The organism is Brachybacterium vulturis (assembly GCF_002407185.1).
Classification (GTDB): Bacteria; Actinomycetota; Actinomycetes; order Actinomycetales; family Dermabacteraceae; genus Brachybacterium; species Brachybacterium vulturis.
The window spans coordinates 3,754,500-3,796,663 of sequence record NZ_CP023563.1 but is presented as its reverse complement, the minus strand read 5'-3'; the positions used below and the strand labels follow the sequence as shown (position 1 = coordinate 3,796,663).

The 42,164-nt window shown below is 65.3% G+C and carries 33 protein-coding genes (1 of these 33 only partly in view); 14 read left to right on the top strand and 19 right to left on the bottom strand.

The window, feature by feature from the left end:
* The first annotated feature begins 163 nt into the window (after positions 1-163).
* The 7 genes from CFK38_RS17020 (at position 164) to CFK38_RS16990 (ending at position 9,804) form a co-directional block, all read left to right on the top strand.
* The gene (locus CFK38_RS17020; RefSeq protein ID WP_172895831.1) at positions 164-3,154 is read left to right on the top strand and encodes a glycoside hydrolase family 2 TIM barrel-domain containing protein; all 2,991 of its coding nucleotides are present in this window, start codon (positions 164-166) and stop codon (positions 3,152-3,154) included.
* Position 3,155: 1 nt separating this feature from the next.
* Positions 3,156-3,605 carry a NanQ anomerase/TabA/YiaL family protein gene (locus CFK38_RS17015; RefSeq protein WP_096804135.1) on the top strand — a complete coding sequence of 150 codons (450 nt, stop codon included), beginning with the start codon at positions 3,156-3,158 and terminating at the stop codon, positions 3,603-3,605.
* Positions 3,606-3,662: 57 nt separating this feature from the next.
* Complete coding sequence (locus CFK38_RS17010; RefSeq protein ID WP_096804134.1) at positions 3,663-4,643, top strand: DMT family transporter; 981 nt, start codon at positions 3,663-3,665, stop codon at positions 4,641-4,643.
* A 96-nt stretch (positions 4,644-4,739) separates the two neighbouring features.
* Entirely contained in the window at positions 4,740-6,071 is a 1,332-nt protein-coding gene (locus CFK38_RS17005; protein ID WP_096804133.1) for an ABC transporter substrate-binding protein, read from the top strand.
* Entirely contained in the window at positions 6,068-7,012 is a 945-nt protein-coding gene (locus tag CFK38_RS17000) for a carbohydrate ABC transporter permease (protein WP_245851157.1), read from the top strand. The genes CFK38_RS17005 and CFK38_RS17000 overlap by 4 nt, the downstream gene beginning before the upstream one ends.
* Positions 7,013-7,015: 3 nt before the next feature.
* Positions 7,016-7,960: a carbohydrate ABC transporter permease gene (locus tag CFK38_RS16995; RefSeq protein ID WP_172895829.1), complete on the top strand. Its 945-nt coding sequence runs from the start codon at positions 7,016-7,018 to the stop codon at positions 7,958-7,960.
* Positions 7,961-7,977: 17 nt separating this feature from the next.
* Positions 7,978-9,804 carry an amylo-alpha-1,6-glucosidase gene (locus tag CFK38_RS16990; RefSeq protein ID WP_096804132.1) on the top strand — a complete coding sequence of 609 codons (1,827 nt, stop codon included), beginning with the start codon at positions 7,978-7,980 and terminating at the stop codon, positions 9,802-9,804.
* A gap of 44 nt (positions 9,805-9,848) precedes the next feature.
* On the opposite strand, the gene CFK38_RS16985 is transcribed toward CFK38_RS16990, so the two are convergent.
* The 6 genes from CFK38_RS16985 to CFK38_RS16960 all read right to left on the bottom strand — a co-directional run bounded on the left by CFK38_RS16985 (position 9,849) and on the right by CFK38_RS16960 (position 16,735).
* Entirely contained in the window at positions 9,849-10,892 is a 1,044-nt protein-coding gene (locus tag CFK38_RS16985) for a LacI family DNA-binding transcriptional regulator (protein ID WP_096804131.1), read from the bottom strand.
* A gap of 106 nt (positions 10,893-10,998) precedes the next feature.
* Positions 10,999-12,144, bottom strand: a complete 1,146-nt coding sequence (locus tag CFK38_RS16980; RefSeq protein WP_157773531.1) for an alginate lyase family protein — start codon at positions 12,142-12,144, stop codon at positions 10,999-11,001.
* Positions 12,145-12,768: 624 nt separating this feature from the next.
* Positions 12,769-13,080 carry a transposase gene (locus tag CFK38_RS17920; protein ID WP_420835794.1) on the bottom strand — a complete coding sequence of 104 codons (312 nt, stop codon included), beginning with the start codon at positions 13,078-13,080 and terminating at the stop codon, positions 12,769-12,771.
* Positions 13,081-13,167: 87 nt separating this feature from the next.
* Entirely contained in the window at positions 13,168-14,541 is a 1,374-nt protein-coding gene (locus CFK38_RS16970) for a four-carbon acid sugar kinase family protein (RefSeq protein WP_096804128.1), read from the bottom strand.
* Positions 14,542-14,570: 29 nt separating this feature from the next.
* Complete coding sequence (locus CFK38_RS16965) at positions 14,571-15,920, bottom strand: Nramp family divalent metal transporter (protein WP_096804127.1); 1,350 nt, start codon at positions 15,918-15,920, stop codon at positions 14,571-14,573.
* 59 nt (positions 15,921-15,979) lie between these two features.
* Complete coding sequence (locus CFK38_RS16960; protein WP_096804126.1) at positions 15,980-16,735, bottom strand: HpcH/HpaI aldolase family protein; 756 nt, start codon at positions 16,733-16,735, stop codon at positions 15,980-15,982.
* A gap of 572 nt (positions 16,736-17,307) precedes the next feature.
* On the opposite strand from CFK38_RS16960, the gene CFK38_RS16955 reads away from it, so the two are divergent.
* Positions 17,308-18,042: a FadR/GntR family transcriptional regulator gene (locus CFK38_RS16955; RefSeq protein WP_218192325.1), complete on the top strand. Its 735-nt coding sequence runs from the start codon at positions 17,308-17,310 to the stop codon at positions 18,040-18,042.
* Between the two features lie 67 nt (positions 18,043-18,109).
* Here the strand turns inward: CFK38_RS16955 and CFK38_RS16950 are convergent, their stop codons facing one another.
* Positions 18,110-19,027, bottom strand: coding sequence for a hypothetical protein (locus CFK38_RS16950; RefSeq protein WP_096804125.1), 918 nt, complete (start codon positions 19,025-19,027; stop codon positions 18,110-18,112).
* Positions 19,028-19,184: 157 nt separating this feature from the next.
* Positions 19,185-19,601 carry a hypothetical protein gene (locus tag CFK38_RS16945; RefSeq protein WP_096804124.1) on the bottom strand — a complete coding sequence of 139 codons (417 nt, stop codon included), beginning with the start codon at positions 19,599-19,601 and terminating at the stop codon, positions 19,185-19,187.
* Positions 19,602-20,008: 407 nt separating this feature from the next.
* Between CFK38_RS16945 and CFK38_RS16940 the strand changes: the two genes are divergently transcribed.
* Complete coding sequence (locus CFK38_RS16940) at positions 20,009-21,157, top strand: type IIL restriction-modification enzyme MmeI (protein ID WP_177371020.1); 1,149 nt, start codon at positions 20,009-20,011, stop codon at positions 21,155-21,157.
* Positions 21,158-21,285: 128 nt separating this feature from the next.
* Positions 21,286-24,636, top strand: a complete 3,351-nt coding sequence (locus CFK38_RS17260; RefSeq protein WP_157773529.1) for a type ISP restriction/modification enzyme — start codon at positions 21,286-21,288, stop codon at positions 24,634-24,636.
* 59 nt (positions 24,637-24,695) lie between these two features.
* Here CFK38_RS17260 and CFK38_RS16935 read toward each other — a convergent pair whose 3' ends face one another.
* Positions 24,696-25,730, bottom strand: coding sequence for an IS30 family transposase (locus CFK38_RS16935; protein ID WP_096804123.1), 1,035 nt, complete (start codon positions 25,728-25,730; stop codon positions 24,696-24,698).
* A 331-nt stretch (positions 25,731-26,061) separates the two neighbouring features.
* Here CFK38_RS16935 and CFK38_RS17250 point away from each other — a divergent pair, with 331 nt between their 5' ends.
* The gene (locus tag CFK38_RS17250) at positions 26,062-26,274 is read left to right on the top strand and encodes a hypothetical protein (RefSeq protein WP_157773527.1); all 213 of its coding nucleotides are present in this window, start codon (positions 26,062-26,064) and stop codon (positions 26,272-26,274) included.
* On the opposite strand, the gene CFK38_RS17330 is transcribed toward CFK38_RS17250, so the two are convergent.
* Entirely contained in the window at positions 26,256-26,528 is a 273-nt protein-coding gene (locus CFK38_RS17330) for a hypothetical protein (protein WP_172895827.1), read from the bottom strand. The genes CFK38_RS17250 and CFK38_RS17330 overlap by 19 nt on opposite strands.
* Before the next feature lie 344 nt (positions 26,529-26,872).
* On the opposite strand from CFK38_RS17330, the gene CFK38_RS16930 reads away from it, so the two are divergent.
* Positions 26,873-30,004 (top strand): DEAD/DEAH box helicase, encoded by a 3,132-nt coding sequence (locus CFK38_RS16930; RefSeq protein WP_096804122.1) that lies wholly within the window; start codon positions 26,873-26,875, stop codon positions 30,002-30,004.
* A gap of 363 nt (positions 30,005-30,367) precedes the next feature.
* On the opposite strand, the gene CFK38_RS16925 is transcribed toward CFK38_RS16930, so the two are convergent.
* Complete coding sequence (locus CFK38_RS16925) at positions 30,368-31,051, bottom strand: SDR family NAD(P)-dependent oxidoreductase (RefSeq protein ID WP_096804121.1); 684 nt, start codon at positions 31,049-31,051, stop codon at positions 30,368-30,370.
* A gap of 277 nt (positions 31,052-31,328) precedes the next feature.
* Between CFK38_RS16925 and CFK38_RS16920 the strand changes: the two genes are divergently transcribed.
* Positions 31,329-32,768 carry an MFS transporter gene (locus tag CFK38_RS16920; protein WP_218192324.1) on the top strand — a complete coding sequence of 480 codons (1,440 nt, stop codon included), beginning with the start codon at positions 31,329-31,331 and terminating at the stop codon, positions 32,766-32,768.
* A gap of 23 nt (positions 32,769-32,791) precedes the next feature.
* A complete protein-coding gene (locus tag CFK38_RS16915) occupies positions 32,792-34,936 on the top strand; it encodes a beta-glucosidase family protein (protein WP_096804119.1) in 2,145 nt (714 codons plus the stop codon).
* Positions 34,937-35,023: 87 nt separating this feature from the next.
* Here the strand turns inward: CFK38_RS16915 and uidA are convergent, their stop codons facing one another.
* The 8 genes from uidA to CFK38_RS16880 all read right to left on the bottom strand — a co-directional run.
* Entirely contained in the window at positions 35,024-36,796 is a 1,773-nt protein-coding gene (uidA, locus tag CFK38_RS16910; protein ID WP_096804118.1) for a beta-glucuronidase, read from the bottom strand.
* A 43-nt stretch (positions 36,797-36,839) separates the two neighbouring features.
* A complete protein-coding gene (locus tag CFK38_RS17245) occupies positions 36,840-37,094 on the bottom strand; it encodes a hypothetical protein (protein WP_157773526.1) in 255 nt (84 codons plus the stop codon).
* A 39-nt stretch (positions 37,095-37,133) separates the two neighbouring features.
* Positions 37,134-38,099 (bottom strand): nucleoside hydrolase, encoded by a 966-nt coding sequence (locus CFK38_RS16905; RefSeq protein WP_218192323.1) that lies wholly within the window; start codon positions 38,097-38,099, stop codon positions 37,134-37,136.
* Between the two features lie 85 nt (positions 38,100-38,184).
* Positions 38,185-38,979, bottom strand: coding sequence for an energy-coupling factor ABC transporter ATP-binding protein (locus CFK38_RS16900; RefSeq protein ID WP_096804116.1), 795 nt, complete (start codon positions 38,977-38,979; stop codon positions 38,185-38,187).
* Positions 38,960-39,832 (bottom strand): energy-coupling factor ABC transporter ATP-binding protein, encoded by an 873-nt coding sequence (locus CFK38_RS16895; RefSeq protein ID WP_096804115.1) that lies wholly within the window; start codon positions 39,830-39,832, stop codon positions 38,960-38,962. The genes CFK38_RS16900 and CFK38_RS16895 overlap by 20 nt, the downstream gene beginning before the upstream one ends.
* On the bottom strand, positions 39,823-40,644 hold the full coding sequence (locus CFK38_RS16890) for an energy-coupling factor transporter transmembrane component T (protein WP_096804114.1): 822 nt from the start codon (positions 40,642-40,644) through the stop codon (positions 39,823-39,825). The genes CFK38_RS16895 and CFK38_RS16890 overlap by 10 nt, the downstream gene beginning before the upstream one ends.
* The gene (locus tag CFK38_RS16885) at positions 40,644-41,252 is read right to left on the bottom strand and encodes a hypothetical protein (protein WP_157773525.1); all 609 of its coding nucleotides are present in this window, start codon (positions 41,250-41,252) and stop codon (positions 40,644-40,646) included. Before CFK38_RS16885 ends, CFK38_RS16890 begins: the two co-directional genes overlap by 1 nt.
* Before the next feature lie 114 nt (positions 41,253-41,366).
* Positions 41,367-42,164: the 3' portion of a LacI family DNA-binding transcriptional regulator gene (locus CFK38_RS16880; RefSeq protein ID WP_218192322.1), read on the bottom strand. Its footprint extends 204 nt past the window's final position; 798 of the gene's 1,002 nt are visible here — the last part of the coding sequence; its start codon lies off the right edge, out of view; it ends in the stop codon at positions 41,367-41,369.

Genomic DNA, 42,164 nt, shown 5'->3' with positions numbered 1-42,164 from the left:
GAGCGTGACCGAACCGCTTCCGTCGAAGTCGAGGTGCGGGCTGGACAAGCCGATGGAACCGGGTCCATACTCTCTGGAACCGGTCCCATTGTGTCCCATGAGGTGCCGGGCAGTGAATCGTCGCCGGCGCAGAGGCCGGCCCAGAACGGAAACGGAGATGTCGATGGAGCAGCCCCACGCCTGGGAGGACCCGTCCCGCACGGGCGACGGGCGTCTTCCCGCACGGGCATACTTCTTCGGCTATGCCGATACGGAGACGGCTGCCGGGATGGACCGTGACCGCTCCCTCGGCTTCCGCTCCCTCTCCGGCCACTGGCAGTTCCGGCTGTTCGATGGTCCCCTCCGCGTGGAGACCGCACTCCACGAGGAGCTCCACACCGACTGGGACCAGGTGGAGGTGCCGCACATGTGGCAGCTCGACGGCTACGGCACCCCCGCCTACACCGACGAGGCCTACCCCTTCCCGGTGGACCCGCCCCGTGTCCCCTCCACCACCCCCACCGCCGTCTACCAGCGCACCGTCGAGATCGAGGCCCTCGATCCCGCAAACGAGCGGATCATCCTGCGGCTGGATGGCGTGGAGAGCTTCGCCGAGATCACCGTGAACGGCCACTACGTCGGCTTCACCAAGGGATCGCGCCTGGCCGCGGAGTTCGACCTCACCGACCACCTCCGCGTGGGCGAGAATCTGCTGTCGTTCACGGTGCTGCAGTTCAGCGATGGCACCTATCTCGAGGACCAGGACATGTGGTGGCTGTCCGGGATCTTCCGCGACCTCTACCTGCAGGCCCGGCCGGTGGCGGGCCTGCGTGACCTGGTGATCCGCACCCCCTGGGACGAGCGTCGCGCCGGGCTCGAGATCGACCTCGCTGCCGGCCCCGGCTGCGCCCGTGCGGACTGGGAGCTGCGCGACGGCGACCACATCGTCGCGAGCGGCGCCGCCCCGACCCCCGACGGCAACGCCCAGATCCGCGCCCACGTCGAGGACCCCATCGGGTGGACCCCGGAGAACCCGCACCTCTACCAGCTCCTCCTCACCCTTCGCGATGAGGACGGAGAGCTCATCGAGGTGATCCCGCACCGCGTGGGCCTGCGGGAGATCACCATCGAGGACGGGCTGCTGCACTGGAACGGGCAGTACGTGATGATGCACGGCGTGAACCGGCACGACGTCGATGATCGTCGCGGCCGCGCGGTGGGCATGGAGCGGATGCGCCGCGACCTGGTGCTCATGAAGCAGCACAACATCAACGCCGTGCGCACCGCCCACTACCCGAACGACCCGCGCTTCTACGAGCTGTGCGACGAGCTGGGGCTGTTCGTCCTGGCAGAGACCGATCTCGAGACCCACGGCTTCGTCGCCACCGGCAACATCGGCCAGCTCACCGACGACCCCGCGTGGGAGACCGCGTACGTCGATCGGATCGAGCGTCACGTGCTCGCCCAGCGCAACCACGCTTCGATCATCATGTGGTCCCTCGGCAACGAGTCCGGCGACGGGTGCAACGTGGCCCCGATGTACGCGAGGGTGAAGGAGCTGGATCCCACCCGCCCCGTCCACTACGAGGAGGACCGCGACGCCGAGGTGGTAGACGTGGTCTCCACGATGTACTCCCGGGTCTCCCAGATGAACGACTTCGGCGAGCACCCCATGGGCAAGCCCCGCATCAACTGCGAGTACGGGCACGCCATGGGCAACGGCCCCGGCGGCCTGGCCGAATACCAGCAGGTGTTCGACCGCTACCCCTCACTGCAGGGACACTTCATCTGGGAGTGGTCCGATCACGCGATCCGGGTGGAACGCGAGGACGGCCCCACCTGGCTGTACGGCGGCGACTACGGCGAGCACACCCACAACGCGAACTTCTGCGTGGACGGGTTGATCTTCCCCTGGCAGGAGCCGAGTCCGGGCCTGCTGGAGTACAAGAACGTGCTGTGCCCAGTGGCCGTCGAGCGCTCCGGGGCGGGCCACCAGCTGCGCAGCCGGCTGCTGTTCGAGCCGCTGCGCGACCTCGACCTGGTGCTCGAGCACCGCACCGACGGCGCGATCACCCGCACCGAGACCATCCCCTGCCCGCCGATCACCCCCGGCGAGCGCACGCCCCTGCCTGCTGAGGTGCCGGGAGATCAGCTCTCCGGCGAGAATTCCCTGACCGTCCGCGTCGTGCGTCGCGACCCCACCCCGTACAGCGAGGCCGGCCATGAGCTCGGCGTCATCGAGCTCGCCGACTTCCCCGCCACCCACACCCCGGCACCGCTGCCCGCCCTCCCGGCAGGGGTGCGCAGCGAAGAGACCGGTCAGACCCTGCGCCTGACCGCCGGCACCAGCCTGCTCACCATCGATACGGTCGACGGCTCCCTGACCAGCTGGACCTCCGAGGGCCGTGAGCTGCTGGCCCGCGCCCCGCGCGTCCAGTTCTGGAAGCCGCTGATCGACAACCACGGGACCGAGAACGCCGGGCTGTGGGAGCCGCTGCTGATGCGGCACCTGACCCGCTCGGTGCGCGCGGTGACCTGGAAGCTGGATGACACCCGAGCCCAGGTGACGGTGCGCGAGGACGTGGCTGCCCCGGGCCTCGCCCACGGCATGGACCTCACCCTCACCTGGACCCTCGAGGTCGACGGCGCGCTCTCGGTCGCCGTGCGCGGCACCCCGATCGGCGAGTACCGCGACATCGTGCCCAAGCTCGGCATGGACTTCGGCCTCGCCCCGACCCTGCGCCACGTCGAATACCACGGTCGTGGCCCGGGGGAGAACTACTCCGACTCCGCCGCCGCCACCTATATCGGCCGCTTCGCGACCACGGTGGAGGAGATGGACACCCCCTACGTGGTGCCGCAGGACTACGGCAACCGACGCGACGTGCGCTGGGCATCCCTGACCGACACCACCGGTCGCGGACTGCTCGTCGAGGCCGACGGTCCGCTGCTGAACGTAAGCGCCTGGCCGTACTCCTGCGCCGCGCTCGATGCGACCGGACACCGCACGGACCTCGTCCTGGACGAGGACGCGGTCACCCTCAACATCGACCACCGCCTGCTCGGGCTCGGCTCGAACTCCTGGGGCTCCGAGGTGCTCGATTCGCACCGCGTGCGCTGGGAGGACTTCGAGTACGGATTCCGTCTTCGGGCACTGACCGGAAAGGGGTGCTGAGATGCAGCTCTTCACCGACCTCGCGGAGTTCGAGCGCGTCACCGCCGGCAAGCCGCGATGGGCGCGCGCCGCCCAGGCGATCCGCGCCGCCCCCGCCCGCCGCGAAGGCGTCATGCACTCGATCGGCGACTCGCTCACCTATCTGCGCACTCGTCGCCGCCACGAGACCGGACACTTCACCGGTCGCCGCCGCTACGTCGAGGTCATCGCCGCGGGCGAGGCCCCGGTGCGTCTCGAGATCGCTGCGAAGGCCGAGCTCGTAGGCCGCACCGAGTACAGCGATCTCAGCGACCGCGAGCAGCTCGCCGGCTCCGGCCAGGAGCTCACCCTGCGGCCCGGCGAGATCGTCGTGGTCGAGATCGACGAGGCCGTCCGGTATCCCGAACCCGCCGCGGAGCCCTGCACGGTGCTGCACGTGAGCGTCGAGGGCACCACCTTCCCCAACAAGTAGCAGCCCGCGCCGCTGCGCTGCCCGCCCCCGTTCCGTCCCACCTCCCGAGAGGACCCCATGCGCATCCCCGCCGCCCTGGACACGAAGATGCTCGCCGTGCTGGCGCTCGTCGCCGTGACCGCGATCTGGGGCTCCACCTTCGTGATCATCAAGGACGCGATCACGACGGTGGACCCGAGCGACTTCCTGTTCATCCGCTTCCTGCTGGCGAGCCTGGTGCTGGTCGCGCTGTGCTGGAAGCGGCTGCTGCAGGCAGGGAGGCACGCCGTCCTGGTGGGGCTCGGGATCGGCGCCGTCTACGGGCTCGCGCAGCTGCTGCAGACCTGGGGGCTGGCCAGCACCTCCGCCTCCGTCTCCGGGTTCCTCACCGGCGCCTACGTGGTGCTCACCCCGTTCGTGGCCTGGCTCGTGGTGCGCTCGCGCGTCACCGGCCGCACCGTGCTGGCCAGCGTGATCGCGATGGTGGGCATCGGGGTGCTGTCCCTGACCGGCCTCGCGCTGGGCGGCGGCGAAGCACTCACCCTGCTCAGCGCCGTGGTCTATGCGCTGCACATCGTGCTGGTGGGCCGCTTCGCCCAGCACCTCGACACCCTCGCGTTCACCACCTTCCAGATGCTCGGCATCACCGTGGTGGTCGGGGCGCTCGCGCTCCCCGGCGGAGTGCCGATGCCCGCCAGCGCCAGCGCCTGGGGCGCGATCCTCTACACCGCCCTGGTCGCCAGCATCGGCGTGCTGTTCCTGCAGTCCTGGGCACAGCGCTACGTCGCCGCGGCGGCGACCGCGGTCGTCATGGCGCTGGAACCGATCTTCGCCACCCTGTTCGCGATCGGTTTCGGCGGGGAGTCCCTCACCCTGCGGCTGGTCCTCGGCGGCGCCCTGATCCTCGGCGCGATCCTTCTGTCCACGATCGGCGAGGAGGGCGAGACCCCGGTGACCGACGGACTCGTCACCGCCGACGGATCCGTCCTCGACCCGGGCCCGGAGGGCGCCGCCGAGCCCAGCACCGCGCCCTGCACGACGGGCTCGCCCCACCCCTGACCCCGGCGGCCGGCACCGCCGACCGCCCTGTCGTCCTCACCCTCACCACCAGGGCGCCCGATCCCTTCGGGCACCCATCTACAAAGGAGTACACACATGGTGCAGAACATTGTCCGCGGATCCCGCCGCATCGGCGACGCCGGCTTCAGCCGTCGACTCTTCCTGGGCGGCACCGCCGCCCTGGGCGGTCTGGCGCTGAGCGCATGCAGCGGCTCGAGCGGCTCGAGCTCGGAGGGTCAGGTCATCTGGTCCACCTGGGGCTCCCCCGAGGACCTCGAGAGCTTCGACAAGATCCAGGACGCCTTCAAGGAGTCCCACCCCGACATCGAGCTGGTCTTCAACCCCACGCCCTCCTACTCGGAGTACCACTCCAAGCTGCTCACCCAGCTCTCGGCCGGCACCGCTCCGGACGTGTTCTACGTGGGCGATGACCACGTCGCCTCGATGCTGCGCAACAACGTGCTGCTGGGCCTGGGCGGCCAGCTGGGGGAGCAGACCGGCGGACTGACCGCGGACGCCTTCAACCCGAGCCTGCTCGATGTCGCCACCTGGCAGGACGAGCTGTACGCCCTGCCCAACGACGTCAACCCCGACACCCTCTGGTACGACAAGGAGGCCCTTGCGGCCGCCGGCATCGACGAGGACCCGGCCACCCTCGCCGAGAACGACGAGTGGACCACCGAGGCGTTCTTCGAGATGCTCGCCAAGCTCAAGGCCGCCGAGCTGCACGGCGCCTCGTACTACAACTACTGGGCCACCCACTACTCCTGGATCACCAGCCAGGGCGGCCAGGTCTACGACGGCGACACCTTCGTGGCCCATCAGGACCCCATCGCCCCGAAGGCCCTGCAGGACTTCGCGGACCGCTTCGCCTCCGGCGAGCAGGTGGTCGCCGACCTCCTGCCCGAGGGCGCCGGCGTGGACTCGCTGCTGGTCACCCACAAGCTCGGCTTCCTCGCCGCGGGCCGCTACACGATCGGCTCGATCCGCGGCGCGGGTGTGGACGAGGCCCTGTACGACGTGGTCCGCTGGCCCACCCCGGACGGCGCCGCGGCGCCCACCGGCGTGGCCGCCTCCTATCTCGCGATCAACGCGAAGACCGCCGCCCAGGACGGGGCCCTGGCGTTCTTCGGCGACTTCCTGGACGCCGACGGGCAGCGCCTGCGCCTGGAGGACCAGGGAAACGCCGTTCCCTCGATCGAGGGCGCCGATGACCTGGTCACCGAGGGCGGCTACCCCGAGCACGCCCAGACCATGCTCGACATGCGCGATATCGGCTACTCGAACTTCGCCGTCGAGGCCGCCGTGCCGGATCTGTCCACCACCATCTCGGTGGACCACATGCTGCCGCTGTACGAGGGCAGCAAGGACGCGGCGACCACCCTGAACGAGGTGGCCGAGCTGATCGAGAAGGAGACGGCGAAGTGACCGTCGCCGCCCGCCCCGAGGCCGGGGCATCCACCTCCAGGGCCCCGGCCCGGAACTCGGAGGCGGCCTGGCGGCGCAAGGACCGCCTGTGGGGCATGGCCTTCGTGGCCCCGCAGGCCCTCGGGATGGCGCTGTTCACGCTGCTGCCCTTCGCCGCCGCGTTCGGTCTCGCCTTCACGGCCTGGAACGGATTCGGAATGCCCGAATGGGTGGGGCTGGCGAACTTCGTGGACCAGATCTTCGACCCGCTGCTGCACCGCTCGATCCTGAACACCCTGATCCTGGCGCTGGTGACGGTGCCGATCGGGCTGGGGCTGTCGATGATCTTCGCGGTGATGCTCAACAGTATCCGCCGCCGCTCGGTCTACCTGCTGCTGCTGTTCGCTCCGGTGGTGACCAGCCAGGTGGCGATCGCCCTGATCTGGCAGCAGATCCTGCGGCCGGACGGCGCGTTCTCCGACCTCATCGCCCGCCTCTTCGGCGTCATCCCACCGGACTGGCTGGGCAATCCGTACACGGCGCTGGGCGCGGTGTGCCTGGTGACGATCTGGGCGTCGGTGGGGCTGAACACCGTGATCTTCATGGCCGGCCTGCAGAACGTCTCGCCGGCCGTGCTGGAGGCGGCGCAGATCGACGGTGCCGGCGTGGTCACCCGGTTCTTCCGGATCATCCTGCCGATGGTCTCCCCGGTGATCTTCTACCAGAGCGTGGTCGCGTTCATCTCCTCCCTGCAGACCTTCGACCTGGTGTTCGTGCTGGTCAAGAACGCCGGACCGGACAACGGCACCCGCACGATCGTCTACCACATCTACGACATCGGCTTCCAGAAGTCCGATTTCGGGATCTCCAGCGCGGCCTCGATCATCCTGCTCGCGCTGACCCTCATCATCACCGCCATCCAGTTCGGAGCGCAGAAGCGCTTCGTGCACTACGAGGAGTGACCGATGCTCACCACTCCGGATCTCACCGCGGGCGCGCCCGCGGCACCCGCGCCCCGCGCCGTCGAGCGCCCCGCCCCCACCGACGCACCGAGCCCACCGACCGACCCGGCCCGTCCCGGGCGGGTGAACGGTGGCCGAGTGCTGATGCACGCGGTGCTCATCGTGGCCGGCTTCGCGTTCGTGCTGCCCTTCCTGTGGATGCTGCTGACCAGCTTCAAGGGCCTCGAGCAGCTGCTGCAGGCCCCACTGTCCCTGCTGCCGAGCCCCTGGGTGCCCGGCAACTGGCTGGAGGCATGGACAGCCCTGCCCTTCGCCCGCGCCTACGGCAACTCCATCTACCTCACAGTCGTGATCGTGGCGGGCACCATCGTGACCTCCTCGATGGCCGCCTACGGCTTCGCCCGCATCCCGTTCAAGGGCTCGCAAGCGCTGTTCTGGGTGTTCCTGTCGATGCAGATGGTGCCCAAGCAGGTCACCTTGGTGCCGTTCTACTTCCTGATGGCACAGATCGGCTGGGTGGACTCCCACCTGGCGCTGATCGTCCCGGCGATCATGATCAACCCCTTCGCCGTGTTCCTGGCCCGCCAGTTCATCCTCTCGGTCCCGCGGGAGCTGGAGGAGGCGGCGCTGGTGGACGGCGCCTCGCGCTGGCGGATCTTCTGGCGGATCATCATGCCCGCCATCCGGCCGGGCCTGGGCGCGATCGGGATCATCGCGGCGCTGGATGCATGGAACAACTTCCTGCTCCCGCTGGTGCTGCTGAACTCCCGCGAGCTGTTCACCGTGCCGCTGCTGCTCTCGCAGTTCCAGGGTCAGTATGGCGGGATGAACTACGGCATCGTCATGGCCGCCACCGCGCTGTCCACCGTTCCGATGCTGATCGCCTTCATCATCGGCCAGAAGCAGATCATCGCCTCGCTCGCCAGCTCCGGGCTGGGCGGGCGCTGAGCAGGAAAGAGACCACCATGCCCCACCCCACCGTCCCGCTCGACGGCCCGTCCCCAGATGTCTCTGCGATCGCCCCGGCGATCGACCTCGACGCCGCCCCGTACTCGACCCGCTTCTCCCGCCTGCTGGTGCTCAGCAGCGAGGGGATGACCACCTGGGCCGGACGCGAGAACCCGGCCTCCAGCGCCCCGACGGGTGAGGGAACGGCCGACGGGAGAGCGCCGGTGCACGCACTGACCGTGCTGCGCTCGGCCTACGAGCGCCGGGCCGCTGACTCGATCATCGCCGACGACCTGCGGATGATCGTGGGCAGCGCTCCCGCCGCCTGGGAGGCGGGGGCCGACGGGATCCGCTTCACCTCGGGCGCCCGCCTGCTCGTCACCGACGGGGACCGGATCGTGGTGACCGGGCTGCAGGACGGCGACGTGCTCGAGCTGCGCCCCCAGCTCCCGGCCGAGGAGACCGACGCCTGGACCGGCAGTGCCACCCTCGAGACGCAGCTGACGCTCGAGGGCCTGGCCGACGTGTCCCTCGAGGACGGACAGCTCCGCATCCAGGCCCGCGGCGAGCTCGCCCTCGCCTGGAACGCAATGCCGACCGACTCAGTCTCGGTCAGGGACCTGGTCGCGCAGCACGACCAGGTGCTGGGGGAGTGGATGGCCCGCTGCCCGCAGGTGGAACCGAAGCGCCAGGCGATGACGGACCTGTGCTGGTGGGTACTGGGTAACAACACCCTCCGCCTGCTCGGCGACGAGCCGGGCCCGGTGGTGGTCCCCTCGAAGCTCGGCTACGTGGGCCTGTGGCAGTGGGACGCCTACTTCATCGCCCTCGGCCTCCGCCACGGGGACCCCGACCTCGCCCGCACCCAGATGGACGTGGCCCTGCGTCACGCCCGCGCTGACGGGCAGCTGCCGGACGTGGTCCACGACCACGGCGTGCTCGACTCCAGCGCGAACCTCCCGCCCGGGGACCTCGAGAACCTGCGCCGCCTCGGCTCGCCGACCCTCGCCGGTGAGGAGGTGCCTCTCACGAAGCCCCCGCTGACAGCGCTGACCCTCGACCGGCTCTCCCACGAGCTCGGCGCCGAGGTGATCGATACGCATCTCGAGGCGGTCCTCGCCTCGCAGCGCTGGTGGTTCGAGTTCTCCGACCCGGGCGCGACCGGCTGGCCCGCCTACCTCCACCCCTACAGCTCAGGCCTGGACGACTCACCCGTCTTCGACGACAACGCGATCCTGCGCTCGCCGGACCTCGCCGCCTACCTCGTGGGCCAGGACCACCTGCTCGCTCGCTGGCTCAACGAGCGCGGCCGCGACGACGAGGCCAGCGAGTGCCATCAGCGCAGCGACCGCCTGCGCCTGCTGCTCGAGGAGAGCTGGGACGCCGAGCGCGAGCTGTTCGCGCTGCCGGGGGAGAACACGGAGGTCACCACTCGGTCGATCCTGAACCTCATCGCCCTGCTCATCCCCGAGCTGCGCGCAGATATCCGTGAATCCCTGGTCGCCCAGATCACCGATCCCGCCCGCTTCGGCGGCCAGTGGCTGCTGCCCACCGTGGCCCGCGATGACCCGGACTTCTCCCCGGAGCGTATGTGGCGCGGCCCGATCTGGGTGAACACCGCCTGGCTCGTGATCCAGGGGCTGCGGGTGCAGGGTGAGGACGGGCTCGCGGACCGCGTCACGGAGAATGTGCTGGACCTGGTGATGCACGCGGGTGGGCCGTCAGAGTACTTCAACCCGGATGCGGGGCGGAAGGCGCGGACGGCGACGGTGCTGTTCGGATGGAGCTCGGCGCTGTTCGTGGAGATGGCGGTGGGGCGGGCGAGCGAACGGGAGCCGTGGTGAAGAGCGGCAGTCCCTTGATCGCGCAAGAACGATGGCTGGATGCGTCAGGTGGTTGGCGGGCTAGCGGTGGAATGGCGGACTACGAGTTCAATCGGCAACACACGGTGCAGGTCGGTTGACTGGCGGTGTCCCAAGCAGAGCTTTGCAGCCACCCGGCCCACCTCTTCAAAGGGGATTCGGACGGTCGTGAGTGCGGGATCGAGGTCAGCTGCCGTCGGGTCATCATCGATACCGGTCACAGAGACGGCATCGGGAATCTCGACACCGGCCCGACGTAGTGCGCGCAGAGCGCCTGTTGCCAGTACGTCGGTAATAGCTAGTACGGCAGTGAAGTTGAGCCCGGCACTTAGGGCGCGGCTGACGAGGTCTTCTGTTCCCTCAGCAGTAGACGAACCTTCGAGAATCAGGTCGTCGTCGACAGGAAGGCCAGCCTCGGCATGGGCGGCACGATAACCCGCGAGTCGTTCACTACTGGTGCTCATTCCCGTGACCGTGGCGCACAGGATCCGCCGATGCCCGAGCTCGAGCAAGTGTTGCGTGGCTACATGTCCCGCGGCCACGTTGTCGTATTGCACGCTTGCGACGTTGGGACGGCTTGTTAGCGGAGGGCGACCGGCTAGGACCAACCGTGAACCCACGGCAGTCAAGGCATCGGCGTATGTTGCCATGCGCAACTCATAGGCATCGTCGATGTGCGCCTCGCCAACCAGGATCACAGCGGCAGCACGTTGGTCTCGCATCATCTTGACTAGCTCAGCCTCACGGTCAGGATCACCCCGGGTCGTGGAGATCATGATGAGCGACCCGCGTTCAGCTGCTTCCGCTTCCACACCGCTTGCCAGCGCGGAGAATGCTGGGCCGAACATCGCTCGGACCAGAAACCCGATGGTTGTACTCGTGCCTCCAGCCAGCACTCGGGCGTGCGGATTGACGACGTACCCAAGCCGTCTGGCAGTCTCCTGCACTCGGAGAACTGTGGAGGATCGGACGACATTCTTGCCTGCTAGTACCCGAGACACCGTTGACGCGGATACACCGGCGTGCCGTGCGACGTCGTCAAGTGTGATTGCTGATCTGGTGTGCTTCATGGCTCATCTGACGTGGCGGTCTGCCTACTCCTGGGCGTCGGTAACGTGCTGGACTGGACGGCGTCGACTCTGGCCAACGCCGTCCAGGGGAGCCCGCCCCGGTTCGTCAGAAGGCGACGCCGTGCGTAACGGTCAAGATGCTCCCCGTCCAATTGAACGATAGCGGACGATCCTGGGCCGCCAGAGACCGGAAGTCAGCGTTGGGAAAGTGTGGCTCCAAGATCTCGCCATAACCATAGGAGTATGACGGGATGGCCCCGTTCACCCTGTAGGACTCATAGTCGTCCGGCCAATACCCGGTATCTTCCGAGAACCGAGTCGGATCTACCGTCCACCGCATCGCCACGGCAGCTCCGTCCGCGATTCGTATCCCGGCCCGAGATCGATGATTAAATAAGTCAATACCGTTGTGGCTCGCGATCTCAGCCGCTAACGTCAGCGGATGCAGATTAAAATGTGTGTAGACGATACCCCGGTTTCCGGTATCGCCATTGCGTGGAATCTCCTCAGGCTGCCAACCGCGGTCGTCGAATTGGCTATCCAGCAGTTCCTTCCACCGGCTGACGCCGGATTGGAAGCCGTGCTGATCAGACAAGTAAGCTGTAGACGTCAGGCGAAGTACGACGCCCCAACTTCCCCAGTTATTCGAGCGAGCAGAGGGGTCCAGCGCCATGCCCCGTCGGATTAAGTCGCTGAATGTTGCTTCGTCGGCCTTCTTCCAGACTGGCGAGTTCCGGCGAAGGATTTCGGCGGCCCAGCAAAACTCTGGAAATTGATTGGCCCATACTAGCGGTGTGTCGTCTTTTGGTGAGAACTCTTCGATCGCCTGCCACCGAAGAATAAGGCTCTTCGCTGCCTCGGCAAATTTCCGATTAGATGTCACCGCATAGCTCAATGCCAGTCGGTAAGCGGCATGTGCGTCCCAGCGGAATCGGTGCGACAACTTGAGCAACTCAGGCGGTGTCTCGTAGTATGGCCCCACATAGAAAAGCGCCTCGACGGGTGTCTGATCGGCGGCGCGAGCGAGATCCGCGCTCCGCTTCGCGACAACGAGCTGTTCCCAGGCCGCACCCGTTGGCGAGGCATCCTTCTTTACTCTGTGCTTTAGCTGCTGGATGTCCTGATGAGATAGCCACGCCGTCAAGCTATGGCCGGGCGGGGTCGCCACGGCGCTGGGGCTAGAGAGGTAAGGCGAGGTAACGGCAACAGCGCTGGTGGCTAATCCGAGACTTAGAACGGTGCGTCGGCGCACGACAGTCACACTCCTTTGTAGGGCCCGTGGCCATTTGTTTTGCCAGGATTGCAAGCGCTTGCAGACTCAACGTACGGGTGACGTGGATCATTGTCAACCCTGAAGTTTCTGCAAGTAGATGAATCGCATGCAAGTGGTGGTGGTGGCCAGCCCGGGCTGGCTGGCAGGGATTGAAGCGTCCTGGGTTCCGTTCCGTGGCTCGACGGTCGCGGGAGCGATGGTCGGGGGGCGAGTGTCGGCCGCTTCGACCGCTGTGGGGTGCAGTAGCTGAGTCCTACGTGGAGTCGGGTCGTGTTCAACCAGTGGACGCAGTCCATCTCTGCCAGCTCGACCTCGCTGTCCGACTGCGAGCTCCACTTGGCGCACACCAATTCCGCCGATGTCCCATCCAGCATGCTGCATTGCGTGCCGCATCCTCCGGACGCCGTAGTCGCCGTAGTTCGCTTGATGAATCCGCTTCACCTCGTCCACCAGCATCTCGTCACGAACACTCCTGGCAGATCCCGGCCTGGTTCTAAAGACGCGGTAGCTTAGGGATGTAATGAACCCACATTCGTGTTGCACGAAGGGTGCGGCAGATGGGCTCGACCCCGAACTGCTCGCGCTGCGTGTCGACGAAAGTGATCATTTCGTCGTGGGGCGGTCGAGTTCCGCTGTGACTAACGCTGAGGTGGCTTTCAGGGTGTCGTTCGCGCGCTGCGCTTCCGTGAGCTCCCGCCGAAAACGCCGATCCTCCTCCTCGAGCGGCTCTCCCGGGCTCACAAGCTCGGTGGGGCCGTAACGGTTGCACCAGATCCGCAAAGTGTCCTCGCCGACGCCGAGCTGCGGGGCGACCGCACGAATCGACTGCGAGCGGGGACCACCCACGCGACCCTGGCGGTCGTGGACCATGCGCACGGCGCGGTCACGCAGCTCTGGGCTGAATCTCTTGGGTATGTTCCGATTCTCCTTGCTGAGACCCGGAACGAAACCCAGGGCGCTTCATCGGCGCGTGCCGGGGCCCGCGGGTGGCGATGCTTCCGCTCACGCCGCCCTGATAGGCGTCTCGGCATTGAGTCGGGTGACGACGTCGGCCAGGGCGTCTGCATCGCCGACGTTGCCCGGGAATACGACGTATGGGATGCCCACTGCAGGGCCGTCGGCGGCACTCCAGAGGGAGACAAGGCCGGGAAGCATCGACCCGTGTGCCCACGCACGCCGAAATCCCAGACCGTGGGTTGCTACGTCCGAGGAGGTGATGCCGCCCTTTGCGACGACGAAGCGTGGTCGGCCAGCGGAAAGCACTCGTTGGACCACGTGCACCAGGGCGGCGGAGACGCCCCGCGCGATCTCCAGGGAGGCGTCCCCGCTTTGGGCTCGGATCACCGTCCGACTGGTGCTGACCACGGCGTTACCGTGGGGCAGGTGGTCGAGAAGCGCCTCCACCGCCTGATCCAGATGGGCCTGCCGATCGGTGTCGTCCATGACGCGGGCGACGTCGATCTCGACGTCAAAGATGCTATGGCGTTCTCGTAGACCGGTCAGCTGGCGCGTGGTGATTGGAACGTGCGAGCCGACGACGACGAGACCGCCGGCCATGCCGGGTCCTGCCCCTTCGGTGCGGACCCGTGCGATCTCGGAGGTCGTCAGCGGTGGGCTTGGTTCCTGCCCGATGAGCGCGCGGACGAACGGTGGGCCGACCCGGTACAGCAGCCTCCGCCCTGTGGCGGTGACGTCACGGATGGCGGTTGTGAGGACTGCGAGGTCACGGGTGGTTTCGCAGTCGAGGACTACGACGCCACGTGCCGACATCAATTCCTGTGCGACTACTACGCTGCCGGCTCGCACCTGCTCGAGTGTAAGTAGCGTTACGTCGGCCGCGCGGGTGTGGCCCTGGCTCTTCTCCTCTACCCAGTGACGTAGATCCGAGCTGGTGTAACCGAAAGTGGCGTCGGCGGCGTACTCGCTGTCACCGACAGGTATCTTCCTGCCGGCGGAGTCGGCGGTGTAGTGCACGCCCTGCCGGGTCACCCGGCCTGCCTCGGGGAACGCAGGGATGATCAGCAAGGCGTCGGACGGCGGGAGCCCCGCGGTCCGACGTGCGGACTCGATGGTGTCCGTCTCGAGGGGGAAGTGGCCTCGTAGCGTCGAGTCGGATCTCGAGATGAACTCGAGCCGGGTGCCGGCCGGGCAGGCCGCCAGCGAGTTGCTGACCACCTCCCGGTTGACCCGGACCGCGTCGTCTGGGGAGAGGCTCCGGGAGTTCGTAAGGACGTAGACCGCAGGGCGGTCCTGCGCCAGTGCCCACGAGATGTCCTCGATGGTCCACGATGTCAGGATGGGGAGATCGGCAATCGACTGGGTTCCGGTCGGGTCGTCGTCGAGGACGACGTACACGATGCGATCGGGTGGCGTCACGGCGCGGTCCTTTCAGCTCGGCGGTCCACTCAGAACCAGCCGCTGATGACGGTGTAGGTGGCCCAGATGCCGATCGCCCCGACCCCGAGGAGGAGAGCGAGCTGCCACCACTTGTTGACGTGCTCGGGGAGCATGAGTTTCTTGCTCGAGGTGAGGTAGATCAGACCGAAGATCATCAGCGGGACGGTGATCACGCTGAAGGAGCTGCCGAGCACGGTGAGCACGACGACGTTCGGGCCATTGGGGACACTGAAGATCAGGGGAGCGATGGTGAGCAGCCCGATCTGTAGGAAGCGGTAGACGGGGTCTGCCCGAACCAAGTTCGCCGCGGGCATCCCAAGGGTTGTGGCCCGGGTGGCCATGCGTGCCTTGCGGTCGGGCTTGGCCATGTGGATGGACTCGACCAGGATGCGGGAGAAGACGTCGGCCTGGGACGGAATGTTGATGAAGGCGACGAAGAACAGCGCGATCCAGAGCAGGTACGGGCCGAAGTCGCCCACGGCCAGGCGCATCATCTCGGCGAGGTCCTCGGGTCCGCTGATGGAGGCGCCGGTGCCATGGAGGGTCTCGGCCGCGACGATCCAGACGGACATGACCAGGACGAAGAGCACCCCGACGGCAAAGAGAAGGTCATAGACCTGGGCCTTGCGGAAGCGCGGGCCGATCCAGCCCTTGTCGCGCATGAAATACGGGTACAGGATGTTCGCGGCCGAGCCGCCGACGGCACCGATCAGGGCCGTGGCGGTCACGACACCGGTGAGGACACCCTCACCCTCGGGGATCTCGAAGAGGAGGCCCTGGAACAGGTGCCGGACGTCTACGCCGGAGCCGAACAGAGCGATGAGGAAGGTGACGACCAGGGCAGCCATCGTGATCTGGGCGACGATCTCCAGTGCCTTGAAGATCCGCTTGCGCGTGCCGACGATCGTGACGAGCACGGCGGTGAACACCGCGCCGATGGAGATCCCCCACGGGCCGAGGTCGACCACGGGCAGGAGCAGGTGGTAGATCGCGGTGCCGGTGGCGACGTAGAGATAGGAGTTGTAGACAAAGCCGAGGATGACGATCGACGTGCTGAGGATCCCGGGGAACCCGCGCCAAATGCGGCGGTAGCCGTCCATGATCGTGTCATCACCCACGCGGTTGCACAGCTGGTACCGCGAGAGGGCAGAGACCGAGATGTACCGGGCCAGCACGGCCAGCAGCAACGCCCACAGCAGGGCATAGCCGAAGTTGGCCCCGGACACCGAGGCATCGATGAGATCTCCGGTACCGAGCCAGGCCAGCGCGACGACAATGCCGGGGCCGAGGTTCTTGAGATATGCGCCGAAGTTGCGTGGGACGACGACGTCCTTGGGGTTCTGGTCTGTGATCGCCATCTGATTCTTCCTTGAACGTGGGATGGAGGAGGGGTTTGTACGGGTTGACGGTTCAGTTGTTACTGGCGTGCCTGGGCTATGCGTTCGGCGGCGGCTGCATTCAGGAGGCCGACGTCGTTGCCGGGCGTGACCAAGTCGGCGCCCATCTCGAGGAGCCGCTGCGCCTCGCCACCGTCGCGGGTGAAGATGCCGACGAATCGCCCGGCGTCGTGGGCCAGGGCGATGAGTTCGGCGGCAATCCCCAGCACCTCCTCGCCGATGTTCCCGTTGGGCGGGTTGCCGAGCGCAAAGGCGAGATCGTTCGGACCGATGTAGATCCCGTCGAGATCTGGGGTCGTGATGATCTCCTCGGCGCGGGCCACGCCTGACGGAGACTCGATCATCGCCCATGTGAGGATCTCTTCGTCCGCGTGCCGGACATAGTCCTGCCCGCCGTAGAGAAGGCCCCGGGCGGGACCAAAGCTGCGCACCCCCTGGCTGGGATACCGGCACGACGCGACGAAGGCTCTCGCTTCCTCGGGGGAATCGATACTGGGACAGATGATCCCGTAGGCGCCAGCATCGAGCAGTTTGCCGATCTCTGCGGCATCGTTGCGCGAGCACCGTGCCAGTGGGGTGGCCGGACCGGCGCTGACGGACCTGAGCAGGGAGATAGCCCGGTCCAGGCCGAACATCCCGTGCTGCAGATCCACGGTCACCGAGTCGAAGCCGGCGTGGGAGAGCACCTCGCCGACATGGTCGCTGTCCAGAGAGACCCAGGCGTTGACCGCGGGATTTCCCGATCGCATCTGGTGCTTAAGAGCGTTGTGGCGCATCGCACGTCCTTTCCGTCAGCGGGAACGTTACACCATATTGGTCGACCGGACGACCGGTCGACCACTTCGGCTGTGGTTCGACCATGAAATGGGGAGTGCCTATGCGGAGTCGCCTCGGCGAGACATCGCCCGTGCGTGCGGGGCGTACGGCGAGGCTGTCGGCGTGTTTGCCGGCTACGACCTTGCCGGTACCCACGCAGTCGCGAGGGCAGCGATCAATGTGAGCGAGCCTGTTGGCTTGTTGTTCTCGCCCGTCACTGCGGTGAGCCGGTACGGCGGCGATCTGGTCTCCGGGTTCCGGGCGGTCCCTGCAGTGTCCAGCCCGATCATGCGTGGGAACTCGATGTGGTGCGGCGGACGGTGCAGGCGGGAGTCGATGCGGTATTCAACGCCGGCTCGCACCTCGGCCTGGCCGAGAACGTCGAGGATTTCGTTCTCTCGACGTGCTTAGGCACGGAGGGGTTGACCGACCCTGAGGAAGCGCGCACCGCGAGGAGATGCATCAAGGGCCTGGTCGGTAACAACAGTTGCAGAGGAACGATGTGACGTGCGTTGGGCGTAACATGCCGACCATGGCCACTGACGCAACTACCGCAGCTCCGACGCCCCTGGTGCGCGTAGAGGCACGGCACGAGACCCCCAGCATGAACGTGGCCCGCGAACTCCTGAAATACCTGCTCTCCGGCAACGTCAAGCTCGGCAGTCGCCTACCCTCCGAACGTCAGCTCGCCGAGCAGTTCGGCATCGGCCGCTCCCTCGTCCGGGAGGCTCTTAAGTCTCTCGAGCTTCTCGGCCTCGTGGAGTCCCGCACCGGCGCAGGAACATTCCTCGTCGGAACCGCCTCGCGTCTGCTTCCCCAGGTCATCGAATGGAGTGTGCTCTTGGGCGAGCGTAGCGAACGTGAGCTCATCGAGGCACGAACATTCCTCGAGGTATCCCTCGCCGAACTGGCGGCCACGCACCGCACCGAGGATGACGTCGCAGAGATCGAACGGTGCCTGAATGGAATGCGCGCGTCTGTCGGAGACCTGGATCGCTATGTTGAGTACGATCTCGCCTTCCACTCGGCAATAGCTCGGGCCAGCCACAACGATGTCATGGCCGATATGCATGGCAGTGTGCGTTCGCTCCTGCAGGACTGGGCGCGACGAGTGATCCATGGCTTCGGTCGGGCCGACTTTTCCATCGAGGTCCACGAGCCCATCGCCGTCGCTATCAGAGCCGCAGACCCGAAAGCTGCACGGACGGCGATGGAACAGCACATGACGAACGCACTCAAGCACCTTGACGACGTAACACGGAAGTAGCGCCAAGGCTCTTGCCGCCAACGGAGAGCACGCGGGGACACCGCTCCCGCGGTGTCCCCGCGCCCCGTCAGGCGGCTGCGTCAGTGGCGTCCTCCGAGGGAGGGATCTTAGAAGCAATGAAGGCCTTGAAGGCTTCGAGGAGATCCTGCTCATTCTCGATAGCCCGGAGCGTGACGCGGAGATTGGTCTCGCGGCCCTCGCGTAGGTCGGGATGCGTCCGGAGGAACTTCTTGGAAGACACGAGGAGCTTCCCGTTAGAGTCAACTACAGCCTGCTCCAACTGCGCGAACGAAAGAACTGTAGTTCCATAGAAGCGACGCGCAGACATCAGGAGCGTCCGCCGCGCCCACGAGCGAGGCACGAGCAGAAGCGGCTTACCATCAGCCACCGGCAGGGTGATGCTGCGCGTGCCCCAAGCCCGACTGCTCGGATCCCAGACCTGCTTCGTGAACGTGCCCGTCTGGTGCCCACCCGAGTGGAACTGTGGGTAGGCGTGCACCATCGACTCGGTGAAGTCCGCGAGCGGCGAGAAGATGATGCGCGTCGTGATGTCTGACGTGATGTCTCGATCGACACCCTCCACGAACAGCGGCAGATCCTCGACGTGGCGCAAGACCCCGACCCGGACCACGGCTTCCGCGTCCCCGGTCAGGACATCCCAGATCCAGGTCCCAACGGTTTCCGCACCCCCATGTCCATGGAAGCCTGCCTCGGCCATGCCGAGGCGAGTCTCCCAGGGCTCCGTGAACTGCTGCAGGAGCGCACGGCCGCGTGCTCGCGACGTAGGTGTCCCGACGATGATGCTGTTCGTGACTTCGTGGAAGAAGGTATCGATGCACCTGAGCGCATCGGCCGCAAACGGCTCCGGATCACGATGGAGACGGATCGCGTGCGGATCCACGTACAGACGGTTGTCCGCCCCGATCTCTACGTCGGCGAACGGGACCGGGCCGGCGATCCCGTAGTGGTTACTGATGGTGGGCATGAAGCCCTCCTTTCATACGGAGGGCCCTAGAAGCGGGAGCGGTCGCTCCCCGAGAACTTCTGTACGCTGATGCAGCGACCTCATCAGTTGCTGACAGCGCCTACGGGCCCTGTGCATCGGCCCCAACCCACTGCAATGGGCTGGGGCCGAAGTTTTTCTACGTGAGGGACGGCTGGCCAGCATCGTCCCCCTCGTTGGTCTTTGGTCTGCGGTTACCCCGCACCTCGGTGAAGTCGCTGTTGAAGTCGATGCAGAGCATCCCGTCCTCTTCGAAGGGCTCGTATCGCCTGCTGACCGACGTGTCGATGTCGTAGGCCTGCATGAACGCTGTCGCAGACACCAGGGTCTGCCCTGACTTGCTCGGCGCTCGCAGTTCGTACGTGCGCGTCGAAGGCTCCGCCGGCCGCAACGCCATCACGCGCCGACCAGGGTCAAACAGAAGCTCAACCACTCTCGCGCCGTCAATCAACTTGTGGGCGGGCGCGTTGATCGACACGATGCCCTTCCGTTGCACAGTGACGCTCGGCGCCCCCTTCATGGGGGCGCTGCGCTTGTCAAAAACTTCGAACGCCATGTCTCCTCCTTGTAGCTGCCAGCGATCAACCCGATGCTGCGGTCCACAGTCAGTCACTGGCTGGCCCGCCAGCGCGGGCCCCGCAGCAAACTTCTTGAAATTCTCTAACTCCATGATACAGCACCACGCCGCTTTGAGTGCATGATCGACGCTCGCTCCGGGCGCCGTCGCCGGAGCACGCCATCTGGCCAACTCAAGGGGCGGGTGGCTCTAAGGGTCGTCTGGCCGATCGCCCCGATGGGGGCCGCGATGTCCCTTCAGTCTCTTGAACCTCTTCGCATTAAGGACCGACGGTCCGAAGCGGATCGATGGGAGGGTCCGAAGCGGATCGATGGGAGACCGGCGGTGCGTCGGTTGACGCGGCCTCCCAGTACCCTCAGGAAGAATCCACATCCAAGGGAGGGTTGATGGCGAAGCCGCTGTCATTGAACGAGATTCGGCGCCGTAGCGCCCAGTTCGTCGTCGAGTGGCGAGATGCGCCGGGCGATGAGCGCCAGGAGGCCCAATCCTTCATTCGAGACCTGCTACAGGTCTACGGCATCACCAAGACCAAGGCGGCGCTCTACGAGTACCGAGCCCGTCGCAGCTCCACTGGCAGCCAGGGCTACATCGACGCCCTCATCCCTGGTCTCTGCCTCATCGAAATGAAATCTGGCGGCAAGGACCTTGCCGTCGCCGAGCAGCAGGCCATCGACTACATCGACGACCTCGCAGAGATCGAAGCTCCGCGCTTCGTGCTGACCAGCGACTTCCGTCGCTTCAGACTGCTCGACCTCCATGCCGACGATCCACGGCCGTCCGAGTTCAGCCTGGATGATCTCCCCGCTCGTCATGATGCACTCGCCTTCCTCGCTGGCTACCAGGCAGTCTCCTTCGGGGATCGCGAGCAGGAGACTGCCTCAATCAAGGCCGCGCAGATCATGGCCAACCTGTATGAAGCACTCTCGGACTCCGGGTACGACGACCACGAAGCCTCCGTATTCCTCGTGCGTATCCTGTTCTGCCTCTATGCCGACGACGCCAATGTCTGGGAACGTGACCTCTTCTACGAGTTCCTCGAACGCCGCACCAACGAAGACGGCACAGACCTTGGGCCACAGCTCGCGATGCTGTTCCAGGCCATGAACCGTGAAACCGCGAAACGCCAGCGCAACCTGGACGAACTCATCGCCCGCTTCCCCTACGTCAACGGCGGCATCTTCGCCGAGCCTGCACCAATCCCGGCATTTGACAAAGATATGTGCGACCTCCTCGTACAGGCCTGCGCCTTCAACTGGTCCGCAATCAGCCCCGCCATCTTCGGCTCCCTGTTCCAAGCCGTGAAGGACGCCAAAGCGCGCCGTGAGCTCGGCGAGCACTACACCACCGAAACGAACATCCTCAAGACCATCCAGCCGCTCTTCCTGGACGAGCTGCGCGCCCGCTTCACTGACGCCTTGCATGACACGGCAAAGCTCAAACGGCTTCGCAAGGATCTCGGTGAGCTGAGGGTCATGGACCCCGCGTTTATGCGCAAGCCGGACGTCTCACGAGACACATGGGAGACGGCCGCTTGACCCATGCGCCTCGCCCGAGCTATCAATCCAAATACTGCGTGAATGATAGAGATATCCCCGCAACGATGTTTATCTCTAAGTAAGCACACACAGCCGCTGTCCGCATAAGGTTTCTGAAAGGACTCAAAATGGACCACCCTGACTCACCAACCCAAAACTTTTCAGACTGCCTCACAACGCTCGTCAGCTCTCTATATGCAATCGAGAGAGACCTGTCGTTAGATCCTCGCGGGAACCCAGAAGACCAACTCAAGGCGCCGATTTCTCGTTTTCTTGAGGACGCAGGCACTACCGTGGCAAGCACGTTGCACGTAACTACCGAGCATCGTCAGGTGGCCGGCGACGTCGTCGAAGGCGTTCGTCTCGACTTAGCAATTAAGCGTGGACGGGGACTCTTAACCGGACACATCGAGCTGAAGTCTCCGGGAAAGAGCGCCAACCCTTACCGAAAGAGCGCGTGGACGAAGCACGACCGGACGCAATGGAAGAAGCTCGAACGCCACCCCAATCTTGTGTACTCAAATGGATGGGAGTGGACTCTGCTCCGTCACGGAGTGGGACAGCCGCTGGCGCATGTAATACTTACCCCAGCAAGCGACGGTTCAGTTCCCGGCGAACAGGTGCATCAGCTAAAGCTGTTACTGACACAGTTCCTGAATTGGAAGCCCCTCCCTCCCTCGACTCCCAAGGCCCTCGCTGGACAACTCGCGCCGCTAACCGCATTCTTGCGAGACTCTGTACTGGACGTCCTTGTATCGTTGCCCGAATCCTCTACCGGCCTTCCGGCACTTTATCAAAAGTGGCAACTTGACTTGATGCCCGGCGCCACCCACCGGGCATTCGCAGACAGCTTTGCGCAAACGTTCACCTATGCACTCTTGTTAGCCCGCATTGAATCCGATCAAGACGACGAGTCTTTCCAGGCCTCCTCAGTCTCCGGGGCGTTGTTGCGGAACGGGCATAAGCTAATCGGATCCGTACTACAGCTCATGTCCCAGCCAGCAAACAGGAAACTGGTTGAGGGACCGGTCGGCCTCCTGGAATCCGTTATTGGAGCCGTCAACCCGACTAAACTCTCAGCGTCGACGGATCCGTGGCTGTACTTCTACGAAGACTTCCTGGCCGCCTATGATCCGCAAATGCGGAAAGATGCCGGCGTTTACTATACGCCCGTTGAAATCGTGCAGATGCAGGTGCGCCTTCTGGATGACATACTCCGAACACGCTTCGGTCGCCAGCACGGATTCGGCTCCGACGATGTCAATCTGCTTGATCCTGCCGCTGGCACCGGAGCGTATCCTCTTGCAGTGATCGAGAGTGTATTAGGAAAGACGCAGGCCCCGCAGGACGACGCCAGAAGCCTCTCCAAGAGACTTTTTGCCTTCGAACTCTTGGTCGGCCCATACGCGGTTGCCCACTTGCGCCTCACTCAAATGTTAGAACAAACGGGCATCGAGCTCGGTGCCGAGGGTGTGCAAGTCTACCTGACAAACACGCTTACGGATCCCGGAGACGTCTCCGCAAAGGGGCAACAGATCTCAATATGGGAAATTGAACAGAACCTCAATGAGGAGACCCGGCAAGCTGGGCTCATTAAAAACCAGCACACGAAGATCCAGGTCATCCTGGGAAACCCTCCGTATGACCGAGGTTCGAAGCAGAAGGCTCTAGGCGAAGGCTCAGAAGCCTACCGGAATATTGTGCTGCAAGAGGTGGATGGAGGGCCGCCACTACTTGACGCATTTATAGATCCGCTAACGGCAATTGGGGCGGGAGGCCAAGCCAAGAATTTATATAATAGCTACGTCTACTTTGTCCGCTGGGCCATATGGAAATCTTGCGAACAGCACAGGGACGAAGCTGGAATGGTATCCTTCATTACGTCATCCTCGTATCTTCGAGGTCCTGGCTTTGCAGGCATGCGCGAGTACATGCGTCGTGTGTTTGATGAGATTTGGGTTATTGACTTGGGCGGCCAAGGCCTCGGCGCCCGCAAAGACGAGAACGTATTCTCTATTCAGACGCCGGTCGCGATCTTTTTCGGTGTCCAATGGGAGAAGGGCCCTTCCGGCAGGCCGCGCAGACATGGTGACCGGATGCGCGCAAAGGCGCAGGTGAACTACCAGCGTGTCCAAGGTACTCGCCGCGAGAAGCTCGATTTCCTCTCCAGCGTGAACGCGCCCGAAACGGACTCGAATTGGCAAGTTCTGAAAGACGGTGATTGGCATGCAAAGTTCGTGCCGGACAGCGCGGCAGGCCTAGCTGAGTTTGTGCCTCTCGATTGGATTTTCCCATGGTCACACTCGGGAGTACAGTTCAAGCGTAAATGGCCGATCAGCGCCACCACGGATGCCCTTTTGGATCGGTGGACTGCATTATCGAGCGATGAAAAATCTCGTTCGATGAATTTTCGCGAGACATCACAGAAGCGCCTGACCGTTGGCGGAGAGCACGTCTTGACAAGGAAGCCGCTCCCGCCCCTGTCCGAGGACCTGTCAAGAGTGGCGCCTGTGCGTTACGGCTACCGTAGCTTCGATAGGCAATATGCCCTGCCCGACAGTAGGCTCTGCGATCGCCCGCGCTCTCCCCTCTGGGATTCGTACTCAGATCAGCAATTGTATTTTGCCACCCTGTCGTCAACTGCTTTGGGCCGTGGGCCAGCTCTAACTGTCAGCCCCTACGTGCCTGACCTGCACTACTTTAGGGGTTCATTTGGTGGAAAAGATTCATTCCCGCTGCACCGATCGTCCGACCTAGACGATCCAAATGTGTCCAAGAGGCTTTTGCAGGTACTGAACGAGGAGTATCAGAATGAGCTTTCTGCAGAAGATGTAGCCCTGTACACGTTCGGGCTGCTTGGCACGGGAGCCTACACGGAGCGCTTCGAGGTTGAGCTCATTGAGTCTCTTCCGCGTGTGCCGATGACAAGCTCCTATGAGGTGTTTCAAGAAGTGCTTGCTTTCGGACGGTCTTTAGTGTTTGAGCAAACCTGGGGCGAGCGTTGCGGTGCCCTCAATGCGTTTGGTCAGTCGACTGGGCAACGCTTCGAAGGGGAAGCCCGTATCGAGATGGAAACGGCTCCCAGTCCGTATCCTGAATCATGGTCTTACGACGCCGAAGAACGGAAACTTTCGATCGGAAGTGGTTTGTTCACCAAGGTCTCACCGGAGGTCATGAAGTTCTCTGTTTCGGGAATGGAGGTGGTGGGCTCATGGCTTGGATACCGGATGCTTAAGCCTGCTGGTACTTCCTCCTCACCTCTCGACCAGGTGCAAGCGGAATCGTGGCATCTCGATCGTGAGCTGCTCGAATTGTTATGGCAGGTCGAGTATTTTATCCTGGCGGAGACGGAAGGCGCACGTCTCCTGGAGACCGTCATAACGGGGAGACTTATTGAAGTGAAGCGACTGGGTCCGCCGGCAGACGAAGAGGTGCGGGCTCCGAAGCGTAAAGCGTCCGCTCAAGTTAAAGCATTTTGAGAACTGCAGCCTGGGTGCAGACGTCCTCCTACTCTGCTCGACGATGACGAGGGGTGGTGTCAAAGCGTGGAAGCAACATGGGGTTCGCCGGCCAGTAGTCGTGCGAAGGATTCTGTCGGTGTCAGGAAGCCCAGCCGCCGGCGGGGCCGGTTGTTGATCTCCTCCGCGATGGTGGTGAGGTAGGGCTGGTGGTCGGGGATCGCCGTGCCCTTGGGGAGGTACTCGCGGTAGAGCCGGTTCGTGTTCTCGTTCGAGGGCCGCTGCCACGGCGAGTGAGGGTCGGCGAAGTAGACCGGCATGTCCGTGGCCAGGGAGACCTTCGCGTGGTGCGCCATCTCGCTGCCCTGGTCCCATGCCAGTGAGGCCTGCATCATCCGTGGCAGCTCGGTGAAGTACTCGATCACCGCATCCGCGGTGCCCTCGGCGTGTTTCGAGGGCAGGGCGAGCAGACCGGTGAACCCGCTCATCCGCTCCACCAGCGTCGCCGCGCACGAGGACCCGTTCTTCCCGATGATCAGGTCGCCCTCCCAGTGCCCGGGCACCCGCCGCTTCGCGGCGTCCTCGCCCCGCTCCGCGATCGGGACCATGCCCACGATCGGGCCACCCCTGGAGCGGCCAGTGGTGCGTGTCCGGCGCTTGGTCCGCTTGGACTGCAAGAAGATCCCACGCTTGGCGAGTTCCCCGCGGGGAATCGCGTAGATGTACTGGTAGATCGCTTCTCCGCTGACGGTGCGGCCCTGAGCGTCGGGAGAGTTCGCCATGCGTTCAACGGTCGGGTCTGCGGCCTCCAGACGCAAGCGACCCGCGATCTCGTTCGGCGTCCACGACGCTGCGAGATCGGCGTTGACACGCGCCTCGAGCACCGGGTCCTTCGCCACTTTCCGGACCTGTGGGCGCGAGCGCTGGCGCTGCGCCTTCACGTCCGCGGTCACCGCTTGATAGCCGCGCGTCTTCGTTGAGTTCCGGCGCAGCTCTCTGGAGACCACCGAAGGGCATCTACCCAGGTGAGAAGCGATCTTCCGGACTCCCCACCCGGCCTTCGATCCCGTCGAGATCTCCATCCGCTCCGTGAACGTGAGTCGCCGCCGCACCATCCCAGGTCTCCTCGCCTCGGGCTCCCACCGACCGGGAGTGTTGCTACGACGCTATGACACCACCGGTGCTATCTGAAGAATTGCAACGCCTTCTCGGACACTGGTACAAAATGAAGTGGTCCCCGTGAGGTCCACCACGCCGAAGTCCTCACCCTCTCCGGCGACTCCTACCGCACCCGAGCCCGCCGCGAGCTCCTGAAGACCACCACGACGACGAGGTAGACAAACACGACCCCGACAGAGGGGTCAAAATTCAGCGACCCCACTGTTGTGACCATCGGTTGAATCCGCCCGTCGATAGGGGGTCAATTTTCACCCGCCGTTGACAAACGTGGCACGTCCCGCGATCCAACGCCAGATCGCGGGAGTCGGTCTGACGAAGACGGCCTGGTGCACGCCGATGAGGCAGGTGCTACGGGTCATCGGCGTCAAGTTCACCAAGGAGAGCTTCGCCAAGATCGTCACGAAGGCTGTGCCCGTGGCCGAGTTGAAGGCGCACATTTCCCCGACCGCCAGGCAGGGCGATCAGTCGGCGAACCAGTGACTAAGAAATCCAAGGCCGTACTTCGACTCCTGGGCTCCATCTTCCAGGCGCAGGCGATCAAGAACCCCCATCGTGGTGGGGCGCCGAGCCGCAGGACGAGAGGGATCAACGAGGGCACGGGGAACGAGCGGCTCGGCGCGCGTCTTGTGCGCGACGACGAGTTGATGACCCGATCGGTCGAGCTCTTCATCGGACCACCTGCCGAAGAGAAGTGAGAGCGCAGCACGATCTGGATCCGAGATGGCGAAGAGCATCGGGAGATCAACGTGCAACCCGGGGAGAGCGGTCGTGACTACGTCCTCCGTATCTGGGAGGCTTCGCGGCACGCTCTCGGGTGGTGAGTGGGAGCGGGAAAGTCATGAACAGCTGAAGCGTCCAGGTGCTGCGGGCAACGACGGTGTCGATGCTCGGGTGAAGGCCCAGGGCTTGTGAAGCCTTCGCCAGATCGAGCAACGTGCGCACCCCGCCCCATCGCCGCTGCCGTTGCACCGTCCATGCGGATCGTGGTGGGCTACGAGCACAGGACGACCGATCCTCGGGTCCCAGGACTCGGCGAGGCGCACAACGGTGGTGGGGACGGCAGCAGAGGGGACACTGCATGGCACACGCGAGCACATCGACGCGAACAAGCGCGGTCACTGACTACTTCACGCAGGTCCTGCACCGCGAGCCGCTCGAAGAGGTGACTTTCAGCGAGGCATCCGCGTTCGTCGCGACGACCCGGGAGCAGCTCGCGACCGGAACCCTGACGAAGGAGCACACCCAGGCGCTGTTCGACGTCCACGATCGGGCAGCCAGACGGGCCGACTCGAAGAAACCCCAGGACGCCTCGATCTCCGTCGCCATCTCGCTCGCCTCCGTCCCTGGGTTGCGCGGAGCCGCCCAGCGCGGGCTCCTGCTGCTCGGCGCGACTCTGTACCGCGACGGCCGGCTGGAGCCTGAGCTCGAGACCGGGACCTCCCCGTGGATCCCGGCCGAACGTCTCACCTCTTCGTCGGTGACCGATCTCGAGGTCATGGCCGGGCCGCTCCGGACGTTCTGGACGTTCGTGCTCTCCGAGATCGCCGCCGAGGCCTCCCGCTGCGAGAACCTCGCCGACGCGATGACGCTCGCGGAGACGCTGTTCGAGAGGGTCTCGGGCAGCACGCTCGAGGGGTTCACGGCGACGCATGCTGGGGCCGTCGTCGAGCAAGAGATCTGCTACGTCCAAGAGCATGACCGGATCAATGCCGTGGGCGGTCTGCTCGCTGTCTATGAAGCCCTCAGCCGCCAAAGCGCACCACCCCCGATCCTCGAACGGATCATCGGTGGCTGGGACGGCCCCCGGACTCCGGAGTCGCAGCTCCATGACGGTGACGGTCTGCTCTTGAACGCTCGCCTGGCCTGCGGATCCATGAGCGACAAGAACCCGCTCACGGCCTCGCAGCGCCGCGCCGTCCATGCCGTCCTCCAGAGCGAGTTCGGCGAGATCAGCGCTGTGAGCGGGCCGCCGGGGACGGGCAAAACCACGATGCTGCAGGCGATCGTGGCCGGGATGATCACGCGTCGGGCCCTGGAGAGAGGGGATGCGCCGGTCATCGTCGGCACGTCCACCAACAATCAGGCTGTCACGAACATCATCTCCTCCTTCGCCTCCGTCACGAAGGAGACCCCAGGGAGCCTGGACCGACGCTGGCTTCCGCACAAGGAGGGCGACTCCGCAACTGAGGAGCCGCTGAGATCGCTCGCCGTCTACTGCCCGTCGAATGCCAAGCTCCCCGCCGCGAAGCAGCGCTACCTCGTGGAACAGAAGGACCGCAGCGAGCTCTACGCGGATTACAGCGGCGAGGAATACCTCGCCGCGGCACGTGACCACTTCCTGATCGAGGTGCACCGCTGCTTCGGCGGCATCGACGAGCCCGCCCGCGTCCAGGACTGGATCCATGACGCATTGACCGAGGTCGACGGCTACCGCGTCGCCCTCCTGGGGACGATGAGTGCCGACGGGCCCTCCGTGGACTACCTGGATCTGTGCGGTGAGGCGGAGGCGAGCGAACATCTCCGGGATCTCGACGCGATCGCCGAGCTGCGGGAGTGCACGAGTCTCGAAGAGCTCGACGAGACGCTCGACGTGACTCTCCGCTATGCGGAATTCTGGCTCGCCGTGCACTACTACGAGGCGGAGTGGCTGCTCGCCGACCATCTGGACGAGGACGAGAGGTTCAAGAGCACGTGGGACGTCTTGCCACGCGTCTGGCCCCAGGCAGCGGCCCTCACTCCCTGTTTCGTGATGACGCTCTACCAGGTCCCCAAGATCTTCGAGCGATGCACGAAACGAGGCGCGCCACGCGCCTTCGACATGGGCCGCATCGACCTGCTGATCGTCGACGAGGCCGGGCAGGTGGACAGCCCGATCGGCGTGCCGGCTCTCGCACTCGCCCAGCGTGCGCTCGTGGTGGGAGATGAGAAGCAGCTGGCCCCGGTGTGGTCCCTGGACGAGGAGACCGACCGCGAGATCGCCGAGGGTGCGGGTATCGGCGCGGAGGAATGGACTGAGAGCCTGCGCGAGCGTGGGGTGACCTGCTCCGCTCCGTCCAGCCTCATGCGCGCCGCGAGCAACGCCTCGCGGTGGAGCTTCGGCGACGGCGAGCCAGGACTGCTGCTGCGCGAGCACTTCCGTTGCCACCCCGAAATCATCGGCTTCAGCAATGAGCTGCTCTACCAGGGACTGCTGGAGCCGCGCCGCCCTGCGCAGGACTCTCTGCTGGACGGGACGCGTGCCGCCTTCGAATGGGTCGACGTCCAGGATTCGCAGGACTCCCGCCAGGGCTCCAGCCGCATCAACCTGCCGGAGGCGACAGCGATCGCCACCTGGATCGTCGAGCACTACGCGAGCTTCTACGACCTCTATCACCACCGGCAGAGCGATCCGAGCAAGCAGGTCGACGCCGACTCGCTCATCGGCGTCGTCACGCCCTTCAGCGCACAGGCCGGTGTCATCGCCGCCGAGATCCGCAAAGCCGCTCGCGCCGCAGATGACACTGCTGGCCTGCCGAACGATCTCGCGAAGCTGATCACCGTGGGGACGGCGCACCGTCTGCAAGGTGCTGAACGCCCGATCATCCTGTTCTCCGCCGTCTACGGCACGAACAGCCCACGAGCCGGCTTCATCGATGCGAACCCCGAGCTCATGAACGTCGCCGTCTCCCGTGCGAAGGACCTGCTGATCGTCTTCGCAGCCCCGAACCGCTGGGACAACGGCCCGATCTTCTCTGTGATGTCCCGATTCGCGCAGCGGGCAACGACGGAGGCAATCGTGCCGGAGGAAGCGACCGGAACAGGGGAGCTGAGCCCGTCCGAGCAACGGGCGGGGCTGATCATGCCGGCCACTCCCGCGGCAGCTGCACCGTCGAAGGAGGCACCGCAGCCCAGTGCCGAGGAACCAGCGGAGGCTACCCCGGCACGGGCACGCCAGGGCCCGTTGACCACAGTGATCCGCGAGTGGAAGACCGCGGGCGTGCTGTTCGAGGACGATGCCGACTTGGCCGCAAGCGCCTTCAACCTGCGCTTGGCAGACGCCGGGATCCTCGACGGCGAACCGGGGCAGTGGAGGCCAACGAAGCTCGCGGGCCTCCTGGGCGTGGTCGAGGTCGAGAAGTCCCGCCCGGGCAAGAACCCATACATCTCCATCGAGTACACACCGGGAGCGCAGAAGCTGCTGCTGCAGCTCTACCGCGACCAGCAGATCTGAGAGAACTGGCCCCGTCCCGCACCCAGTGGCTGCCGGATACAGGCCCGTCGGCGATCGTCCGGTCGATCGACGACAGCGAGGTGCGCTCGTCCTGTCATCAGGAGATGCCGAGTAGTCGCTGCGAGCGATCGATGCCGCCCCGCCGAGCGCGACGGCGATCTCGTCACCCCGGGCGAGGCGCTGGCCGTCACGTAGTGGCGTACCCGGCAGGACACGATCCCGCAGCCCTCGGCGTCGCGGTCCAGAAGGTTGAGATAGCTCGCATCGTCGTGGTTGCCGCGCACTCACTCGCCCAGCTGGAGACGCAGCTGAGCTGCTGACAAGGGCCCTGGCGTCACCCGGGGTGGACTGGGCCCTTTCCCGTCACCGCGCGGCCGCCCCCGACTTCTCCATCCCCTCGACGTACTGCACCTCGCCGGTCTCCTTGCCGGTGTGCAGGTCCCAGAAGGACTCGGCGATCAGGTCCGGGTCGAAGAAGGTCCCGGCGCGGACGACGCCGCCGATGGTCACGGTGCCGACTCGGAGGCCCTGCGGCACGAGCTCATCGCCCAGGGTGGCGACGAGGTTGCGGAGTCCGGCCTTGCTGATGGCCGCCGATGCCCGGGAGACGACCGGATTCACCGCCAGCATCCCTCCGGTGAAGAGCAGGGTTCCGTGGCCGCGCTCGAGCATTCCCGGCACGAGCAGCTGGGCGCTGGTCAATGCCCCGGCCACGTTGACGGTGAAGTCATCGATCAGATCCTCCACCGCCAGGGCGGTGGGGTCTCCGATCGTGTTGGCGCCGGCGTTGTAGAGCAGCACGTCCGGTGTCCCGTGCTCGTCCTCGAGGCGGGCGAACGCTGCGCTCAGGCTGCGGGGATCCGCGGCGTCGGCCACGAGGCCGTGCGCCTCGATGCCTGCCGCCTGCAGGTTCGCCACCTCGCGGTCCAGGCTGGAGCGGGTCCGGGACAGCAGCACTGCAGTGAAGCCTTCGGCCCCGAATCGGCGCGCGACAGCAGTGCTGATTCCCGGTCCTGCTCCCACGATCGCCACGAGTCCGCTGGTCATATCTGGCTCCTCCGCCTCCCGAGATCGACGGCGGCCCTGGGGTGGACGTCCCCGTTCCTGCTCGTCGAAGACTGCGGCTCGAAGGTATCAGGCGCGAGCAGCCCCGCCGCCTCGATCGGTGATGCACCGCAAACGCCTCCGGTGACGCCCGGGCCCGAGCGCCCTCCGAGGAGTGCAACATCGCTGCAACCCCTGGCAACTCCTACCTCCCCTTGACGCAAGGGGTGATCCTTCAGTCAGACGCTCGTCGACAATGAAGATGACGAAGGAGAAGGCTATGACAGCAGTGCAGGACCAAGAGAAACTGGTCCGGAAATTCGGCTGGCGGGACAAAGTCGGATACATGTTCGGAGACTTCGGCAACGATTTCTCGTTCATCCTGCAAGCGTTCTTCTTCATGATCTTCTACACGAACATCATCGGCATCAAGCCGGCGCACGTCGGAACACTGCTTCTGCTGTCGCGCATACTGGACGCCTTCACCGATATCGGCATGGGACGCCTGGTGGATGGCAGCAAGGGCACGAAGGCCGGCAGGTTCCGGCCCTGGATCCTGCGGGGAGCGATCCCGGTGGCCGTGGCCTCCACCCTGATGTACATGCCGTTCGTGGGCGACTGGGAATCCTACGGCGCTCGCCTGGGCTGGATGATCGTCACGTACATCCTGTGGGGCTCGATCACCTACACGTTCATCAACATCCCCTATGGCTCCATGGCCTCGGTCATCTCGGATCGGCCTGCGGATCGCAGCCAGCTCTCCGTGTTCCGCTCGGCCGGCGCACAGCTGGCCGTGCTCTTCATCCTGGTCGTGATGCCGCTGATCGTCTACGTGAAGATCGGCGACGATTCGGTGCTCGACGGCCAACGCATGATGTGGACGGCCATCGTGATGTCGCTCTTCGCGATCATCTTCTACCTGATCTGCTACGCCCTGGTGCGGGAGCGCTTCTCCGTGCAGCCCCCGGCCAAGGAGGATCGCCCCTCGTTCCTCCCGATGATCGGCAGCGTGCTGAAGAACCGGGCGCTGCTCGGACTGCTGGTGGCCGCCCTGCTCCTGCTGGTGGGAAGCCTGCTCGGGAACGGCCTGACCGCGTATGTCTGGCTCGAGTACTTCAACGACGGCAGCATGCAGTCACTGGCGGGCCTGTTCGGCATCGTCCCCAGCTTCGCGCTGATCCTGCTCGCGCCCTGGCTGGCCAACAAGTTCGGGAAGAAGGAAGTGGCCGTCGTCGCCACCCTCATCAGTGCAGCAGCGCTCTTCCTCGCCTACTTCCTCGGGCTCCAGGATCAGCCGTACCTCTTCATCGCGATCCTGTCGGTCTCCGGCTTCATGCTCGCCGTCTTCAACTTCCTCGTGTGGGCCTTCATCGTGGACGTGATCGACTACCACGAGATCACGGCAGGTCAGCGCGATGACGCCACGATCTACGCCGTGTACTCCTGGGCCCGCAAGCTCGGCCAGGCTCTCGCGGGTGGTCTGGCCGGCTGGGCTCTGGGCTGGATCGGATATGAGGCGGTGCAGGGCGGCGAGGCCGTCCAGCAGACCGATGCGACCATCCAGGGCATCTACATGCTCCACACGCTGGTGCCGGGGATCATCTACGTCGCCGTGGCGCTCGCTCTGATCTTCCTCTACCCGCTCAGCAAGAAGCGCGTGGACGAGAACGCAGCGAAGCTCGCCGCCCGGCGCGAAGCCGCTGACACCCTGAACGACTGACACCTCCCCGTGAAGGAATTGCAATGACTGACGCCGTAGCCCAGCCGTGGATGAACACTGCATCGAGTCCGAAGCACCGGGCGGAGCAGCTTGTGCTCGCGATGTCGCTGGAGCAGAAGATCGGACAGCTCCACGGCAACATGGAGACGATCGACATCTACAGCCTGGCTGCTCAGGTGACCACGCAAGAGGATATGGATCGGCTCGCGTCCCAGATCCAGGTGGAACGGCACGTCGCGGCCGACGACGACCTCGCCATCCCCCGCTTCCGGATCACGAACGGTCCGGTGGGAGTGGGCATGGGGGACGGCACGCCGAGCCCGCCGGCCACCTCGCTGCCGATGACGATCGGGCTGGCTGCGGGCTTCGACCCCGAGCTCGCCCGCCGCTACGGCGATCTCATCGGCTCCGAGGCCGCGACGCTGGGGCAGCATGTGCTCGAGGGTCCCGGGGTGTGCCTGCACCGGACCGCCATCGCCGGGCGCAACTTCGAGTACTTCAGCGAGGACCCGTTCCTCTCCGGGGTGATGGGGGTCGAGGTCACCAAGGCCATCCAGAGCCACGACGTCATCGCCATGGCGAAGCACTTTGCGGTGAACGATCAGGAGACGGAGCGCTTCCGCGTCGACGTCGAGCTCGATGAGCACGTCCTGCGGGAGCTGTACCTGCTGCCCTTCGAGATGATCGTGAAGGACGCGGAGGTCGCCGCGGTCATGAGCGCCTACAACCGTGTCCGCGGGACCTACGCGACGGAGAGCCGTTATCTCCTGAACGACATCCTCCGGACGGAATGGGGCTTCACCGGCTACGTCCAGTCCGACTTCTGGTCATGCCGGTCCGCAGCGGCGTCGCTGAACGCCGGCATGGATCTGGAGATGCCCGATGCGAAGTGGCTCAACGAGACGTCCGTGAAGAGCGCGCTGAGCGACACGAGCCTGGAGATCGAGACGGTGGACCGCGCCCTGGTGCGCCGGTTCACGCAGATGTTCCGCTTCGGTCACTTCGAGAGCGTCTACGACCCCGGCACGATCGACGCCGCCGGGCACGGGGCCATCGCTCGGGAGATCGGGGAGCAGCTCGCCGTCCTGCTGAAGAACGACGGCACCCTCCCGCTGGATCCCGCCACCGTCGGCGACCTGCTCATCATCGGTCAGCCGGAGTACGTGGACGACGCATGCCAGGGCGGTGGAGGCAGCTCCAAGGTCGACCCGCTCTACACGGTGACGCCGCTGGACGGCATGCGAGACGTGCTCCAGGGGCTGGGGAGCACGGCGACGGCACGCACGTTCACGGTGGCCCGCGACCTGTCCAACCTGGAGGAGGCGAAGGAGGCGGCCGCTCACGCGAGCACCGTCGTCATCATGGCGGGCCTGGTGGCCAGCGAGGGCGCCGACCGCCCCGGCATCGCCATGGGCGATCACCAGGACGACATGATCGATGCGCTGCTCGGACAGAACTCCCACAGCGTCGTCGTGCTCAAGGACTCCTCTCCGGTCCTCATGCCATGGCTGGACCAGGCGCCCGCCGTGCTCGAGGTCTGGAACCAGGGCACCGAGGACGGGCATGTGGTGGCCGACCTCCTGCTGGGCGCCGTGAACCCGTCGGGGAAGCTCCCCACCACCTACCCGAGATCCGAGGAGGACACCCTCTACCGACACCACGAGGAGCGCTACCCCGGAGTGGTCGAGGGGGAGGGGTACCCGGTCATCCGCTACACCGAGGGCCTGGAGATGGGATACCGCTGGCACCAGGCGAACGATGTCGAGCCCGCCTTCCCCTTCGGGTTCGGGCTGTCGTACACGACGTTCGACGTCAGCGAGGTGTCGGCCTCTGCGGCCGCCACCAGCGGCGATGAGCCGATCATCGTCAGCGCCACGGTCACCAACACCGGTGAGCGCCGGGGTGCGGAAGTGGTCCAGGTATACGTCGAGATGCCCCGTGAGCTGCACCAGCCTCCGCGCCGGCTGATCGGCTTCCAGAAGGTGTGGCTGGCGCCGGGGGAGAGCCGGCAGGTATCGATCACCCTCGACCCCGCCGCCACGGCCAAGCCGTTCTCCGTCTGGGACTACGGCACCGGTGACTTCCGCATCGTGGCCGGGCAGTACACGCTGCACGCCGGGACCTCCAGCGCGGACACCCCGCACCCCCTCGCGCTCACCATCCGGTGAGCGCACCCCGCTGAGACTGCGGGGCGGGCTCACCCCGCCCCGCAGTCCGGCACCGCACCGCAGAGCTGCAGGACCGGCGCGCTGCCCCTACTTGGACCAGCGGCGGCGAAGGTGGTGCGCCGCCATCTTCGGCTGACGATCGCGGGTGAAGGCCCCCTTCTTGTTCCCGCCGACGCGCATGATCCCCGCAGTGGTCATGAAATCCGCGAAGTTCCACATCTGCTCGCCGACGACCGCGTCGATCTCGTCGAACACCTCGTGGTTGGCGTCCAGATAGGCGTTCTGGTACTCCTCCGACCACGGCTGGGCAGGCAGCTGATGCTCGCCCGGATACGTGTCTGCGCCGTACTCGGTCATGATGATCGGCTTGCCGTCCCCCGCCCATGCGGTCAGCTCCGCACGAGCCATCGCCTGGGCGGCGACCAGGTCGCCGGTGGCGACGTACCACCCCCAGTAGCGGTTGAGCATCAGGACGTCGGCGAACTGGCTGACGCGGCACTTCCCGTGCGGTGAGAGCATCACGTTGACGAAACCGACCGGACGGGTCGGGTCCGCCTCACGGGCCACCTCGAAGAGCGGCCCGAAGTACTTCTCGGCGCCCTCGCTGTCGGACTCGGGTTCGTTCGCGATCGACCACATGACGACGCTGGGATGGTTCTTGTCGCGGGCGATCAGATCGCGGATGACATCCGCATGGACGGCCTGGGTGTCGTCGTTGATGGTCTCCGGGGAGAAGGTCTCATATCCCTGCCCGCCGAAGATCCCCCCGCCGAGCGCCATGTTCATGCCCACGGCAGGCGTCTCATCGATGACGACGATGCCCTTCTCGTCGCAGTAGTCCATGACATCCTCGGAATACGGGTAATGCGAGGTGCGCAGCGAATTGGCGCCGATCCAGTCGAGCAGCTCGAAGTCACGGATCATGGAGGCGTTGTCGTGCTGCTTGCCGATCGTGATGTGGTCCTCGTGCATGCCGAAGCCGGTGAAGTAGAACGGCTCGCCATTGATCAGGAAGCGTGCGCCGTCGATCTCGACGGTGCGCACACCGATCTTCTGGTGGTAGCTGTCGACCACGTCCTCACCGTCGACCAGCTGGACCTCCAGGTCGTAGAGGTAGCTGGCGAGGGGCTTCCACAGGATCACGTCGGCGATGCTCAAGGTGGCGGAGTGCCCCTGCGCCTCGGCGACCACGTGGCGATCGGCATCGCGGATGATGGCCCGCACCGTGAGGCCTTCCGCCCCGAGGCTCGAGACGTCGCAGGTGACGATCCCGGTGCCGCCCTCGACAGCGGTCGTCACGGTGACGTCCTCGAGATGCGCGCGCGGCGTGGTGTGGAGCCACACCGAGCGATGGATGCCGGCGTAGTTGAAGAAATCGTGCCAGTAGATCTGCTTCCTCCCCGCCGGGGTCTCCTCGATGACACCGGGCGGGATGGACTGGAACGACAAGGTGTTGTTGACGCAGACGGTGACGCGGGCAGTCTGCCCCGGCGTGACGTGCCCGGTGATGTCCGCTTCGAACGGCAGGTAGCCACCCTCGTGGGAGACGACCTCGACGTCGTCCACCCAGACCGTCGCGCGGTGCGTCGCGGACTCGAAATGGAGGACCACTCTGTCGTGCTGCCAGCCGCGCGGGATCTTCACGTCGTTCTGGTACCAGATGTCACCCACGAAATCTCTAGTGGCCGCATCGGTGGAGAGATCGTTGAAGCTGGCCGGGACCGCCATGGACTCGGCCTCCGGCAGGGCGCCGGAATACCATCCGTCGGAACGGCCCGTCCCGTCGGAATCCAGCCGGAACTGCCACATTCCGTTGAGGTTCTTGCGTTCTCGGATCTGATTATCCTGTGGCCTGAGCATGGTCGGCGGTTCTCCTTGACTGGTCGCGACGAGCCTCGTCGGCTCAACAGCTGGCTCGAGTCTCGCCCTCTTCCAGCGCCGAAGACGGGTGTTGCCGCAGGTTCCCTTCCCTGGGGAATGGACCGACGGGCGCACGATGGGCTGGCAGCCACAATGAGTGGCAAGAGACCTCTTGCCAGTCCTTCACCGTCATGAAGATGTCCCTGTTGATGCCGCTGCTGTTCTCGTCCGAAAGATTGGACAGCGGACCGGAGGATCTCGCCGCTTTGATCAACAGCCATTCCTCGAGGCTCTTCATCAGCGGATGAGGTGCGGCAGTCCCCGCGACAGTGACGCGTCAGCTGGTGACGGGGACCCGTAACACGTTCTGCTCCCGGAGGATGATCCCGAAGAACAGATCCAGGACCTCCGTCACGCCACAGGTGAGGGTGACATCCACAAGCGGCCACGGCCCTCCGCCGGCCCCGTGGATCGCCGACTCGCCGCCATGCGCGCGCCGATCGACGAGGGTCTGACCGCGGCTGAATCCTGGTGCCAGCTCGACGTGCACGGGACGTCGCTCGAATCCGAAGAGTTCGGGTGCCACCATCGCGCACAGTGCGCCGGCGTCGCCGATCAGCCTGTTGCTGTGGGTAGCGCCGCTGGCGGGATCGACGGCTTCGTGGTCGATCAGCGCGCCGAGGGTACGGGAGATCTCACTGTCCATGGTGTGCAGCGGCGCGACCCGCTGTGCCGGCACCTCGACCGCGTCGAACACGTCCAGGCCGTACATCATCAGAGGAACACCGCTGCTCAGCACGATGTGGGCGGCCTCAGGATCGTGCCACACGTTGAACTCGGCCACGGCACTCGCATTGCCGCCGACCGCCGACCCACCCATGAACACGATCCGCTCGAGGTTGCCGGTGACCTCCGGATGCATCCGCAGCAGGAGAGCGAGGTTCGTCATCGGCGCGAGCGAGACGAGCGTCATCGGCTCACTCGCCTCGACGATGGTCCGTCGCATCAGCTCGATCGCATGGACGGGCTGCGGTGTCCGAGTGCTGGCCGGGAGCACAATCGATCCGAGTCCGGTCGCGCCATGCACCCACGACGCGTCCCTGGAGCTCTCGATCAACGGGCACAGTGCGCCGCCGGCGACGGGTATCTGCGGAGCTCCGACGAGGTCGAGGATGCGCAGGGTGTTAGCCACGACGTTGTCCAACGACGTGTTGCCGGCGACGCAGGTGATTGCTCGGACGTCGATCTCCGGGTGCCGTAGGGCGAACATGAGCGCCATCGCATCGTCGATGCCGGTGTCCACGTCCAAGATGACGGGGGTTGTCATTTCTTCTGGTCTCTTTCGTCGGGAGGGAGCTGCCGGTCGGTGGTGGCCGTCTGCGCGCTGCTCAGGGGATCAGGGCGACGACATCGTCGAGCTGCAGGGATGCCGGCGCCAGGCCCAGGTCCTGGGCAAGCTGCGCACCGACCGGCCGCTGCAGCCGGGCTCGGGCCAAGACGTCATCGTCATCGAAGATCTCCGTAGCGGGAGCGTCGGCGATGACCTGTCGCTGTGCCATCACCACGACACGGTCGAAGGTGTCGGCCACGAACCGCATGTCATGGGTGATGGTGACCACTGCGGTGCCCTCGTCCTCGAGCTGACCGATGAGGCGCTTCAGCAAGGCGAGCCCGCGTCCGTCGAGACCTGCGGTGGGCTCGTCGAGGATCACGTAGCGCGGTTCGCCGACGAGCATGGCGGCGATCGCGACGAACTTCTTGATCGCGAACGGCAGGTCGTTGGGGTTGAGGTCCAGGTACTTGCCGATACCGGTCATCTTCACGGCACGGCGGACGCGCTCGTTCGTCCTCTCAGCGCTCCATCTGTCGTGACGAGGGATGTACTCGAGCTCGCTGCGGACGTCCGTCCCGAAGATCTGGTCGTCGGGGTTCTGGAAGACATAGGCGACCTGGCGTGCTGTCGTGGCGGTGGTCTGGGACGCCGTGTCGACGTCGTCCACCAGAACCCGTCCCGTGGTGGGTCTCAGCAAGCCGTTCATGAGCTTCACAGTGGTGGTCTTGCCAGCGCCGTTCTGGCCGATGATCGCCACCCGTTCGCCGGCGGCGACGGCGAGGTTCACTCGATCAACGGCGAGTGAGCCATCGGGATAGGCGAACGACACGTCATCGAGTCGAATGGTCACGTGATGTCTCCTGGAGTCGAGCGGAGAGGACAGTTCTCGCCGCGTCCTTCGTGATCGGGGTGGTGTCGAGACCTCGCCCCTGGGCCTCGAGCCGATGGGCGATCTCGGTGACCTCCGGTCGGGGAACGCCGGCGGCGTCGAGCGCGGGGGAAGTCAGCACATCCTGCGCCGGCCCTTCTGCCGTGACCCGTCCACCGTCGAGCACGATGATGCGGTCGACGTACTCGGCGAGCAGATCGATCGAGTGCTCCACCAGGATGATCGACTTCCCCTTCTCCTTGAGCCGCCGGATGATCGCGAAGACCTCCTCCGTGGACTCGGGGTCCAGCTGCGAGGTCGGTTCATCGATGACCAGGACGTCGGCATCCATGGCGAGGATCGAGGCGAAGGCAACCTTCTGGCGTTGGCCTCCTGACAGACCGTTGGGGTCCTTCTCGACGAGTGCCTCGATACCGAGCTCGTGCACCACCTCGATCACTCGCGCGATCATCTGCTCTCGGTCGACGCCCAGGTGCTCGAGCCCCAGCGCGATCTCCTCGAAGACGGTGTCGCGGATCCCGGAGATCTGGGTGAAGGGGTTCTGGAACACGTACCCGATCCGGCGGGAGAGCTCCGCCGGGTCCCAGTCGCGCAGAGGGGTGCCGAGCACGTCGACGTCGCCCGTGAGCTCGCCGTCGTGGAAGTTGGGGACGATCCCGCGCATCACGTTGCACAGCGTGGACTTGCCGCTGGCGTTGCGTCCGACCACCCCGTACAGCAGTCCGGGCTGGAGCACGAGGTTGACCCCCTGCAGCGCGGGAGCGTCCGCGTAGGCGTACGTGAAGTTCACGTCGCGCATCTCGATCAATGCCACAGCAGTACCTTTCCGATGATGCTTCCCACGGTGAGGACGAGCATGCCGCCCAAAACCGCCCAATCGGTGATCCCGGGTCGACGGAGGAAGACGAATTGCGAGTGCCGGGAGCTGACGTTGAACGCGCGTGCATCGAGCGCCAGGGCTCGCTCCTCGGTCTGGGACATGGCGGAGAGGAACACCGGCGCCAGCACGGGGAGGAATGCTCCGGCACGTCTCACGATCGATCCCTCGGTCTCCACGCCCCGCGACTTCTGAGCATCCAGGACTGTGCGGACGTTCGCCCCGAGGTCGGTGATCGCCTGGAAAGAGGCGAGCACGATATAGCTGGCTTTTCGATGCACGCCTACGTCTTCCAGGGCCAGCATCAGATGCCGGATCGGGACGAAGGCGAAGAACAGCGTGAGGATCGCACACATCGCCAGCACGAACACCGTGAATCCGGCGGCCTCCGTGATGCTGGTGGGACTGATGCCGAACGGGCCCCACGACCAGTAGGTGTCGGCATCCTTCGCGAAGATCACTCGCACCACGAACAGAAACCCGCCGACTGCCAGGACCAGCCGCGCGAAGACCGACACGAAACGACGTCCAACCCCGCCCAGGAACGCGAGGACGACAGCAGCGAGGCACACTGCGGCCGACCCGACGAGCTCGGGCAGCATCGCGGTGACCACAGCGAGCAGTACCGCGCAGGCCAGCAGGACGAGAGGATTCAGATCACGCACCGGATTGCCCAGGCTGGCAGGCTTCCGGAAGCGGTCGAGATATGAGGCATCCAAGGTGGGGGGCGCTACGGTATTCGAGATCATCAGAGCGCCAGATCGTCGTCGAGATCGCGGAGCTCTGCATTGGATGCTGAGTCAAACCGAACCACCCTGCCCATGAAGACGTGACCGAGCGGCAGCTTCGCGAGCAGCCGGGACGGGACCCGGCGCAGGATGAGGAAGACGACCACGACCACGACCAGTTTGTCGACGAGGTCCAGCGGGACACCGGAGAGGTACACGGCCACGTTCATGTCGAACCCTGAGGCATACAGCGCTGCAGTGATCACCGAGACACCATTGGGCGTGAGGCCGCCGAAGATCCAGAGACTGATCAGGGCGCCGCCGAACCCGCCGATGATGGCGAAGGGGATGACCGTCGCCAGCGCCTTGCCGAAGGTGGTGAACCAGCCGCGCTTCGAAAGCAGTCCGGCGGCGAGTCCGATGAGGATGTTGATGATCGCGTAGACCATGGTCGTCGGATTGGTGATCGAGTTGATGACATTGGAGATCGCACCGACGAGGGCTCCGGGCAGGCCGCCGCAAAGAGCGCCGACGAGGATCGTCCCGATGCTGTCGAAGTAGACCGGGAGCTTCAATAGGATGGCGAGCTGACCGCCGACGAAGTTGGTCGCGACACCGATGGGGATCATGAAGAGTGTGAGCTGGCCGTAGCGGGCCCACAGTGACTTCCGGGGAGCCTGTGAGCGAGTTTCCTTGGACATGGAATGCCTTTCTGACGTCGACGTTGACGGGACTGACATGGATCAGTCGGGATGGTGCCCGCAGGACGGGCGAAGACGAATGGTGTAGCCGCATCTCTCATGCCGAGGAGCGAATGATGTCGAGCGGTGTTTGCCGGGCAACATCGCGACCGCCGCGCGGGCGATCTCATCGAGGGGCTGGACCACCCCCGACAGCTTTGGTGCGGTGTACTCCGACATCTCGGTACCGTCGAAGGTGATGACTGCGAGCTCGTCCGGTACACGCAGTCCATGCTCGGCGGCCGCGGCGAGCAACCCCACGGCCTGCAGCTCGTTCGAGGCGAACACTGCTCTTGGCCGAGGTCCTGAGGTGATCAGCGCGCTGCCGGCGTCATAGCCGCCGCGACGCGTGAATGGCGCCTCGACGATCCACCGTGGATCCGCCAGGAGCTCCGCTTCGGCGAGGGCAGATCGCCACCCCTGGAGACGCTCGCGCGCGGTGAGCAGCTGCTCGGGACCCGTGATGATCGCATGTTCGCGGTAGCCGTGCGTCACGAGGTGCGCGGTGACGGCGTGCGCTGCGGCGACGTTGTCGACAGCCACGGAGGAAGCGAGGTGCTCCGGATCCACACGGTCGAGAATGACCACCGGCACTTCCCCGTCGAAGGCGGCCGAGAGGTCGGGGTGGCTGTCGACGCCCACGAACAGCAGGCCGTCGACGCGGCGGCGGACGAACGTGGAGATCAGCTCCTTCTCCCTGTCCTTGTCCTCCGCGGAGTCCCCTAGCAGGAGGATATGGCCGGACTCGGACGTGCTGTCCTCGAGTTCGTGGGCGAGCGCGGCGAAGAATGGGTTGGAGAT

Coding starts and splice junctions, on each gene's coding strand:
- uidA (WP_096804118.1), bottom strand. CDS start 36,796: ATGCTCAGGCCACAGGATAATCAGATCCGAGAACGCAAGAACCTCAAC.
- CFK38_RS16935 (WP_096804123.1), bottom strand. CDS start 25,730: ATGGTGCGGCGGCGACTCACGTTCACGGAGCGGATGGAGATCTCGACG.
- CFK38_RS16965 (WP_096804127.1), bottom strand. CDS start 15,920: ATGGCGATCACAGACCAGAACCCCAAGGACGTCGTCGTCCCACGCAAC.
- CFK38_RS16950 (WP_096804125.1), bottom strand. CDS start 19,027: ATGCCCACCATCAGTAACCACTACGGGATCGCCGGCCCGGTCCCGTTC.
- CFK38_RS17010 (WP_096804134.1), top strand. CDS start 3,663: ATGCGCATCCCCGCCGCCCTGGACACGAAGATGCTCGCCGTGCTGGCG.
- CFK38_RS17260 (WP_157773529.1), top strand. CDS start 21,286: ATGGACCACCCTGACTCACCAACCCAAAACTTTTCAGACTGCCTCACA.
- CFK38_RS16920 (WP_218192324.1), top strand. CDS start 31,329: ATGACAGCAGTGCAGGACCAAGAGAAACTGGTCCGGAAATTCGGCTGG.
- CFK38_RS16940 (WP_177371020.1), top strand. CDS start 20,009: ATGGCGAAGCCGCTGTCATTGAACGAGATTCGGCGCCGTAGCGCCCAG.
- CFK38_RS16885 (WP_157773525.1), bottom strand. CDS start 41,252: ATGATCCCCATCGGTGTCGCGACCAACTTCGTCGGCGGTCAGCTCGCC.
- CFK38_RS17245 (WP_157773526.1), bottom strand. CDS start 37,094: ATGAAGAGCCTCGAGGAATGGCTGTTGATCAAAGCGGCGAGATCCTCC.
- CFK38_RS17330 (WP_172895827.1), bottom strand. CDS start 26,528: ATGCTCTTCGCCATCTCGGATCCAGATCGTGCTGCGCTCTCACTTCTC.
- CFK38_RS16960 (WP_096804126.1), bottom strand. CDS start 16,735: ATGCGCCACAACGCTCTTAAGCACCAGATGCGATCGGGAAATCCCGCG.
- CFK38_RS16915 (WP_096804119.1), top strand. CDS start 32,792: ATGACTGACGCCGTAGCCCAGCCGTGGATGAACACTGCATCGAGTCCG.
- CFK38_RS17015 (WP_096804135.1), top strand. CDS start 3,156: ATGCAGCTCTTCACCGACCTCGCGGAGTTCGAGCGCGTCACCGCCGGC.
- CFK38_RS16890 (WP_096804114.1), bottom strand. CDS start 40,644: ATGATCTCGAATACCGTAGCGCCCCCCACCTTGGATGCCTCATATCTC.
- CFK38_RS16930 (WP_096804122.1), top strand. CDS start 26,873: ATGGCACACGCGAGCACATCGACGCGAACAAGCGCGGTCACTGACTAC.
- CFK38_RS16985 (WP_096804131.1), bottom strand. CDS start 10,892: ATGAAGCACACCAGATCAGCAATCACACTTGACGACGTCGCACGGCAC.
- CFK38_RS17020 (WP_172895831.1), top strand. CDS start 164: ATGGAGCAGCCCCACGCCTGGGAGGACCCGTCCCGCACGGGCGACGGG.
- CFK38_RS16925 (WP_096804121.1), bottom strand. CDS start 31,051: ATGACCAGCGGACTCGTGGCGATCGTGGGAGCAGGACCGGGAATCAGC.
- CFK38_RS16995 (WP_172895829.1), top strand. CDS start 7,016: ATGCTCACCACTCCGGATCTCACCGCGGGCGCGCCCGCGGCACCCGCG.
- CFK38_RS16945 (WP_096804124.1), bottom strand. CDS start 19,601: ATGGCGTTCGAAGTTTTTGACAAGCGCAGCGCCCCCATGAAGGGGGCG.
- CFK38_RS16990 (WP_096804132.1), top strand. CDS start 7,978: ATGCCCCACCCCACCGTCCCGCTCGACGGCCCGTCCCCAGATGTCTCT.
- CFK38_RS17005 (WP_096804133.1), top strand. CDS start 4,740: ATGGTGCAGAACATTGTCCGCGGATCCCGCCGCATCGGCGACGCCGGC.
- CFK38_RS16955 (WP_218192325.1), top strand. CDS start 17,308: ATGGCCACTGACGCAACTACCGCAGCTCCGACGCCCCTGGTGCGCGTA.